Source organism: Runella salmonicolor (genome assembly GCF_024158025.1).
GTDB classification, from domain to species: Bacteria; Bacteroidota; Bacteroidia; order Cytophagales; family Spirosomataceae; genus Runella; species Runella salmonicolor.
This window is the reverse complement of record NZ_JAMZEL010000002.1, coordinates 749,727-800,519: the sequence shown is the minus strand read 5'-3', so window position 1 is coordinate 800,519 and position 50,793 is coordinate 749,727. Positions and strand designations below refer to the sequence as shown.

43 protein-coding genes (1 of these 43 cut by a window edge) are annotated in these 50,793 nt (G+C 45.3%); 23 read left to right on the top strand and 20 right to left on the bottom strand.

What is annotated here, in order from left to right:
- Positions 1-593: 593 nt before the first annotated feature.
- Together NCI00_RS09235 and NCI00_RS09230 are read right to left on the bottom strand one after the other, a co-directional pair.
- Positions 594-803: a hypothetical protein gene (locus NCI00_RS09235; protein ID WP_114065239.1), complete on the bottom strand. Its 210-nt coding sequence runs from the start codon at positions 801-803 to the stop codon at positions 594-596.
- A gap of 245 nt (positions 804-1,048) precedes the next feature.
- Positions 1,049-1,837, bottom strand: a complete 789-nt coding sequence (locus tag NCI00_RS09230; RefSeq protein ID WP_253526855.1) for an SPFH domain-containing protein — start codon at positions 1,835-1,837, stop codon at positions 1,049-1,051.
- A gap of 512 nt (positions 1,838-2,349) precedes the next feature.
- Between NCI00_RS09230 and NCI00_RS09225 the strand changes: the two genes are divergently transcribed.
- Entirely contained in the window at positions 2,350-4,665 is a 2,316-nt protein-coding gene (locus tag NCI00_RS09225) for an efflux RND transporter permease subunit (protein ID WP_253526854.1), read from the top strand.
- Positions 4,666-4,753: 88 nt separating this feature from the next.
- Here the strand turns inward: NCI00_RS09225 and NCI00_RS09220 are convergent, their stop codons facing one another.
- Positions 4,754-6,100: a M24 family metallopeptidase gene (locus NCI00_RS09220; RefSeq protein WP_166557830.1), complete on the bottom strand. Its 1,347-nt coding sequence runs from the start codon at positions 6,098-6,100 to the stop codon at positions 4,754-4,756.
- 119 nt (positions 6,101-6,219) lie between these two features.
- Here NCI00_RS09220 and NCI00_RS09215 point away from each other — a divergent pair, with 119 nt between their 5' ends.
- Positions 6,220-6,774 carry a GNAT family N-acetyltransferase gene (locus tag NCI00_RS09215; RefSeq protein WP_253526853.1) on the top strand — a complete coding sequence of 185 codons (555 nt, stop codon included), beginning with the start codon at positions 6,220-6,222 and terminating at the stop codon, positions 6,772-6,774.
- Here NCI00_RS09215 and NCI00_RS09210 read toward each other — a convergent pair.
- Entirely contained in the window at positions 6,771-7,694 is a 924-nt protein-coding gene (locus tag NCI00_RS09210; protein ID WP_253526852.1) for a sugar phosphate isomerase/epimerase family protein, read from the bottom strand. The two genes, NCI00_RS09215 and NCI00_RS09210, sit on opposite strands and share 4 nt — an antisense overlap.
- Before the next feature lie 204 nt (positions 7,695-7,898).
- Here NCI00_RS09210 and NCI00_RS09205 point away from each other — a divergent pair, with 204 nt between their 5' ends.
- Together NCI00_RS09205 and NCI00_RS09200 are read left to right on the top strand one after the other, a co-directional pair.
- Positions 7,899-10,733, top strand: coding sequence for a TonB-dependent receptor (locus NCI00_RS09205; protein ID WP_253526851.1), 2,835 nt, complete (start codon positions 7,899-7,901; stop codon positions 10,731-10,733).
- 96 nt (positions 10,734-10,829) lie between these two features.
- Positions 10,830-11,726 (top strand): SDR family oxidoreductase, encoded by an 897-nt coding sequence (locus NCI00_RS09200; RefSeq protein ID WP_253526849.1) that lies wholly within the window; start codon positions 10,830-10,832, stop codon positions 11,724-11,726.
- Positions 11,727-11,817: 91 nt separating this feature from the next.
- Here NCI00_RS09200 and NCI00_RS09195 read toward each other — a convergent pair whose 3' ends face one another.
- The 5 genes from NCI00_RS09195 to NCI00_RS09175 form a co-directional block, all read right to left on the bottom strand.
- Positions 11,818-13,269, bottom strand: a complete 1,452-nt coding sequence (locus NCI00_RS09195; RefSeq protein ID WP_253526847.1) for an MBOAT family O-acyltransferase — start codon at positions 13,267-13,269, stop codon at positions 11,818-11,820.
- A gap of 99 nt (positions 13,270-13,368) precedes the next feature.
- Complete coding sequence (locus NCI00_RS09190) at positions 13,369-14,349, bottom strand: glycosyltransferase family 2 protein (RefSeq protein ID WP_253526846.1); 981 nt, start codon at positions 14,347-14,349, stop codon at positions 13,369-13,371.
- Between the two features lie 49 nt (positions 14,350-14,398).
- Complete coding sequence (locus NCI00_RS09185) at positions 14,399-16,027, bottom strand: hypothetical protein (protein ID WP_253526845.1); 1,629 nt, start codon at positions 16,025-16,027, stop codon at positions 14,399-14,401.
- Positions 16,027-17,445, bottom strand: coding sequence for a DUF6056 family protein (locus tag NCI00_RS09180; RefSeq protein WP_253526844.1), 1,419 nt, complete (start codon positions 17,443-17,445; stop codon positions 16,027-16,029). Before NCI00_RS09180 ends, NCI00_RS09185 begins: the two co-directional genes overlap by 1 nt.
- Before the next feature lie 74 nt (positions 17,446-17,519).
- Positions 17,520-18,491 (bottom strand): glycosyltransferase family 2 protein, encoded by a 972-nt coding sequence (locus NCI00_RS09175; protein WP_253526843.1) that lies wholly within the window; start codon positions 18,489-18,491, stop codon positions 17,520-17,522.
- 242 nt (positions 18,492-18,733) lie between these two features.
- Between NCI00_RS09175 and NCI00_RS09170 the strand changes: the two genes are divergently transcribed.
- From NCI00_RS09170 to NCI00_RS09160, 3 genes are all read left to right on the top strand, one after another.
- A complete protein-coding gene (locus tag NCI00_RS09170) occupies positions 18,734-19,678 on the top strand; it encodes a 3-oxoacyl-ACP synthase III family protein (protein ID WP_166557820.1) in 945 nt (314 codons plus the stop codon).
- A 556-nt stretch (positions 19,679-20,234) separates the two neighbouring features.
- Positions 20,235-20,453 (top strand): endonuclease Q family protein, encoded by a 219-nt coding sequence (locus NCI00_RS09165; RefSeq protein ID WP_253526842.1) that lies wholly within the window; start codon positions 20,235-20,237, stop codon positions 20,451-20,453.
- Complete coding sequence (locus NCI00_RS09160; RefSeq protein ID WP_253526841.1) at positions 20,443-20,781, top strand: type II toxin-antitoxin system RelE/ParE family toxin; 339 nt, start codon at positions 20,443-20,445, stop codon at positions 20,779-20,781. The genes NCI00_RS09165 and NCI00_RS09160 overlap by 11 nt, the downstream gene beginning before the upstream one ends.
- A 3-nt stretch (positions 20,782-20,784) precedes the next feature.
- Here the strand turns inward: NCI00_RS09160 and NCI00_RS09155 are convergent, their stop codons facing one another.
- Both NCI00_RS09155 and NCI00_RS09150 read right to left on the bottom strand, forming a co-directional pair.
- Positions 20,785-20,976, bottom strand: a complete 192-nt coding sequence (locus NCI00_RS09155) for a hypothetical protein (protein WP_253526839.1) — start codon at positions 20,974-20,976, stop codon at positions 20,785-20,787.
- 123 nt (positions 20,977-21,099) lie between these two features.
- Positions 21,100-21,651, bottom strand: a complete 552-nt coding sequence (locus tag NCI00_RS09150; protein WP_253526837.1) for a phosphonate degradation HD-domain oxygenase — start codon at positions 21,649-21,651, stop codon at positions 21,100-21,102.
- Between the two features lie 73 nt (positions 21,652-21,724).
- On the opposite strand from NCI00_RS09150, the gene NCI00_RS09145 reads away from it, so the two are divergent.
- Positions 21,725-22,042, top strand: a complete 318-nt coding sequence (locus NCI00_RS09145; protein WP_253526836.1) for a nucleotidyltransferase domain-containing protein — start codon at positions 21,725-21,727, stop codon at positions 22,040-22,042.
- Positions 22,039-22,422 (top strand): HEPN domain-containing protein, encoded by a 384-nt coding sequence (locus NCI00_RS09140; protein ID WP_253526835.1) that lies wholly within the window; start codon positions 22,039-22,041, stop codon positions 22,420-22,422. The genes NCI00_RS09145 and NCI00_RS09140 overlap by 4 nt, the downstream gene beginning before the upstream one ends.
- Positions 22,423-22,462: 40 nt before the next feature.
- Here the strand turns inward: NCI00_RS09140 and NCI00_RS09135 are convergent, their stop codons facing one another.
- The 3 genes from NCI00_RS09135 to NCI00_RS09125 form a co-directional block, all read right to left on the bottom strand.
- Positions 22,463-25,174, bottom strand: a complete 2,712-nt coding sequence (locus NCI00_RS09135) for a bifunctional YncE family protein/alkaline phosphatase family protein (protein ID WP_253526834.1) — start codon at positions 25,172-25,174, stop codon at positions 22,463-22,465.
- A 94-nt stretch (positions 25,175-25,268) separates the two neighbouring features.
- On the bottom strand, positions 25,269-26,771 hold the full coding sequence (locus NCI00_RS09130; RefSeq protein ID WP_253526833.1) for a SusD/RagB family nutrient-binding outer membrane lipoprotein: 1,503 nt from the start codon (positions 26,769-26,771) through the stop codon (positions 25,269-25,271).
- A gap of 80 nt (positions 26,772-26,851) precedes the next feature.
- Positions 26,852-30,070: a SusC/RagA family TonB-linked outer membrane protein gene (locus tag NCI00_RS09125; protein WP_253526832.1), complete on the bottom strand. Its 3,219-nt coding sequence runs from the start codon at positions 30,068-30,070 to the stop codon at positions 26,852-26,854.
- A 268-nt stretch (positions 30,071-30,338) separates the two neighbouring features.
- Here NCI00_RS09125 and NCI00_RS09120 point away from each other — a divergent pair, with 268 nt between their 5' ends.
- Complete coding sequence (locus NCI00_RS09120) at positions 30,339-31,106, top strand: HAD family hydrolase (RefSeq protein WP_253526831.1); 768 nt, start codon at positions 30,339-30,341, stop codon at positions 31,104-31,106.
- Positions 31,090-32,238 carry a TIGR03364 family FAD-dependent oxidoreductase gene (locus tag NCI00_RS09115; RefSeq protein WP_253526830.1) on the top strand — a complete coding sequence of 383 codons (1,149 nt, stop codon included), beginning with the start codon at positions 31,090-31,092 and terminating at the stop codon, positions 32,236-32,238. Before NCI00_RS09120 ends, NCI00_RS09115 begins: the two co-directional genes overlap by 17 nt.
- A gap of 59 nt (positions 32,239-32,297) precedes the next feature.
- Here the strand turns inward: NCI00_RS09115 and NCI00_RS09110 are convergent, their stop codons facing one another.
- A complete protein-coding gene (locus NCI00_RS09110) occupies positions 32,298-32,942 on the bottom strand; it encodes an alpha/beta hydrolase (protein ID WP_253526828.1) in 645 nt (214 codons plus the stop codon).
- A gap of 74 nt (positions 32,943-33,016) precedes the next feature.
- Between NCI00_RS09110 and NCI00_RS09105 the strand changes: the two genes are divergently transcribed.
- The 3 genes from NCI00_RS09105 (at position 33,017) to NCI00_RS09095 (ending at position 35,032) form a co-directional block, all read left to right on the top strand.
- The gene (locus NCI00_RS09105; protein WP_253526826.1) at positions 33,017-33,424 is read left to right on the top strand and encodes a hypothetical protein; all 408 of its coding nucleotides are present in this window, start codon (positions 33,017-33,019) and stop codon (positions 33,422-33,424) included.
- 216 nt (positions 33,425-33,640) lie between these two features.
- A complete protein-coding gene (locus tag NCI00_RS09100; RefSeq protein ID WP_253526825.1) occupies positions 33,641-34,393 on the top strand; it encodes a hypothetical protein in 753 nt (250 codons plus the stop codon).
- 48 nt (positions 34,394-34,441) lie between these two features.
- A complete protein-coding gene (locus NCI00_RS09095) occupies positions 34,442-35,032 on the top strand; it encodes a hypothetical protein (protein ID WP_253526824.1) in 591 nt (196 codons plus the stop codon).
- A gap of 445 nt (positions 35,033-35,477) precedes the next feature.
- Here NCI00_RS09095 and NCI00_RS09090 read toward each other — a convergent pair whose 3' ends face one another.
- On the bottom strand, positions 35,478-37,583 hold the full coding sequence (locus tag NCI00_RS09090) for a TonB-dependent receptor family protein (RefSeq protein WP_253526823.1): 2,106 nt from the start codon (positions 37,581-37,583) through the stop codon (positions 35,478-35,480).
- Between the two features lie 121 nt (positions 37,584-37,704).
- On the opposite strand from NCI00_RS09090, the gene NCI00_RS09085 reads away from it, so the two are divergent.
- The 8 genes from NCI00_RS09085 (at position 37,705) to NCI00_RS09050 (ending at position 45,285) form a co-directional block, all read left to right on the top strand.
- Positions 37,705-38,622 carry an AraC family transcriptional regulator gene (locus tag NCI00_RS09085; RefSeq protein ID WP_253526822.1) on the top strand — a complete coding sequence of 306 codons (918 nt, stop codon included), beginning with the start codon at positions 37,705-37,707 and terminating at the stop codon, positions 38,620-38,622.
- Positions 38,623-38,819: 197 nt separating this feature from the next.
- The gene (locus NCI00_RS09080) at positions 38,820-39,272 is read left to right on the top strand and encodes an SRPBCC family protein (RefSeq protein WP_114461214.1); all 453 of its coding nucleotides are present in this window, start codon (positions 38,820-38,822) and stop codon (positions 39,270-39,272) included.
- A 122-nt stretch (positions 39,273-39,394) separates the two neighbouring features.
- On the top strand, positions 39,395-39,868 hold the full coding sequence (locus NCI00_RS09075; RefSeq protein ID WP_114065267.1) for a (2Fe-2S)-binding protein: 474 nt from the start codon (positions 39,395-39,397) through the stop codon (positions 39,866-39,868).
- A 55-nt stretch (positions 39,869-39,923) separates the two neighbouring features.
- Positions 39,924-42,293, top strand: coding sequence for a xanthine dehydrogenase family protein molybdopterin-binding subunit (locus tag NCI00_RS09070; RefSeq protein ID WP_253526821.1), 2,370 nt, complete (start codon positions 39,924-39,926; stop codon positions 42,291-42,293).
- A 31-nt stretch (positions 42,294-42,324) separates the two neighbouring features.
- A complete protein-coding gene (locus NCI00_RS09065; RefSeq protein WP_253526820.1) occupies positions 42,325-43,179 on the top strand; it encodes an FAD binding domain-containing protein in 855 nt (284 codons plus the stop codon).
- A 93-nt stretch (positions 43,180-43,272) separates the two neighbouring features.
- A complete protein-coding gene (locus tag NCI00_RS09060) occupies positions 43,273-43,875 on the top strand; it encodes a DNA-3-methyladenine glycosylase family protein (RefSeq protein WP_253526819.1) in 603 nt (200 codons plus the stop codon).
- Positions 43,876-43,945: 70 nt separating this feature from the next.
- Positions 43,946-44,464: a hypothetical protein gene (locus NCI00_RS09055; RefSeq protein WP_166557802.1), complete on the top strand. Its 519-nt coding sequence runs from the start codon at positions 43,946-43,948 to the stop codon at positions 44,462-44,464.
- Between the two features lie 26 nt (positions 44,465-44,490).
- Positions 44,491-45,285 carry a glycoside hydrolase family 25 protein gene (locus NCI00_RS09050; RefSeq protein ID WP_166557801.1) on the top strand — a complete coding sequence of 265 codons (795 nt, stop codon included), beginning with the start codon at positions 44,491-44,493 and terminating at the stop codon, positions 45,283-45,285.
- 43 nt (positions 45,286-45,328) lie between these two features.
- Here the strand turns inward: NCI00_RS09050 and NCI00_RS09045 are convergent, their stop codons facing one another.
- The 4 genes from NCI00_RS09045 to NCI00_RS09030 form a co-directional block, all read right to left on the bottom strand.
- Positions 45,329-45,724, bottom strand: coding sequence for a VOC family protein (locus tag NCI00_RS09045; protein WP_166557800.1), 396 nt, complete (start codon positions 45,722-45,724; stop codon positions 45,329-45,331).
- A gap of 176 nt (positions 45,725-45,900) precedes the next feature.
- Positions 45,901-46,953, bottom strand: coding sequence for a TolB family protein (locus NCI00_RS09040; protein WP_253526818.1), 1,053 nt, complete (start codon positions 46,951-46,953; stop codon positions 45,901-45,903).
- Positions 46,954-47,358: 405 nt separating this feature from the next.
- Positions 47,359-48,072, bottom strand: a complete 714-nt coding sequence (locus tag NCI00_RS09035) for a YqjF family protein (RefSeq protein ID WP_253526816.1) — start codon at positions 48,070-48,072, stop codon at positions 47,359-47,361.
- 88 nt (positions 48,073-48,160) lie between these two features.
- Positions 48,161-49,462: a TlpA family protein disulfide reductase gene (locus tag NCI00_RS09030; RefSeq protein WP_253526815.1), complete on the bottom strand. Its 1,302-nt coding sequence runs from the start codon at positions 49,460-49,462 to the stop codon at positions 48,161-48,163.
- A 404-nt stretch (positions 49,463-49,866) separates the two neighbouring features.
- Between NCI00_RS09030 and pgi the strand changes: the two genes are divergently transcribed.
- Positions 49,867-50,793: the 5' portion of a glucose-6-phosphate isomerase gene (pgi, locus tag NCI00_RS09025; RefSeq protein WP_253526814.1), read on the top strand. It continues 723 nt past the right edge of the window; only the first 927 of its 1,650 coding nucleotides appear in the window; it begins with the start codon at positions 49,867-49,869; the stop codon falls past the right edge of the window.

Genomic DNA, 50,793 nt, shown 5'->3' with positions numbered 1-50,793 from the left:
GAATCCTTCAACGCCAAAATCAAAGCGTTCAGAAGTCAGTTCAGAGGGGTAAGAAACGTAGAATTCTTCCTGTATCGGCTAACTCAGATATATGCTTAATCTAAGTTACTCCACAACTTTTGGTTTTGATCCAAAGTCAAGCCGCAAGCTTGGCTTTTTTATTTTCTGCCTTACAAGGAGAGGGTCGGGGACGGTCGGCCGCTGCCGTTCGAATCCCTCAACTCCCACACAGAAAAGTCAAGCCGCAAGCTTGGCTTTTTTATTTTCTGCCTTACAAGCAGAGGGTCGGTGCGGCGACGCATACCATGCCACCACGCTTTGGATATTTCAACAATAAAAAGGCCAAGCAATTTGCTTGGCCTTTTTATTGTTGAAATATTTTAATTGACAGTGACTTTAACAGAAAAACAGTTTTCCGCTTTCTATCAGCCCATACAAAATCATTAAGCTAAACAAATGTCTTAATGTTTTGTGTGCCCTTCACTTACATGCGACTCAAACCTTGGTGTGTTACATTCTAAAACTGGCGTAGGATTTTAACACATTACACACAATTGCTGATACAAACCAAAGATTGCTTCAATTAATAACGATTATTGCTCCAGACCTTGCGGCACAATTAACCGATCCCCGTACTTTTCCCGTTTTAGAGATAGTGACTTAGGGTCAAATGTGATGGTAAAACTTTTAACGGGGTCTTTGACCAGACAAGTGATAAACCAAGACGGATCTTGTTTGATTTCATTCACGTCTCGCTTATTGCCTTTCATCGAAGAGGAGCCGTTTCTGTTGTTTGAAGCCATAGGTGCATTTATATAATTAGTACTATATTATACCTAACGCTCGTATGACAATAAACGTGCTATCTTATTGATTATCTTTAGTAAATACTTTTGAAGTAAGGTTGCAGGGTTGTACTTCAAACTGAAAAAAGTGATAAAAAGAGCCTTTGTTCTCTCAAAACGGCATTTAAAAAGGTATTTTGGTTTGTTGCATTCAATTTCTTTTTAGTAACTTTTTAACGAAACTGTTCATATTCTGCGTCGATTTATTGCTGGCCTAGGATAATAGGGGTGCGGCCATCCGTGATGATTACTTTATTTTGGGTATTCCGAATGGCCTCAATCCATTGTTCTTGCAATACCCTTGGTTCCAGACCGCTTGCTTTTACGCGGTTGGCTTCGGCCTCAATTTTGGCTTTTTCCAAGTTCATGCGCGCTACTTCCAATTCGTTTTTTACCTGTTCGGCTTGTTGTTTTGCGTTGTTTCGGCGTTCGATGGCTTCGGCCATCGAGGTGGGGGGTTTGAGGCCGCTGGTCAGGGAAGTAAGGGTAAAAAATTTCCCCTCAAAATCTTTTTTTAAGCGTATTTCAACCGACTGTTCAAAATGATTCAGGTTGTTCATTAAGCTATCGGTGCTAAAATTGCGGGCTTCTTCGCGATAGGCATTGACCACCAGCGCATTCAGAACGGCCCCTTCAATGTTGTCCATAATAGTATTTTCATCATCAATTCCTACGTGTTTGTAGTTGAAGATAATATCGGCGCCTTTGGTTCGTATCGCCTGATAGGTAAGAGAAGGGTCGACGGTGAAAACGCCCGCATCTTTGGCGGTAATGACCACTTCTGCGGGGTCTGCTTTTTGTTCAAACATAGGAACTTGATAGAGTTCTGTTCCAGGGCCGAGTAGCCCCTGTGAGCCGGTCACGACCGTGAAATCGCCACGACCTTCGCGTCCGTAATTTTTCATAAGTACCCCTTCATAATTGGGCTGTACACGGGTACAACCCGCCAGAACCACGATAAACAAGAATGGATAGATTAGTTTGTTTTTCATTTTTTAAAATAGTTTGAGTAAGGGAAAAGGATTAAAAGGATGATATGAAGCAAGCCTGTGGCCCAGCCCGCAAAAGGGTAAGGGCCTCTGAATACCCAAAAATGGAACCAAAAAAGCAGGACATTGACCAAAAGGAAAATCAATGTGCGAAAAAGGGTGTTTTTCATAGAAAGAAGGGTTGTTAGGGAAATAGTATAACTAAAATAGGCAAAACTAGTATCCGTTTGTAAGGTCGATTCAGTTTATTATTATTCGGTTAAATTCTTTTGATAATATTCACTTCTCTGTAGGATTATTGCCAATGGGCAATAGAGGTTTTGGATACAAAAGATAATTTTTGCTACTGCGGCGTTGGACGTAGATTTTATAATTTGTAGTAATTGATTTGTAAGAGGTTGAAAATGAGGTTTTTGTTTTTGTTTTATGTTGATTGATATGATATATCATGGATATTTTTGTCTATTCTTCGTCGTCTGGGCTATCTTTGCACCTCTAAAAAAGTTATCCTACCTATGTGGAATAAAATTGCGGCAGGCATCATTCGTTTTCGGTTTGCGTGGATTGTATTGATCTTTGTAACAGTAGCATATATGGGTTATGAAGGAAGTAAAATCGAACTTTCTTATCAAATGGCCCGTATTTTACCCCCTAATGACCCCATCGAAAAAGAATATCAGGAGTTTAGGAAGGTGTTTGGGGAAGATGGCGCTATCATGGTGATAGGCTGGCAGGACCCCAACTTGTTTGAACTCACTAAGTTTCGGAACTGGTACGGGCTTGCAGAGCGTATCAAGGCTATGAAAGGTATCAAGAATGTGCTTTCGCTTGGTCATTTATACAAAGTGGAACGAAATGACAGCCTGAGTAAATTTGAATTTAAACCGCTCTTTACGCAACTGCCGTCTACTCAAGCGGAGATGGACAGCCTGAAAAATCAGGTCAAAAAACTTCCTTTTTACGAAGGATTGGCCATCAATTCCAAAACCAATTCGACGCTTATTGTTATTACTTTTAATGACAAAGACCTAAACTCTTCGCGGCGGATTACGATTGTGGAAGAAATCAAAGCCATGGCCGATGAGTTTTCGATAAAAAACAAAACTGACCTTCATTATTCAGGAATGCCGTTTATTCGGACGGTCATCATGAAAAAAATATCGGGTGAGCTCAAGCTTTTTATGGCCTTAGCGGTATTGGTGACGGCATTTATCCTTTGGCTGTTTTTTAGGTCGCTTCGGCTTACGCTCTTGTCGATTGGCGTGGTATTGATGGGGGTGATTTTCTCCGTTGGTTTGCTTCAGTTGTTTGGGTATAAAATTACGGCATTGACGGGCCTTATCCCGCCGCTCTTGATTGTAATTGGAGTGCCCAACTGTGTTTTTCTGTTGAATAAATACCAGCTGGAACTCAAAACGCACGGCAACAAAGACGAAGCGATTAAGGAGATGATTTGCCAGATTGGACTTTCTATTTTTCTGGCCAACATTACGACCGCCATTGGTTTTGGGGTGTTTTATTTTACCAACAGTGCGTTGCTGGTTGAGTTTGGCATCGTGGCTTCCATTTGTGTGATGGTTACATATGTACTTTGTTTGGTGCTTTTGCCGATCACGTTGCATTATATGAATCTACCCAAAGCGCGGCATTTGAAGCATTTGGAAGGAAAATGGGCCAAAGGCTTCCTGACCAAAGTTGATTATCTAGTACACAATCACCGTCGGGCTATTTATGGCGCCATGGTGGTGGTGATTCTGGTCTCGGCGTATGGGATGACCAAAATTAAAGCCGTGGGGTACATCGTGGATGACCTTCCGCAAAATGACCCCGTTTACGTGGACCTTCGTTTTTTTGAGTCTAACTTCAACGGAGTTTTGCCTTTTGAAGTAATGATTGATACCAAACAGCCCAACGGAGTGTTTGGCAATCAGGCACAGGTGTTGTACAAAATCAAGGCATTACAAAACGAAATGGCTGATTTTAAAGAGTTTTCTAAGCCTGTTTCGGTGGTTGAGGCTTCGCGGTTTTTGTATCAGGCGTATCGGGGAGGCGAAGCCAAATATTACGTGTTGCCGGGGGCATTAGAGTTATCAAAATTGACTGATTATGTACAAGGAGACAACCGCGGCGTAAAACAATTAAACTCATTTATGAACGAAGACCGCAGTATTACGCGGGTGAGTTTTCAAATGGCGGACGTAGGCTCGGAGCGAATCAAAGACCTAATCAATCAAATACGGCCCAAAGTTGACTCTATCTTTAACCCGTCGCAGTATAAAGTCAGCCTGACGGGGCACAGTCTTGTGTTTTTGAAAAGCAACGATTATTTGTTGGGCAATTTGTACGAAAGTCTGTTGATTGCCATCGTTTTGATTGCCATTGTTGGGATGGTACTTTTCCGTTCGATTCCCATTATTTTGTTGTCCAAACTTCCGTGTCTTATTCCTTTGGCCTTAACGGCGGGGATTATGGGGTATTTTAATATCCATTTTAAGCCGACTACGATTCTGGTTTTCAGTATTACTTTTGGTATTGCTTCCGACGGTACGGTTTATTTCTTAACGCGTTATCGTCAGGAACTCTACCAACGCGGACGCACGGCTTCTGAAGCAGTAACGCAGGCTATTTTCGGAACAGGATTGAGCATGATTTATACGGCAATCATTCTATTCTGCGGCTTTTCTATTTTTGCCGCTTCGAGTTTTGGGGGTACGGCGGCCATGGGTGTGATGGTGTCAATCACTTTACTGGTGGCCATGTGTACAAACTTGATTCTGCTTCCAGCATTGTTGTTGTCAATTGCCAAAAGGCAGAAAGAGCGCCCGTCGTAGCAGTACTTTTAAGCATTCATCACCGAAAGGCGTATGAAAACCCCGACAATTCAGGACAATACGGTCTACAGAATTGTCGGGGTTTTTATTACTTCACATTCGTCAGTTTTCTTGGGATGGTAAAGACTTCGGTCTGGCGTCCGTCCAAATACCGGAAACCATCGGCGGTGTAGTAGCCGTCTTCTTCGAGCATGATTCGGATGATTTTCTTCCATTCGGCAATTTCCACGGCAGCGTTGAGTTCAATGGAGTAACCCGTATTGGGAAACAAAGGATAATCGCCCGGGCCAGGAACGCCTTTCTGCTGGTCCCACATGCCAATCGTAGGCCCAGCCGCGTGGCCGTGCACGCCGATGGGGTGAGAATAGATACTTGCCGTAATTCCTTCTTTTTTTGCTTGTTCGAGCGCCCCCAGCAGCATTTGATTGCCCGTTACGCCTGCCTTAAAACGTTCGGTCAAAAGGTCTTGCAGGCGATTTCCCTGCGCAAATGCCTTTTTGATAAATTCTGGTACTTCCGATTCACCCGGCCGTAGAATGTAAGCGTGTTGTTGTTGATCGGTATTGAGTCGCAAATACGTAATGCCAAAATCACAGTGAATCAAATCGCCGGGCATAATGACCTGCTTATCAGGGCGCTTGGAAAATGTACGCAAATGGTCAAAATTGGCGGGGTCGTGGCGCTGAATGTCGACCGTAGGATGAAACCACGTTTCAAGCCCCAAATCAGTTACTTTTTGACGCATCCACCACACCACATCGTCGGTGGTAGTAATGCCCGGATGAATGACTTTTTCGGAAAAAGCTTCCTGAATAATTTCGTGTGAAATACGGCAAATCAAGGGGTAAAGGGCGGCTTCTTTTTCGGAGCGAGTTTCGAGCCAAGCCACCGCCAAACGGTCGGCAGATACGATTTTAGCTTTTTGTTTTTCTGATAAATTCGCCATCAATTCCTTCTGTTCGGTATAAGTTAAACCGTCGGCGTGTCCGTAATCTTTGGAATAATTGAGGGCGATTTTTTTGGGATTGCGCTCTTCAATCACTTTGCCTAATGCCAACCATTGATTAGGCTGCACGTTGATGTCCCATTCGCCTTTGAGCAGGTTGCCTACGTCGTAGCGAGCAATGGCCAGTTTTTCCAGTGGTTTATCTCCCCCCGCATCAAAAAATACCATGATGGTACGGCGGCGAGCCGACAGCCACGTGCTCGGCAGCATGGTTTTCATGACGGGGTCTTCGTTGTATTCGCGCGAGATGATAACCCACATATCTATCCCTTCGCGCCGCATGAGTTTGGGTAGGAGGTTGGTAAGTCGGTCTTCCAAAATCTCATCAATCACGCGGGCGCGTTCGCGCTCAGGTAGGATTGGATATTGGGCATAAAGTGTCGTGGAAGTGAAAAGGGTTAAGAAGAGATAGTATAATGATTTTCTCATTTGTTGATTGTTTGTTTGAATCGTGCCAAGCAAAGATAAAGCCTTTATTTGGCTTGTTGAAAGCCTATTATTACTTTTGTGAGCGAACTACAGCCCATTTCGGGGTTATAAATTACCGGATGCCCATCACTTATACGACTGCACAATCGGACGAAGACCTCCGCCAAATAATGGCCCTTCAGCGCCAAAATTTATATAAAAACACCCCCGCTACTTACCAGCAGGACCAAGGGTTTACGACCGTTGAGCATTCATTTGAGGTGCTGAAGCAAATGAATGATGCACTTCCCCAAATCATTGCCAAAGACGGTGACACTTTAGTGGGTTATGCCTTGGTCATGCCGCGCACGATGGGGCAGTTGGTGCCAGAATTGGTGCCGATGTTTGACATTGTGGCCGAGCTGGAATGGCAGGGCAAGCGCATTGGCGATTATCGTTTTTACGTTATGGGTCAGATTTGTATTGCCGAATCGCACCGTGGGCAAGGGATTTTTGATGGTTTATATACCGCCCACAAAGAGCATTTTTCTCCTGATTTTGAACTCTGCGTTACGGAAGTAGCCTTGCGGAACACGCGTTCACAGCGGGCGCATGAACGCGTAGGATTCCGCACGATTTATACCTACGAAGACTACACCGACGTATGGAACGTAGTGGTGTGGGATTGGAGTTAAGCTTTCATGGCCTCACGCAACATCGCCACGCTTTTACGAACGCCCGTTTCGGGGGCTTCTTTTCCTTCAAATTCTAGCGCAATGTACCCTTTGTAGTTGGCTTGGCGTAGGATGTTGATGATGCGTTTGTAATCCAAATCCAGAGAATACCATTCGCCACCGCCGTAGTAGGTCTTGGCTTGTACAAAGTTGGCCACGGGCGCTACTTTTTCGAGTTTGGTGTAAGGGTCTTCCAGAAAATTTCCAGTATCCAATAGTACGCCCAACCACGGCGAATCAATGGCTTTGCGGATGCGAAGGAGGCCTTCGGGCGTGGAAGTAAGGCCCCAGTGATTTTCCAAGGCAAGCATTACGCCACATTCAGCGGCTTTAGCGAGGCATTTTTCGATGCTGTCGATACACCATTTGAAGCCGTCGTCTTCAGTATAGCCGGGCAAGATAGGCTCCACGCCGCGTTTGGCCATGAGTTCGTCAAATGATTTTATTGTATTCCAGCGTCCCGAGTTGAGCCGAATGCTCGGAATCCCCATTTTGTAGGCCAGCTCGATGCAGTGCAGGGTGTGGTCGATGTTTTTCTGGCGCTCGGCCGCATCGGGCGACACAAAACTTTGATGGATGGAAAGACAAATCAAATCTACCCCGTTGACAAACGCGTGTCGTTTGAGTTTTTGAAGATAGGCGTTGTCTTCGTTGTCCATTTGGCGGTGCAAAATATCCACACCTTCAATCTCCATCCGGGCGGCTTCGTCAATGACCGTTTCGATGGCAACTTTGGGGGTTTTGAAATGCCAATACGAGTAGGTCGAAAGGCCGAGCTTAAACGGATTAAGGTCTTTTGGGGAGGTTAAAAGCGGGCTTTCGGGAGAAGCTAAAGCCGCACTTCCGAGAGTGGCTTGTTGAAAAAAATGGCGACGGTTCATGGATAAAAAGGGGTTAAATAGTGCCTCAATATAAGGAATTATCCATAAAATATTGGGACCTAATGTTGAATATAAAATTGAACTTTATCGGTAAATACGGCCCAAATCGTCGGTATTCTTTGTCTTTTCATCGCTTTTGCCAAAAGCATCGCTAAACTTTCTGCTATTTTATCTGTCTAACGGGCAAACCCAACACAGCACACCATGCAATACATTCGCTTTACTATCGTTTCGTTGTTTTTTTTAGTCACTGGCCAACTGCTTGCTCAGCAAGTAGAAGTGAAGGGCCGTGTGGCTGACCAAGGAGACAAATCCCCCTTGATCGGGGCCAATATTCTGCTCATAAATGCCGCTGATTCTACCCTTCGGTTTGGCGTCGTGGCCGATACGGCTGGGGCATTTACCATAAAATCGGTGCCGCTGGCAACCTACCGCTTATTCATCAGTTTTGTGGGTTATACTGCCTACGACCAACGCTTGAATCTGCGGCGTACTGCTCCCGATTTGGGAATTATTTCATTAAAACCTGATGCCCAGCTTCTGAAAGATGTGGTGGTCAAAGGAGTAGCCGAACGGGTGGCCCAAAAAGGAGATACGACGGTCTATAACGCCAGTGCTTTCAAAACAAACCGCGACGCCACTGCGCAGGATTTGATTGAAAAAATGCCCAACATTACCATCGAAAACGGACAGGTAAAAGCACAGGGAGAAAATGTTCAGAAGGTGACGGTCGACGGGCGCGAGTTTTTTGGCGATGATGCCACGCTGGCCCTGAAAAATTTACCCGCCGAAGTGGTTGATAAGATTCAAGTGTTTGACCGCCTCAGCGACCAGTCGCAATTCACGGGTTTTGATGATGGTCAAACCGTAAAAACCATCAACGTCGTCACTCGTTCAGATCGTAACAATGGGCAGTTTGGGAAAATATACGCTGGCTACGGCACCGACGACCGCTACATGGTGGGAGGAAGTACCAATTATTTTAAGAAAGATACCCGTATTTCTGTCATTGGAATGTCTAATAACGTCAATCAGCAGAATTTTGCGAGTGAAGATTTATTAGGTGTTTTGGGAGGTTCAGGTGGTGGCGGTGCACCAGGTGGAGGCAATCGTGGCGGCGGTGGCAATCGAGGTGGTGGCGGAAACAATGGCGGCGGAGGTAACTTTGGCGGTGGAAATTCAGCTGGCAATTTCCTGTCGGGGCAGCAAGGAGGTATCAATAAAACAAATGCCATTGGACTGAACTACTCCGACAATTGGGGTAAAAAGTGGAAAGTGTCGGGTAGTTATTTCTTCAACGATGCGAGCAATAATAACCTGAGTCAATTGGCAAGAACTTTCTTCTCGACAGAAGGGCCCGGGCAGTTGTACAACGAAGATTATTTTTCGTCTAACAATAACAAAAACCATCGTTTAAACGCCCGCTTGGAATACACCATCAATTCCAAAAACTCGCTCATCATCACGCCCCGAATCAGCTTTCAGGGCAATACCGCTTACAGCAGTCTGTTAGGAGCCAACAGCATCAACGCGCTGCGTATCAGTCAAACCCAAACCGAGAAAGAATCAAAAAACAATGGATATAATTTCGGAAATAGTATTTTGTGGCGGCACCGCTTTGGTAAAATAGGGCGTACGCTGACGGTAGGACTAACGACATCGGCCAATGACCGGAGTGGCGAATCGCTTTTGAATTCGGTAGTAAATTATTATACCCGCAAAACCTCCGATTCATTGCAGATAACCGACCAGCGCACCGATACCAAATCAGATGGCTACACGATTTCGAGCAACATTTCATTGACCGAAAACGTCGGTCGGGGCGGACAGTTGCAGCTTAATTATACACCTTCCTTCACCAAAAACTATTCAGACCGCAAAACCTATAATTATAACCAAAGCACGAGCGAATACAGTACGCCCGATTTGCGGTTGTCGAACGAATTTGACAATACCTACATCACCAATCGAATTGGAGGAAGTTACCGGTTGCGCATCAAAAAAACGATGGTTACGGCAGAAGTAAACTACCAAAATGCGCAATTGAGCGGCAAACAGAATTATCCGCTGGAATTTTCAATCAACCGATCGTTTAATAACATCTTGCCTTCGGCAATGATTAACTACCGAGGCGCAGATGGAAAGAGCTTTCGGTTCAATTACCGTACGGGCACCAATGCGCCATCTATCAGTCAATTACAAAACGTAGTGGATAACTCAAATCCGCTATTTTTAAGAACGGGTAATCCCAACTTAAAGCAGGAATACAACCACAATACGTCGCTTCGTTATGGGGTCACCAATCCCAAAACGGCCCGCAGCTTCTTTATTAATTTGAATGGCTCATTTACGCAGAACAACATCAGTACGGCAACGTACATTGCGGCGCGTGATACGGTGGTGGGAGGATTCCCGCTCAACCGTGGCTCACAGTTTACGCAGCCAGTCAACGTCAATGGAAACTGGAACGTTCGTTCGTTTATCACGTACGGATTGCCCGTGACTTCGCTCAAAAGCAACCTGAACTTTAACATCGGAACGGGATATACCCGCACCATTGGATTGATTAACAACATCCAAAATACATCCAATACACACTCCATCAACGGAGGTCTGGTGCTGAGTAGCAACATCAGCGAGCAGCTTGATTTTACGGTGTCGGTCAATGGAAATTACAACACCGTTAGCAATTCGTTACAGCCTTCTTTGGATGGTACGTATTATTATCAAAACAGCAATTTTAAGTTAAACTGGCTGACCAAAGCAGGATTTTTTGTCAATACCAACCTTAATCATACGTTTTATACGGGTTTGGGGCAGGATTTTAACCTCAATTTTACCCTTTGGAACGCGGCCGTCGGCTATAAATTCCTGAAAAAGCAGGCGGGAGAATTGAAATTGAGCACCTTTGATGTCTTGGGTCAAAACAACAGCATCAGTCGAACCGTTACCGAAACCTACATTGAAGACCTGCAAACCCGGGTATTGCAGCGGTACTACATGCTGACCTTCACGTATACACTCCGTAATTTTAGATAATTAATTGTTAACGTAACCGCTCAGGTACGCAGACCGCACAGTAATTTTTTACTAACTATGTGCGCTTGTATCCGTGCGGTTACTACTTTTACGTTTATGAAAAAAATTCTTATTACAGGTTCTAACGGACTGCTGGGCCAGAAACTGGTCGAACTTCTTTTAAAACAGCCTCACATTCAATGTATTGCCACCGCTCGGGGCGCCAACCGTTTGCCATTTACGGAAGGGTATGAGTATTATTCCATGGATATTACCAAGCGGGACGAAGTGGAAGACATCATCGGAAAGACCAAGCCTGATGTCGTAATTCACGGAGCGGCCATGACCAACGTGGATCAGTGCGAATCGGAAAAAGACAATTGTTGGGCGCAAAACGTACATGCGGTTCAGTACATTGTGGATGCGTGCCGTACCCACGACATTTTTCTCTGCCACGTTTCTACCGACTTTATTTTTGACGGTGCTGCGGGCCCCTACACAGAAGAAGGGGAGGCCAATCCGCTGAGTTTTTATGGTTGGAGTAAGTATGCTGCCGAAAAGATTGTGCAACATTCGGGTATTCGTTGGGCCATTGCCAGAACCGTTTTGGTATACGGAATTGCCTACGACATGTCGCGTTCCAACATTATTTTGTGGGTAAAAAAATCATTGGAAGAGAAGAAAAATATCAAAGTAGTCACTGACCAATGGCGCACGCCAACGTTGGCGGAAGATTTGGCCATGGGTTGTTTTTTGATTGCCGACCAAGAAGCAAAAGGCATTTTCAACATTTCGGGAAAAGATTTTCTCACTCCCTACGAAATGGCTATCCTAACGGCCGATTATTTTGGCTTAGACAAATCATTGATTGCTCAAGCCGATTCTTCTACCTTTTCGCAACCTGCCAAACGCCCCGCCCGTACGGGTTTTGTGCTAGATAAAGCGCGCAGCGTTTTGGGATATGAGCCGCGCAGTTTTTCGGAAGGCATTGCGATACTAGCCACACAACTGTAATCTGCCTGTTTTTTTTAATCACGCAAAGACGCTAAGGAGCAGAGAATACCCTTAGCGTCTTTGCACGTCATAAATGATAGTGCTTCAATCATTAAAACTGAAAATAGATAAACTGATTGGATTCAAAAACGCCGAAGAAATAACACAGGATGGACAACGTGATGAATACACTCCAAAATGTGACATCTCGGCGGGTTGGAATATGCAATACAAAGTGCTCTTTAATCAGTAAAATACCAATCAGTACAACACAAAAAATCATTTCGACGGAGTTGAGTGCCGATTGGATAGGGGAGTGAATCGACAGCGTGGCAATCTTCTTCAGAATCAAGAAAGAACTCCTTACTTCTTCACCAATGGTCATTTTGGGGTTGTCGCCTACCGCAAAAAATACCCACGTAAGCATCACCAAGACAAAGGTGATGAGCGTTTGTAGATAACCATACCAAGCACCAGTGGGCAATGTGACGTTCCAACGTTTCAGGTATTTGTCCCTAAGGGAGGCAAACACGAGATAAAATCCGTGCAATCCCCCCCAAATGATGAAGTTCCAACTAGCTCCGTGCCATAGCCCGCTGACGAGAAAAACCGTGAATCGGTTGAAATAAGCGCGTCCTTCGCTGACCCGATTCCCGCCCAACGGAATGTAGAGATAATCCCGAAACCAAGTAGAAAGGGAAATGTGCCAGCGTCCCCAAAACTCTGAGATGGATTTGGAGATGTAAGGCGTTTTGAAATTTTCCATGAGCTTAAACCCCATCACTTGCGAAGCCCCCAAAGCGATGTCGGAATATCCCGAGAAGTCGCAATAAATTCGGAACGTATAGAAAAACGTTGCTACCAAAAGCGTCAGTCCGTTGTGATGGGCAGGGTCGAGGTAAACGGGGCCTTGCATCAGGGCGAGTCGGTCGGCAATGACGACTTTTTTAAAGAAACCAAACGCCATTCGGGTCAGTCCCGCTTTTACATTTTCCCAATCGTAGGGATGGTTTTCGTGGAATTGATGCAGCACATTTTGCGGTCGCTCAATCGGCCCTGCCACCAATTGAGGATAAAACATGACATACAGAGCATAGATTCCGAAGTGTTTTTCCGCTTTTTGATTGCCGCGATATACTTCAATCGTATAACTCATGGCCTGAAACGTATGAAACGACAAACCAATGGGCAGAATTAAATCGGGATTTAGGTGTTTTAAAATGGGCATACTCCACGCAATTCCCATTTTCCAACTGAAAGAATTGAAAGTTTCGGCAAAAAAATCAAAGTATTTAAAAACGGCTAGAATCCCCACGTTGGTCACAATACTCAGTACCAAAAGCCATTTTCGGCGTGGGCCCGCCGCCGAGGCAATCCAAATCCCCGCAAAGTAGTCGATGACAATGGTGGCAAACAGAATAAGGATATAAATCGGTTTGAACACCAGATAAAAATAACAACTCGCCAACAACAGCAAAAACCATCGCAGATTCCAGCGCAGACTGAAATAAGCAAGGGTAATAACAATGAAAAATAGCAGAAACTGGACAGAATTAAACAGCATGACTTTTTAAAACCGAAAAATGTAAAATATTAAACCGAAGAAAGTAAAAGGATAATTATACACCTTCTTAAATGTAAAATTGGCACAAACACCCCTTTTTCAGTTTTGCGGTTTTGCGGTTGTTTGGTTTTGCGGTTGTTCCACTTTTCCTTCCACAATCTTTTCTTTGATGATATACAGCGGGCGGCCTTTGGATTGGAAAAAAATGCGCAACACATACTCGCCGATGATACCCAATGAAATGAGTTGAACGCCGCTGAACAGAATAATGACGAACAACAATGCCGTAAAACCCTGAATAACTCCCCCAAAAAGCAATTTTTTGACGATAACAATGATGAAATATACCAAGGCAATTCCAATGGCCGTGCCGCCCGCTCGCGTCATGAATTTGATGGGGAATTCGCTGAAATTAAAAATGCCGTTGTAGGCCAAGTTGAAAAGTTGCTTAAACGAATATTTTGATTCGCCCGCGATTCGCTCGCTGCGCTCGTACTCAAATCCCGTTTGTTTGAACCCTACCCAAGTGCGCATTCCCCGTAAAAAACGGCTCTCTTCGGGCATTTGATTCATCACGTCCACCACGCGCCGGCTAATGAGCGAAAAATCCCCGCTGTCGAGCGGAATTTCTACGTATGAAATGGATTTCAACAGGCGATAAAACAAATAATATCCCGTGCGTTTTACGAAATTCTCTTTCCGTTTGCGCCGAACGGCATACACCACATCGTAGCCTTCTTGGTACAGTTTGTAAAAATCGGGTAGTAATTCGGGTGGGTCTTGAAGGTCGCCATCAATGACAAACACCGCTTCGGTCCCTCTCGCGGCGGCCAATCCCGCCGTAAGGGCCAGTTGGTGCCCGTGATTGCGCGACAAAAAAACGCAGTGGTAGCGTCTATCAAGCAGCGCAAGTTGGCGCATGAGCGTCGCGGTGTTGTCGCGGCTGCCGTCATCCACCAATACAACCTCGATAGAAAGCGAAAGACTGTCCATCAATTTGCTGAGGCGAGTTACCAAATGTGGAAAGGATTCGGTTTCGTTGTATAACGGGGCAATTATTGAAATTTGAGGTTTTTCCAAAACGAAATGTTTTTAACAATGTGTGTTCAACAGTAATCAAAGCGATTGTTTAGGGCCATTCAATGGGCTGATAAATCATGGCTTTGGCTTGGCCTTGCTTTACATAAACAAAACCTAACGAATATTTGCCTGCCGCAATGGCCTCATTGGGAATCAATACCAAACTACCTCCATCGTACCGACGAAACCAATTTCTCCCTTTGTAAAGATTGGGTTCTAATTTAAATAAATAGTTGCGGCTGTCGGAACGCAAAAAGGCGTACAAAGCAACGTCAAAACCCGAATCGTAAGAAAAATCGTCGGTAAATATAGACAATCCCTCCTCTTGCTTTGTAATGACAGGCTTGATTTTCAGGCTTGTATCGGCTTGGATTGCCTTTAAAGCGGGAGCCAAATCGGTTGGATAGTGGTACGTCATATTGTTGACGTGGTACTTCATCAACGTGTCGACGTAAAGGGCAGCGGATGAATTGGGGGTAAGGCCCAGTCCAAATCCATTGTGTTGTTGATTATAGGCAAAAGCAAGCAAAGTCTTGCGGCGCTCGCTGACGGTAGGCCAATAATGTAAAAAACTCAGTCCCCAGACCAAAATACTGAACCCAAGCGCGGCATTTAGCCATTTTCTTTTGAGCGGGAAAAGTCCCAAATAAAACCCATAGCTGACCATCATAAACAGCGCAGGATAAATTTTGTAATTGCTAACCAGCATCACAAAATACCCGAAACGGGGCCGTAAAAAGGCAATGATGGTGGCATTGGCGAGCAAATACGTGGATACTCCAATCAAAAAAAGCAGTAGCGTATTGGGGGCTAGAGCGTGTTTTTTATATAACCGCCACAACCGTACCACCACGATACCGAGCCAACTGGTCATAACCATGCCAAAAATAGTGGGCAGAACGGAGCGCTCGAACGTGCTGCGGTCGGGAAAGAAGTCGAAAAGCCCGCCAACAAATGTAAAAAAGCCGAAGAAAGTTTCGTGTGGATGTTGGAGAAAATACCCAAAACTAGACTCATTGTTAAGGGTTTGCATTCCGTAGAAGTACAAAAAGACCGCCACAATTCCCGCCAATAGCCAACTGCCCAACCACCGATAATTTCCCTGTAAAAACAAAATAACAAATCCCGCTGGCCAGACAAAGATGCCGTTGCTCATCGCAAAATTGGCACAAAGTCCCGTGAGTAGGGCCCACGCAAAGCGTTTTTGAGCCAAGAGATAGGACGTTAAACAAACAAAAAAGACAACAGGCTGGTGTTGTAGACCCGTAATGGCCCACAGCGAAGTCATGTGGTATTGCAACTGAAATAACAAGAACGGGAAGGGCAATAAATAAGCCCAAGGAATATTGTCTTGCCGAATGGCTCTGATAAAAATGGCGAAGGTACCGAGCGTAAAAAACGTGCCTGCCCAATGCAAAAACGTAAAATTAAGCGTTCCAAACAACCAAAAATACCCCAAAGCCGCCAGTTTTCCGAATACCATTCGGTGCTCGTTGTTGGGCTTGAAAAGTAATTTAATATAGGAAGCAAAATCAGTGGTTCGTTGCCATTCGCGTAAAAAATCTGGGAATGGGTCAAAGTCATCAAACCATGGCACATTGAGTGAATACCGGGCTATAATCAAAAGAAATAGACCAATCGGGAAAGAAGCAATAAGCCAAAAAATAATCCGACGCATCAAGGATTTGTTTTAAGTACAACTTCTTTTTTACCAAAATAGCCACCCATGCACTTAGCCCACCAGTGTTTGGGGTCGGGGTTGGCATCGTCCAAAAACAACGACTGGGGCCGGGCTTTGAGTGGCTCCACATACACACGGTCGCCGGGTGTGTTTTCGATGTATTCGTAGCGTTGTTTCAACTCTGAATCATAAGCGGCGGCCCTTCCGCGTAGCCAATCACCGTACACCATGCGGAAGTTTTGGCTAAAGAGCGCACTTACTACAATAAGTATGGCAAGTACCAATTTGATGGAAGGGGGTAAATACCAATTTTTTGCCCCCCCAAAATCCTGTTGATAAAAATATCGAACCAACACGGCAAGGCAATAAAACCAGCCAATCAGAAAATAAAGATAAATAGAGTTGATAACGCGGGGGGCTGGTTCAATACCGATACCATAGTAAGACGGGAAAATCTGGACGAATAAAATGCCAAAATAAGCCAACACCGCCACCCATAGCGGTACCGAAAAATAGCGCATCGTTTGCTGATTGACAAATATTTTTGGCAGTACTGCAATCCATAAAATTGTAAATACCAATAAAGGTGTTCGGGTCATCCACTCTATACTCAGTCGGGCCAATAATTTGATGGATTGCAGGGCAGAAAAGGGGATGTTTCTACCCTCTGGGTTGCCGCTCATGCGGAGGAGGTTGCCGGGTGAGGTAAAGAAAATATAGCACGAAATAGCGGCTACTGCCACCAAAAAGACCGCAAACCAATCCCAAGTACGGTTGATAACCAATTGATAGCCCCACCAGCCGGCCACCAATAGCACCATGATGGTCAGATTGGTTTCGCTGCATCCGATAACCGCAAACACCAAAAAGCCTGCTAAAACGGAGGTGAAATTTTTAAGGTTACCTTTTGGCAATTGATACCAGCGTAGCATTACCACGAGCCAATAAATGGTAAGGGCATTGGGAACGGTATACGTTACGAAGGCGGCCATCCAATAAAAGGCTTCGGCAATGCTGGCAATTTTAAGAATAAATAAGAACAACAATCCACCCACCAAACCAAACGCCCCAAGTCGGCTCCACTTGGGAAATACCTCTTTCGCTAAGGCGAAAAGGCTGCTCGTTAGTCCCAAAATTAAAAGGAAAGAGAGGAGTTTGAATCCACCCGGCCATTTGAGAATGAGCGGGTTGGAGTGATTCATCAGAATCCCAAAATAGCGCCCTGTCCAGCCAGTATAGTAAAAATTCATGGCCTCAAAATAACCGTATTTGAAAACGGTGTCAATATAACAGTAATCATCAACGGGCGAGGGATGATTGTAGCAAGCCAATGCCAACAACGGAATTAACACCAAAGTCAGTAATCCGATGTTAAAAAGATTCTGAAATAAAGGCTTTTGTAATGTTTTCAGCATTGGTTAAATTTGATAATATCATTAGTAAATAAACCCAAAGGGCCACAAAAAACCTCCAAAGCAATTTGTTCTTCTCACTTCTCACTACTCACTTCTGGCACTTCCACCACCTTTTCAATAATGTACCGGGGCCTTCCTTTGACTTCTTCATAAATCTTGCCAACGTATTCACCAATCAATCCAATGGCAATCATGTTGGCACCGCTAAAAAAGGTCATGGGCAATACTATTGAGGTCCAGCCCGCCACGGTACTTCCGTACAAGTACGAAATACCGATGTATACACTGACTGCCATAGCGATAAAAAAGTTGAAAAGACCGAAATAAAGCACCAGCCGCATAGGAAACGTACTAAAAGAAGTGACCCCGTTCCAGGCAAAAAGTAACATCTTTTTTAGTGGATATTTGGTCTCTCCCGCTTCTCGTTCCAATCGTTTGTAAAAAACTTTCTCCGAACGAAAGCCAATCAGCGGAATAATGCCCCTCAAAAACAGGTTTACTTCTTTGAAATGCGCAAACTCTTCCAATATACGGCGGTCCATCAACCGAAAATCGGCGTGATTAAACACGACGGGCACGCCCATCCAGCGCATCATGGTATAAAATGACTCGGCAGTGGTGCGTTTAAACCAACTGTCATTGCTGCGGTCATCGCGGACGCCGTAGACCACCATCGCCCCATCGCGGTGTTGTTCGAGCATTTTGCCGATGGCGGCGATGTCGTCCTGCAAATCAGCGTCGATGGTAATAAAACAATCGTAATCGTTGGTATAGTGTGTCAAACCAGCCAAAATAGCGCTTTGGTGACCAAAATTACGGGAAAGCTTTATGCCGATACTTTTTGGGTCATTCTGGCAAATGGTTTCGATGAGTTGCCACGTGCGGTCGCGACTGCCGTCGTTTACAAAACATATCTTACTTTCTGGCGCAATGAGCCGTTCTGCTTCCAGATGCGTATAATATTCTTGAAGAGTACGGTGGGTTTTCAGTAAAATTTCTTCTTCGTTGTAACAGGGAACAACAAGTAATAGCTTGGTTGGAAGCATTGACCTCGGTTTTCAGTATCGGGCAAAAATACGGTACATTCCGGAACGAAGCGTCATTCTGTTAATAGATTTTATTTATTGGTAGAAAATAAGGCTATTTTTTGAGGGCAGTTGGGAAAAAGGTGTTGAGTGAAATGGTAAATTATAATGACTTTGTTGTAAGATTTCAATATAGTGTGATATGATTTCTAGGAAATGTTTAACTTTCGGCTTTAAAAGTTTCGGTTTAAACCAACCACAGTATGTTTCTTCACCAAGTTGGTCACTACCTGCCCGAGCAAGTTGTTGACAACGAACATTTTACCAAGCTGAACGGCCTCTCGGACGAATGGATTGTACAGCGTACCGGAATTCAACTCCGTCGTAAAGCTGCCTCTGCCGAAAACTCTCACACCATGGGAGTAGAAGCGGTGAAGGCATTACTTGATAAAATTGAAATTCCTGCGAGTGAAATAGATTTAATTGTAGGCGCTACTTATACTTCATACGATACAATTGTAACGTTGGCTCACGCGGCCCAGCATTTTCTGGAAATTCCTGATATCCCCGTCGTCACGATTTCGTCGGCCTGCTCGTCGTTGCTCAATGCGATTGAAGTAGTGGAAGGGTACTTTGCCATGAACAAAGCCACCAAAGCGCTGGTCATTACGTCGGAACACAACACGGGTTATTACAACGAAACCGACACCGTCTCGGGGCACTTGTGGGGTGATGGTGCGGCGGCGTTGTTGATTACCAAAGAGCGTAGCAGCGAAGAAGATTTGGAAATACGCGCCTTGCTCACTGGCGGCGCGGCTACCAGCGGAAAAGCCACCGAAGCCGTGGTGCTTCGTCCCAACGAGCGAGGGGTGATTATGCCTTTCGGGCGGGATGTGTTCATCAATGCCTGTACGTACATGCCTAAGGCAAGTTTGCAGGTGTTGGAGCGGTGCGGACTGACGGTGCAGGATGTAGATTATGTATTGCCGCACCAAGCCAATTTACGTATCAGCATGAACGTCATGAATACGTTGGGGCTTTCAGAAGACAAACTTATCTCTAATATTCAATACTTAGGAAACACGGGTTGCGCGGGTTGCGCTATCGGTCTTTCCGAAAATTGGGAACGCTTTAAAAAAGGAGAACGAATCGTCATTACCGTTTTTGGTGGTGGGTATTCTTTTGGGGCAATGCTCTTGGAGAAATAAGTATCAAACAACAATGAAATACTGAAAAGGTGCGACTCAAGGTCGTGCCTTTTTTGGTTTGTAGTTTTTGAGAATTATGTTGCAGGGTTTGCGAGTGCTGGGCAGGCACTTAAATTTTGAACAGTATTTGCTTTCCGATATAACGCCGCCTTTGAAGTAAAAGAGGAATGGGAGACTTATAATCTTGGAGAAGTTTGTAAAATTCAAAGAGGTGAATTTTCGATAGTCCTTGAAAAGAACCCGTATTTTTTGGTAGACAATATCATTTTTTTTGAATGATATTGTCTACCAAAAGCAGCGCAAATAAATATCAATAATGAAATTTTGAAAAATGTTTAAATCTCGCTTCCCTCGCTTGCAGAGCAGGCGCAGATTGTGGCGGAGTTGGAGGCGGATATGGCCGTGGTCAACGGAGCCAAGCGGCTGCGCGAAAAAATGCAGGCCAAAATCAACGGAGTAATTGCCAAAGTGTGGGGGTAGGGGTTTAGTGAAAAAATCATTTTTCCGTAAAAACTTTTTATTTTTACTTCAAAAAAAGCGACAAACCACCCAAACCATGAGTACGGCACAGATTCTTTACAAACAATACAAGGCATTGCCCAAACGCTTGCAGAACGAGCTAAAGCAACTCATCAATGCCGAAGAGGAGGAGTTGGTCGAAATCAACCTGCCCGAGTTCAAAAAAGCCGTCAAGCAGGTAAAACTCCTGCGCGAGGGGAAAATACAGGCACGTCCAGTGAGCGAACTGATTAAAGAACTTGAAAATGGCCTCTAAAATTAAGTCATTGGCTTATTTTGACAGCAGGTTTAAGAGGCTTGCTAAAAAATACAAAACCTTGTCAAGTGAGTTGGTCGAATTTGCCGAAAGCCTATCAAATAACCCCAAACAGGGGGTTGATTTGGGCGGTGGATTTTATAAAGTCCGTATGGCCAGCGAAAGCAAAGGCGGAGGAAAGAGCGGTGGGTTTCGGGTCATCACCTATTACATCGAAAAAACCGAAGAGGGAGAAACGCTCTATTTGGTCACTATTTATGACAAATCCGAAATCAGCACCGTGAACCGCAAAACCTTACAGGAAATTGTCCAAAGCGAATTGGAGTAGCAGCTACATTTTAGCAATGATTTCTTCGACTTTGGTTTGAGGCAGTTCAAAGGTTTGGGCAATGGTAGCAGCATCCATGCCGATTTTTACCAATTTCTGCACAAACAAGATGGTCGCTTCTTCTTTGCCTTCAATCTTGCCTTCGATTTTGCCCTCGATTTTCCCTTCAAGCTTCATGGCTTCTGCGATAGTCATGGTAATGCTGTTTGTTTGAGTAGAAATGTTTCGAAATATATCAACGATTTTTGGCTTTCAAACACTGTGTGAAATCTTTCTATACGAATGCCTTTTTCTTCGTAGTTAAGTATTAGTTAACCCTCACCCCAACACCTCTTCGCACAATTTTAAGTATGTTTCCAAGTCAGGTTTGGGCAATCCGGTCACTTTGGCGGCCTCATCCCAGCGGCGCATTTGGATAATAAGCTCAAAATAAGGGTTTTGTTCAAAGGCGTTGGCTTCTTCGGCTTGCATGGGGCCACCCTGAAACTCCAACGTCTTGCGGCTCGCGTCGGACAACCCCGCGAAGTATTTGGGGTTTTTGTAGGTCAAATAACGCTTGGCATTGACGTGATTGGCGACAAGAATGCATACTTTTTCGGGAAAGCCCTGGTCGCGCAGCCAATCGGCGGCCACTTCTTCATGGTCTTTGCGGCCGTACATTTCCATGAGTTCTTCTTCTTTTTCGGCGGGCATCAAATGGCCGATGTCGTGCAAAAAAGCCGCGGCCTGTACTTCTTTGTCAAAGCCGCCTTTGCGGGCCAAATCAGCCCCCTGTGCGGCGTGTTCGAGTTGACTTACGTCTTCGCCATAGTATTGTTCATCGCCCTGTGACTCAAATAATTGACGAATTTCGGTGATGGATGAAGGCATGTTAGTGTTTATTTACGAAATTATTTATTTGTTTTTTAACTTTACAAGATGTTACTAATGAGAATTAAAGAGTATGATTAACAGAACCTTGCTGGATTCCTTAAAAAGCCAGTTGTCACAATTATACGGTGATACATTGGTAAAGTTAGTATTGTTTGGTTCTCACGCCAAGAATCAGTCAAATGCAGACTCTGATGTTGATATTTTAGTAGTACTGAATAAAACATCGGTTGAACCATTTAAAGAAATTGATTTTTTGACTGATAAAACGTACAGTTGGGCTATGGAAAATAATCTTATGCTATCGTTTGTTCCAATGAGTTTTGAGCAATACAAAATCGGGCGCACGCCTTTGCTCCACTTTATCCGAAATGAGGGGGTCGATTTATGAATCAGGAAGTTTATAAGTTTATAGATCAAGCCGATGATTTTTTGAAAGATGCTGAGTATTTGATGACTGGTGACCGCTACAAAGGTGTCGTTAATCGTTCGTATTATGCCATTTTTGCAGCAGTACAAGCATTGCTTTTTGCCAAAGATGAATTTTCTAAAACGCATACTGGAGTTGCTAACAAATTTTATTCACTTTATATCAAAACAAACATTTTTTCAACTGATTTTGGAAAGGTATTAAACAGAGCTTACCAAAAGCGTCAAACAGGTGACTACGACGCAGGTGCTCATATAACCTTTGAAGAAGCTGCGCAAGTATTGGAAGATGCTCGTTGGTTTTTGAACGAAACCCGTATTTATATTGACAAAAATCGGTAAGCTTGGAGAGGCAGTGGGTGCTATTTCACCCACTGTGTCCTTAGTTATTCTGCTGCCGATAATGCTCCCTGCGCTGCTCATTGGGGTCATCCATTTTAGGGCCAGGCTTGGCGGTTTTCCAGTCGTACGTTTTTTTGTAAATCTCCATCGCTTTGTCTACATCATAAATGCGTTTGTCAGGAATCAGCATTTGATACGGCGTAAAATCGGGCTTGTCCGTAAAAAAATCCTGAAGTAAGGAGGCCGTAGCGTCGTATTGGTTGACGTAGGGCACGCCCAGTGTATTATAAACTACTTTCAAAATGGACCCAAAATTGGCGTGGGTATGCGATACGTGCCCACGCTTTACGTAGGGGCCCGCCAGCATCAATACCGAGCGGTGCGCGTCGATGTGATCAACGCCTCCCTGCGGGTCGTCTTCGGTGATAACAACGAGCATATTTTTCCAATACGGCGTATGCGAAAGGAATTGTAAGATTCGGCCCAATGAAATGTCATTATCGGCCATAAAAGAATGGGGGTACGGGAATCCTGCTTCTGGACGGACGCCCGCGCCGTGGTCATTGGGAAGTTGGAGGGCAATCAGTCGGGGCAAATCTACTTTTTTGCCCTTTTGCGGACTCAGCCATTTTTCGGTAAATTCTTTCTCAAACTGGTCCATTCGAAGCCAATCAGGGATGTTCATGTCAAACCCAGCGTAGTTGCGTGAGGTATGTTCAAAAACAGCTTTTTGCAAAGGAAACACGACGGGCTGTCGTGCGCCGTATTCAAAATGGTTCCATTCTTCCGCAACGGCGGCAAACTCATTTCCTTCCCCAAAATTATAAAATGAGATTTTTTTGCGCTCTAAGGCTTCCCATAGTCCGCCAGTTTCGTTGTAGTCTTCGGGGTCAATCCCGCCCGTTGCTTTTGGGAAGCGCCGTCCGGGTGCTTTAGAGAATGCATTGAAGCTCGAAGAGTGATTGGAATTGGCTTCGACCCATTCGTTGGGGATGACGCCCATCATCCAATGGTGGCCGTGAATGGATGCATCAGAGTCGCAGTAAAAATTATCAGAATACGCAAATTGTTGGGCAATGCGCAGGTGATTGGGCATCACATCTACCTGACGCAAAGTGTCCGTCTTTGTCGTTACCGTCACATTTGTACCGTAGCGAGCGAGCGTTGGGTCACCTTTGGAAAGCTGCCCCAAGACTTCATCGTAAGTGCGGTTTTCTTTGGTAATGTACACAATGTATTTGATGGGGCTTGTCCGTGAGCCGGGCAGGGGAGGGAGGGGATTTTTGCCATCGTCGGTGATTGATACGGTCTCAAAGGTATTGTCGATGGCTTGTTGTGTCCATTTTTTCAATTCGGTGGGTGCTGGGAGCGTAACTTTTTGGAATGTTCCGAGTTGAATGTCGCCGATGTAGGTTCCTCGGTCTGGTTTTACAAAGCCGCTACCGCCGTTTTGGCCCGCGCCCAATCCCCGGGCAGAGACCACATAAAGATTTTTCTCATCGGGCGACAGTTTCACTTTGCTTGGTCCCCAACCCGTGGGAATCAATCCCTTTACGCGACGGGTGGTCAAATCAACCACGGCTACGGCATTGAAGCCCAAAAGAGCCACGTACAGCGTTTTTTCATCTTGGGTAAGCGCCATCCCGAAGGGCATCAATCCTCGGTATTTGTCAATGCTGGGGTGTACTTTCAGCGCGATATGTCCCGCGATTTTGCGCGTTTGGCAGTCAATAATCGAAATATTATCATTGGTGGCGTTAGAAACGTAGGCAAAGCGTTTTCCGACCGCAACGGAGTTGGGGCTTGCCCCGCCTACGATTTCGGCTTCCTCAATCATTTCCCCGATTTGATGTCCAGTTTTAAATTTCCCCGTGACTTTGTTGGTGGCTAAGTCTACCATCCAAACGCTCATGGCTTCGGGTACGAGTGGGCTACCCAAGCCCGGGATTTTTCGCTCTTCCACTTCTACGCCCTCAATGGATTCTTTGGTGAAGGTACCGTAAGGCGGAAACTTCAGCATCATGGTGTCTTTGTTTTTGGGCGTTACGCCCGGCACCAGTGGATATTCATATAAGCCGACGTTGGCCACAAATGCGTATTTTTTGTCGGGACTTAACGAAAGTCCAAACGGCTGCCGTCCTACGGGAATGGAAGCCGTAATTTTTTTGGTGGCCAAATCAATCCGCACCATTCTGAAATGCGCCCGGTCAAGTACCAATAGCTCATTTTTAGCGGAATTTATTACTAAGTCAGATGTAAAACTTTCTTCAAATTGCTGACCGTTAACGGGTTGGTTGAGTGAAATATCGTCAATTTTCTCCTTTTTTTCGGTGTCAAAAATGACGACATTCCCCTTGTCTCCGCCGCTCAAATACACAATTCTGGAATCGGGCGCAAAGGCAGCGCCCAAAAATGTGGCCCCTTTGAATGGGTCGGCAAACGTTTTGGCATAATCGGGAATGCGAAGGGCGTGGCGTGGGTGTTCGGCATCAATGAGCGAAACCGCGCCACTGTGTAGTGCCACGACCCGCCGTCCATCAGGACTGACGGCCAGTCCAAAAGGGTCGTTGGTGATGCGGAGGGTAGTGCCTACGGGTGTAACCCGCCGCCCACTGGGCAGTACTGAGTAGCCCCCTGTGGTGTCAATTTTGCAATATTCAGCTCGGCTCGGTACTTGAAGGGTTTTGATTGTACGGAGTTGTGACCAACTCAGGATTGGAAAAAGTACAATAAAAAGCGGAAGAAAGCGCATAGAATGATAGATTGAAGATGAGGGTTTAAAAGTAATAAAGCGGAGGAAAACTCCCCCGCTTTAGTGTTCATTTTTAACCTATGATGAAAAAATATTATTTCAAAATCCACATCATGTCGTTTATGTCGTCTTTGCCCGCAAACTGCGCTCCGATGGCCGATGTGTAGTTGGTGGCGTTGGTGGTGCGCTCGCTGTTTGGATACTGCCAACGCTTCGGAATGCGACTGCTGTTGCCTGTGCCTACGCCTACCAAGAAAGTAGGTATGCCTGTGCGACGTTGGTTATAAAATGCCTCTAAACCAGAATTTTGGAAGAATGCGAGGTATTTCTGCGTCAAGATTTGGTTTAAGCCCGTAGCGTTGTTGCCCGCGTATTTTACCAAAGCACCGTCGAGATAAGCCGCCAAAACAGGCGCTTCGGTGATGCCGTAATGGCTCATCGAGGCTGCAATGCCGCGCTTGTACCACTCGGCAGCGTCGCCCGTTGCCCAGCCACGATTGATGCCCTCAGCAATGTTGAAGCACATTTCGGGGTATCCAATGATAAACAGGGCCTCGCCCGTGTCGTTGGCGTAGTAGCGTGAGCGTTTCTGGAACGAATATTCACCGTTGAGGGCTTTGGTACTCATGTCCGACAAGTCTTCACCCGACGACGCACCCACGTAAGCCTCGTAATCGGTGGCTTTCAAGCCTGCTTTGAGTTTGGCTTCGGCGGGTTCGGCCACGGCAAAAATGCGCGGGTCGCGGCGTGCTACGAGCAAGTCCACGTAGGTTTTGGCCATGTTTTCGCGGGTAGCGTTGAAGCCAAAGTTCGACGGATTGCGGGGGTATTTGTTGATATTGTTAAACGTGTACTGCAAGTTGTCGGTCATGCTTGTCATCAACGGAAACTTGGTAGCGTTGCCCATCATTTCGGCAAAGCGTTGTTTTACCTGCAATTCACCGTCGGTGTCTTGTTTGCTCAAACTTGCCAACACGCGTAATTTGTAGGCATTCACCACTTTTTGCCACTTGCGCAGGTCGTTGCCGAGATAAATGTCGCCCGCCAAGTTGCGGTCGCCTTTGGCAATGAGGGCCGTGAGGTCGTCGTTTGCAGTGTCGAGCCACTTCAGGATTTGTACATACACAGCCTTCTGCGAATCGTACTTGGGCGTGGTCATTTCCAAACCTTTGAGGGCATCGTTGAGAGGTACATCGCCCACGCGCTTGGTCATGTCTTCGTAAAAATAAGCGCGGAAAAATTTGCCCAAGGCGCTGTAAGGGTTTTGGTCGGGCAAGCCGGCGCGTTTTGCTTCTTCTTCCATTTTAACCACGTTTTTCAACGTGAAAAATGAAAAGTCAGTCGTAGTCCAAGTGTATTCGTTGGTGGAGTAGTAGTTGTAGTTAGAGCAGTAAAACTGGTTCCAACGGGCTTTGTCGCCCCAAGCGCTGCCGCCGTTTACGTTGTTGTAGATATCGTTCAGCACCCCGTTGAACACCAACGAAGCGGGCGCATTTACGGCGCGGTTGGGGTCTTTTTCGATTACCTCAAAGTCTTGGCAGCCTCCAAAAACAATGGCGAATGAAAAAATGAGGGAATATTTGAGAATTTTTTTCATGATTTCAGTAAGTTTTAATGTTTTGAGTGATTGATTCTAAAGCGTTTGAACTTTAATCAACCAATGGCTCAAAACTGATTTTAGAACGTCAAATTCAAATTGAACCCGTAGCGACGGAGTGTGGGCGACTGAATGTCGGTGCTGCCTTGCAAACCAGCAAACTGGTCCAAATCAACGTCTTTTTTCTCGGCAAAATAGAGCAAGTTACGACCTACGATTGAGATGCTTGCTTGCTTAAAGAACGTTTTTTGCAACAAGCCTGAGGGTAAATTGTAACCAATCACGATTTCGCGGAGCTTACCAAACGAGCGGCTCATCATATTGCCACCGTTGGGGCTATACCGACGGCTGATGTAGTCTTGCAAAAACTGCTTGGTGGTGTTGGGGGCAAACTGCATTTCGGCGTAGTTGGTAATGTTGCCGTCGGCATCTACTTTAATTGGTACAGCGTTGGAGATAGTAACCCCCTCGCCTACGTACGACCGAACACCTTTGTAATCTTGGAAACGCGCCTCGCCCATGGTTCCCTCGATGGTGGCAATGTGACGCCCCCCACGGAAGGTCTGACGCTGCACGTAGTTGGAAATAACACCACCCACACGGCCGTCAAATTGGAAGCTAAAATTCCAGTTTTTGTAGTTGAGGCGGTTGTTTACGCTCCACACCCAGTCAGGATTGGAGTAACCCAACAACTGCCCGATGGGGTTAATGATGGGGCGTCCGCTCGCGTCGTTGATAAGTTGTCCGTCGGGTGAGGTATAGAACGTGTTGTTATAAATGGCATCAATTCGGTCGCCGATTTGGATAAAACGGTTGCCCGTGTTGCCACCAACGAAGTAGCTTGAAGGCAAGCGGTCTAAGTTGCCATATACTTCGGTCAGACGCTCCTTGAAAGTAGACCAGTTGGCCAGCACTTCCCAAGTAAAGCCGCGCAGATTTTTGATGGGTGTACCCGTAACCGAAATTTCAACGCCTTTTTTCTGGGTCTTGATCCCGTTTACCAACGCCGAAGAGTAACCTGTGGTATTCGAAAGTGGAAGGCTGAAAATCCGTGGGCCGTCGTTTGATACAAAATAGGCGGCATCAAACGAAAGACGGTTGTTCAAGAAACGCACGTCGGCACCTGCTTCCCACTGTGAGGTAGAGTTGGGCGCAAGGTTGGGGTTGTTGAGCGTGTTGGTATAATACGCGGCCGGCTGACCATTGTAAGCCAAAGGCGTGTTGTAAACGGCTGAGTTTTGATAACTCGGGCCATCGTAAGCTGACGCGTAGGTTTCGCCATAGCCTAAGTTAGCACCCGAAAACGATGACTGTGTGAGACCGTCTTTGACGTTGGCATAAGAACTCCGCAACTTCAAAAACGATACTGGGCCGAGGTTCTCGACCAAGTCAGAGATTACAAAACTTGCCGCTACGGAAGGGTAGAAGAAAGTATTATTACCTTTGGGCAGGGTTGAAAGTTGGTCCACCCGACCCGTGGTCGCGATTGTCAGGAAGTTTTTGTACGAAAAGTCAGCCGAATAATAAGCCGAATTTACGCCCATGTTGGAGCGGAAGTTTTGGATACGCACGGGGTTGGCTGAGTTGGCAAAGCTGTATACTCCTGGCACGTTTAAGTAATCGGTGGTCGTAAAATTGTAGTTAAAATTGAACGTACGCACGTTGCCACCCACAAAACCATTGATTGAGAAGTTATTGCCAATTTTCTTGTCGATTTTTACCAATAATTCGGTGTTGTTGTCAAACAAATTGCGCTGGTCTTCGCGGTAGTCTCCACGGCGCTCGTCGCGGCCATAGGTTCCCATCGAAAACGGAAATTTCTCGGTACGAAGGGTGTTCCAAGAAGAAACTTGGGTGCGAAGCATCGCCTCTACACCATCCGCAATTTGATACCTCATAGCTACCTGACCGATAATGTCGGTCTTGTTGTGGCTGCGTAGCCACTCGTACGCCATAAAGTAGGGGTTGTTGTAGCGCTGGTACTCGGCATAAATCTGCTGTACACCTTCCTTGCCAGGCTGCCAATAGTTGCGCATGTCGTCCATTGACCAGTCGGCACCCGCCCACATGATAATGTTGTAAATCATGGAGTTAGGGCCATAGTTTACGTCGGGGAAGTTGGGCGAACTTTGGTAGTTGTACTGCAAGTTTGACTCAAATTTGAGTTTCTTGCTAAACTGATAATCAAATGAAGTGTTGAAGGTAGTGCTGTTGAGCTTGGTGTTGGGCACAATCCCTTTTTGATAAGTATTTGACAACGAAAAGCGCGCGTTGTATTTTTCGCCTGAGGTCGAAACCGCCACGTTGTTGGTCGAAAGTACGCCTGTTTCTAAATAGCGAGTGAGGTTGTTTTTGCCGCGTGCCAACCAAGGCGTAGGAATTCGCTTACCCGTAACTGGGTCAATGGGGCTGTCGTATTGAGCAATGAGCTGCCCCTCAAATTTGGGGCCCCACACGTCGTAATCGCCGTCGTTTTTACCGCCACCACGACCGTCCACAAACTCATATACGCCGTGGTCGCCCGGGCCATACTCGTCCTGCACTTTGGGAATGGTCAAAAACGACTGGTCAAACATGGTCGAGGAGTTGAAGTCCACCGCAAAGCCGCGCTTGTCTTTTGAGCCGCGCTTGGTTGTAATCAAAATAGCACCGTTTTTGCCCCGGAAACCATAAAGTGCCGAAGCCGATGCACCTTTGAGCACCGAATAGCTCTCTATATCGTCGGGACTGATGTTCCAAGTGTCGGAGTTGATAGGTACACCGTCCACCACGTACAGTACGTCGCTGTTACCGCGTAAAATCACCTGCGGGCGGCGGAGCATCTCAGCACTGGGGGCTACGGTCAAACCTGCCACTTTGCCCACTAAGCCTTGCACAGCGTTGGGTTCGCGGGCTTTTACGGTCTGGCTGGCATCAATTCCCTGAATCGAAACACCCGTACGACGAATGTCCTTTTTGATACCGAGGGCGGTTACGACTACTTCTTGGAGTTGTTTGAAGTCTTGACTCATTTTCAAGTCAATTACGGAGCGATTTCCGACGGTTATTTCCTGAGCAACATAACCCACAAATGAGAAAACCAAAACATTCTCGGGCGAAACATTGATTTGAAATTTACCCTCACCGTTGGTATTTACCCCCCGGTTTGTTCCTTTCACAATAATACTTACGCCCGGTAGCGGGCTGTTGTCGTCGGCAGTCACTGTACCTGTGACCGCATTTTGTGCCATGGCGCCAAAAGTAAGCATCAATAACAATGCAAATACTTTTAACGCGAGTTGTGGTAGTTTTTGTAACATACAATAGAGTGTTTGAGAAGAATGAATGAAAGATGTATTCGGATATATTGGCTGGTATATCTAGCAAATGTATCAGTGTAGTATTACTTAAAAATTAAGCTGGTGTTAAGTTAATGTAAAGAATCGTTGTTTTGTAAGTAATAATCTGATAAACAGTGGATTGAAAATAAGTGTAAGCGCTGAAACAAATGAATTGAATAAAAGTTTTGTTTAGTATAAATATTTTTTTAGACCTTTGTGTTTAAACTTTTAATTAGTCTTAACTAAAATGAGTCAATCAATCGAATTAGTCGTTTTGGACATGGCTGGAACGACCGTAGCCGACCAGCATGAGGTGGAGGCCTGCTTTGCAAAAGCAGCGCGTATGTCGGGACTCGAAGCTTCTGACGAAGCAATTTTGGCAGCACAGGGATTATCAAAGCGGTATGTATTTCAGTTGTTTTGGAGAGCCCAGCTCGGTGAGTCTCATCCAGATGTAGAAACCCAAGTTGATAAGTCGTACGCTATATTTAAAGAAGTACTGGAAGCACATTATCAGACTCAGCCCGTTTTTCCGACCGACGGCTGCCTGAAGCTGTTTAGTTACCTTAAACAAAATAACATTAAGATTGCCTTGACGACGGGTTTTTACCGGGTCGTGACCGATATTATTTTGGGCCGTTTGGGCTGGCTCGAAGGCTTGGACGAAAACCGCCTTGGCAATGAATCCACCATTATTCAAGCATCCATTGCCAGTGATGAAGTGGAGCATGGCCGCCCTGCACCGTTGATGATTCAAAAAGCCATGCGCCTTTTAGGAGTCTCCGACCCTAAACAGGTGATTAATGCCGGTGATACGCCTTCTGATTTGCAATCGGGTCATGCCGCAGGCGTTTTGTTGAACTTAGGTGTAACGAACGGTACGCACACCGTCGAACAGCTCATAGGCCATCCACACGATGCGCTGATTGGCTCGATTGACGAAATTATTAATCTAATAGAAGGAATTAAAGAGGGCCGCCCAAGCGGCAAAAAAGCGGATGCGTACTCATTTTGACCTAATTGTGGTTGGGGGTGGAATCATGGGGACTTTCCATGCATACCATGCCGCCCGACAAAATAAATCAGTATTACTCTTAGAAAAGGATAATTTTCCGGTGGGTGCAACCGTCCGAAATTTTGGACAAGCGGTTCCCTCTGGGTTGGCTGGAAGATGGTTTCATTACGGCCGACGTAGCTTGGAATTGTACCAAGAACTTCAAACTAAAACCGATTTAACCGTTCGCAAAAACGGCTCAGTCTACATCGCTTCTGATGCCGATGAGTGGCAGTTGGCCAATGAATTGTATGATTATTATCAGAAAATCAACTACCCTTGCGAGCTGTTGAGCCGGGAGAGTTGCCTAGAGAAGTATCCTTACTTACAAAAGGAATATCCCGTAGGCGCGGTGTTTTTTCCAGGTGAATTAACGGTTGACTCCCCGAAATTGATGAAACAGTTTTTGGCGTATTGTTCGGAACAAGAGGGAGTTACGTACATCAACAATGCCACCGTGGTGGAGTGCCAATCCTCAAACGGAAAAGCCACCGTGCGGCTTACGAATCAAAAGACGTTTGAAGCCAGCAAAGTGCTCATCTGTAACGGACACGAGTTTCGGATGCTTTATCCCGAACTGTTTGCCCAGAGTGGATTGATAGTCAGTAAATTGCAGATGCTTCAGACCATTGCTTTTCCAGAGTTGGACATGAAGGGGAATATTCTGACGGGATTGACCATTCGGCGTTATGAGTCTTTTCAGCAACTCCCTTCGTACGCCAACCTTACAACCCCCACCCATTATGAGGAACTTAAAAAGTGGGGGATTCACGTGCTGTTCAAGCAGGCGTTGGATGGCTCGGTGGTGGTGGGCGACTCACACGAATACGCAGGGGCGCAAAACGTGGATGATTTGGGCTATCATATCAACGATTACATCAATCAGTTGATTATTGACGAGGCCAAGCGCATTGTCAGTTTCCCCGTTGAAAAAATGCAAATGAGTTGGGCAGGGTTTTATAGCCAAACCTCCGACGAAATTTACGAACACGACATTGATGACCATATTCGTATCATTACGGGCATTGGCGGAAAAGGAATGACTTCCAGCGGTGGATACGCCGAGGAAAGCATTACCCGTCTGTTTTCTTAATCCTAAAATACAGGACGCTGATTGGAGGGGATTATCCTGAAAATCAGCGTTCTATTGTTTCAACGCTTCAGTTGCTTCAACACTTCTCCGTCAATGGTATGTTTTCCGTCAAATGTAACTATCTGCAAATGAGGGATGCTCGCCTTTATGCCGGCTTCGTACTTGGCTAAATCAACCTGAACCAAATATTCATCTTGCGTGCCGTAAACCAACGTCGTCGGAACGTTAGATAATTTAGCGGGGTCGATTACATCGGCCACGCCGTTGCCAAAGAAACCCGCCCAAATTATCACCCTGTCGTACCGAACATGGCCATTGTTAAGCCAGCGTAGCAGGGTGGCATTCCCCTGCGAAAATCCTAGCATATTGATTTGAATGTCATCAAGATTTCGTTCTTCGAGCAAGGTATAGTACAATTGATTGAGGTAAAAAATGTAATCGTCGATTTCGTAAGCGCGCTCTTCTTTCGTCATCCAAGTAGCGCCAACGCGCCCACTGACACCTTGTAAATAAAAACGAGAGAGTGCTTCTGGTGCAACGATGACGGTTTGGCTATCGTTTAGAACATCAAATTTTTTGATAAAGAATTGGGCTAATTGGCCATAGCCGTGAAGAACAAACCAAACTTGTTTTGTGTGCGCATTGAGCGTCCCCAACGTGAAATACCGGGCGGTTCGTTTGACTTGCAGGTGGTGTTCTTGCATAATTTGAAGTATATTTGCCGCACCTAAATGGGCGCTTGCGCAAGTTATTCGTTATTTACAAATTGTTGTTTTTTATGAACCGGAATCTTTCTTTTTACCTTATTTTAATTGTTTTAGTGGTCGTTGACGCGTGGCTTTTGGCCCATCCCAACCTACTGGGGAAATTAGGGGTTTTGGTTTTTAAATACGATATGATCCGAACGTTCCCCCGGGCCTTGGCAACGGTTGGAATCTCCGCTTTGATTAGCACACTCATTGTTGCTTTTATGCCCAAAGCGGGTAAACAAACGGCCCTTATTGTTTTAGGAATCCTTACGGTTGGCTCGATTGGGTTGTTAATCAATACGATAATGAAATTTTCTTCGGGCTCTTATGCCATGACGGGAGCGGGCTTTAAAACAGGAGCCATCCTGATGCCGATTATTTTACTATTGATTTTTGGAAATGGCTTGTTAGAGACTCTAAAGCTTAAAAAAGCCTAAGAGGGCTTGATATCCCAAACGGTTTAGGGCTTTTCTGCTTCCATTCAGCCTGTTTTTTCTACGCCTGAGCTACGATAAATTGAGTTCCTTTTACTTTTTTCTGACTTTTGATGTGTCAAAAAGGCAGTCGGTATCGTTGTATTACCGATAACTAAGATTATAAGTCTCTATGCCTCAGAGAAGTATATCTTTGCTCCTGATTACAATTTAACAGCTATGAAAAAGATAAAGTACACCTTAATTTCGTTGGCGATTGCCATTGGACTGAAAGCCTGTTGGGTTAAAAACGACAGTCAAATTGCGTTGAAAGGTACATTTTTGAACGAATCGTACCTCGCACATGCTTCCGATACGCTTTTAAGCGCGATTCCCTTTTATTGTACCGAATTGGTATTCGACCGTCCCGACAGTGTTTTGGTTCGAAATGGCGTGGAAGAGTATCCGTTAAAATACGAAATCAAACAGGATACCTGCTTTGTGAAAAATGCGTATCAACATCAGGGTAAACTGCGGGATTTAGTGTTGATTTTGTCGTCAGATACTTCGTTTGTGGCTTTAGAACAGGAGTTTACGGGCCAAAGTCAACCTGCGTCTTTTCGGAAAACCTCCATTTTTAAGGGATTTGAATATGGCTTAAATAAGGCAACCGTGGCTGGAAAGTATGCCATCGTTGATGCCGCTACCCAAAAAGAAATAGTGGTCACGTTTACCGCAGATGGTCGAATTGAAGGACTACCAGCATACCAAAAATTTTCGGTATGTTATTCAGGCGATTGTATTTCGGAGCCTCAGGAAGCATCTAATGTAATCATGCTAGAAAACGCCCAAAAGGAGATTGAATTTGCTGTTTGGCGGTTTGATAAGTCGACAAAACGCCTGACTATTTCAAAACTGGCGGAGCCGCAGCCTGACATCAAAGGTGAAAGAGCGATTCAATCAACGCTGCTGGAAGCTGGAAAAATCAGTTAGAACTGAGGTGATTAACCTACTTATTTTATTATCCCATTTAGTACAGCCATGAATTTAAAAATGACCTACGTTTATTTGCCGTTGATTTTTCTGCTTTTTATCACGTTGGGGTGTAAAACCGAGGCTGAACAAACCAACAAAAAAAATGCTACGTCCATGAAGATAACACAAACTTCGGCCGTAGAAAAGACAGCGGAGGTAGAACCGAGGATGAAGCCTTTCGCTTTGACCTTCAGGGATTTGGTTGAAAACGGTCGGTTGCATAAATTACCAACATTGACCCAGAAAGAAATCGCTACTTATTTCGTGGAAGCCATTGATGAAAACTTTACCGAAGAGTACAAGTATCATCTTGTGGACGAAATCGTTACGGCGACCAATGCGCGAATGCTGCTTATAGCCCGGGAATACGACAATGAAAACACCGTTTGGCTGTGTTTGTATGACAAAAATCATAAAATTCTGAATGCCAAAGAGGTGTATTACGACAACGCTGAGGGAAACTATCAGGTAGAAGCCAGCCTAAAAAATGATACGCTGACGCTTTTTATGGAGGATGTCAACGAAGGAAAATATACCGAGAAGTATACTTTCGAAAAAGATTTTAAAATCAAGCAGTTAAAAAAAAATAGTAAATAAGAGTATTGTCGTCACTCTAGTGTAGTGGTGCAAGTATTTGATTTTGAATAATTTAAGTGGCAAGTAGGGTTGAATGTTTGCAAAAAAAACAGGCCTCAACTAAAAGTCGAGGCCTGTCCAACCCATACAGCCATTTTAAAAATATTTTACTTAACGTAAGTTTCTGTTTCGAAATTGTGTTATAACTTAATTTGTCATAACAATTAAATAACAAAGCTTCCCCTCTAAAAAGTTCCCAATTGTTATGCATTACAGAGAGAACAGGATTTTACCTATTTTGTTTAAAACTTTTGCAAGGTAGCAAAATAGTTGAATCCAACAAATGTACATTAATCGTAATTTTTTTAGCCTCTGATGCGACAAACTCGCCCAAAAAAGCGTCGAAAATTGGAATCTTAATTCCGAAGGTTAGACAGTTTATTGTCGTAAAAGTTTAACAATTTTGTTACGATTTTTTTTGAATATTTACTTTTGCCCCCCCAAACCAGAAGCGCCCCTGAGCGGGTTCAAAATAACGTCCGTTGGCGGCATTGATTTGAACGTTTTGAAAATAAATGGTATTCAGTAGGTTGTTTACCCCTACAAAAGGCTCAATTCCTAAACGCCCAGCGCGAAAAGTCCCCCCAATTCTTAAATTTAGGTTGGTATATCCATTGGCAGTTACGGCGTTGGCGTCGTCGGCGTAGAGGTCAGAAGCATGGCGTACTTGCGCAATGGCAAACAAACCCGACGGTCGGAAGTACCTTAATTCGGCTTGAGCGGCGTGTTTTGGAATGCCAGGTAGGATATTGCCGTCAAATTCACCCGCCGTGGTTTTATAAGTTTTGTACTTGAAATCAGAGTAGGTATAGTTAGAAAACAAAGACAGTCCTTTGGCCAAAACCGTGTTAAAACTAAGCTCAATTCCCTGACGGCGCGAGCTTCCCGCATTGCGATAAAAAACGCGTCCCGGCTGCCCAGTGATTTGATACGGCACCAATTCATCTTTTACATTGATGTTGAACAAGGCCACATCTACCCGCACGCGAGGGCTCAGAAAGGTTTTGGCGCCGATTTCGTAATTGGTGGCGCGTTGGGGCGTTAATTCAGGGTTTAGACCGCCCGTTCCCGATGGATTGTTGGAGAGTTCGCTGAGCGTGGGTGTCTCAAAACTCGTGCCCAAATTGGTGTATACATTCACCTTCGAAGACAGTTCGTAAGAAACCCCTAGGGTAGGATTGAGGCGGCTGTATTGCCGTTTACCCGATTGGTCGCCGTCGCTCAAGAAGGCATCTTCGGCTTTCATCCGAATGGCATCCGAGCGTAAGCCAGTGAGGAGGGTTGCTTTGCGAAAAGAAAGTTCTTGGGTAATGTAGGCGGCAATGTTTTTGAAAGATTCGACCTGGTCAAACGTAAGTTTTCCGCGTGTGCCCGTTAGGTTATCAAACCGGCGGCGGGTATCGGCCTGCGTTTCAAAATCCGTGCCTAGTCGGAAACGATAGTTCAGCTCCCCAAATTGTTGGGTGTATTGGTACTGCCAGCTTGCTCCCGCAAACGTACGATTGATGGTCCCAGCGCCTGCAGCCTGAAACGCAAGGTAGTTGGCAAAGTCACGTTTTGTGCCAAAAACACGCGCAAAAATCAAACTCTTGCCCATCCGCTTTTCGAAAATAATGCCGATACGCCCCTGATTTACGGATTCTGACGCCAGAAAACGAAGGTTATTGGGGTGCGCTTGACGACGATTTTCGTTTACCTGCGCCAAAGTAAGCCCGCCCGGATCGTCGGCTTCGGGGCTGGTGCCGTAATTGGCCAATATCGAAAGGCGGGTCAGCGAATCGAAATCATAACGGAGTTTCAAGTTAAAAATACTACTCACCATGCGACTGTTGCCGCGATAACCATCTGATTGGTTGTGTGTTCCGATAAAAACGTACTGGAACTTGCCTTTTTGCCCACCCGTTTTTACCCGAAAACTCTTAAAGCCGTAGGAACCCACGGTGGCTTGTCCTTCTACCAATGGCATATCGGCGGCGTTATCGGTTTGTAGGCTGATGATTCCCCCTGCCGCGTTTCCAAACAATCCCGATGAAGGCCCACGCATTACTTCCAACCGACGCATAGCACCCATGTCCAAGTTGTCGACGTCGGCTTGCCCGTCGGGGGTTGATTCAGGAATTCCATCTACCACCAATCGAATGCCACGAATCCCAAAAGCCGCCCGGGCACCGAATCCACGAATAGAAATCCGTAAATCTTGGTTGAAATTGTCGGGATTTTGGGCAAAAAGTCCAGCCACACCACCCAATGATTCAAACAATGAAAGTTGGGGTTGTCCAATCTGAATTCGGCTACCATCCAAAACCGTGAGGGCAGCGGGCAGGCGTTTTTCGTTGGTCTCCAAGCGCGTAGTGGTGACGGTGACGGGCGCGAGCGACAAAGTTTTTAGCGAATCTTTTTGTTGAGCAAGACTGGTAAACGAAAATAAAATACAGGCCACAGCGCTCAGCCCTGAACAGAAAGCAGGAAATGAACACTGGCGAAAAGTATAAACCGATAGATTTAAGGACATACGAATTTGTTGTAAAAAGGTTGGTGTTGTTTATTTGTGGAAATAATTATAAAATTGTAAGGATTTGTACTATTAATCAGGCGGCGCAGTCGAAAAGCGTTTTAAATAGGATGTTTTCTTTATGAACACTTTTAATTTATCCCATCATCTTCAGTCGCGCAAGTTAGAGCTTGTTGTTGAAAATCGCACCGCCTATACCCTCGAAAATGCCGAGTTGAACATTTATGAAACGCACCAAATTGCCAAAAATGTGGAGCTGACTTTCAGTAATCCCGTATTGGCAAGTATGATTCGGGGCAAAAAAGTGATGCACCTCGATAATTCACCCTCGTTTGATTTTCTGCCGGGCGAATCCGTCATTGTGCCCGCCGACCAAACCATGCGCATTGATTTTCCCGAAGCCCATTTTGATAATCCAACCCAGTGTTTAGCGCTGGCCATTTCTCCTTCCAAGATAAAACAAATAGTTGAAACCCTTAACGAAAAGGCTCCCTTGGTGGACAATCAACAAGGATGGCAATTTACGAACGAGAATTTTTACTTCACCAATGAGAATTCCATTCATCTGCTCATTCATCGTTTGATTTACATCTTTACAGAAAACAACGAAGCAAAGGATTTTTTTGCTAATCTGGTGCTGCAAGAGCTTATCGTGCGTTTGATGCAGACCAAAGCCCGTAATGTATTGACCAACCACTTGCCGCAATTGGCCAATACAAATCGTTTGGCTTTTGCCGTCAAATATGTTCAAGACAATATTCACAAAAATCTAACCGTCCGGGAGTTGGCCGACAAGGCCTGCATGAGCGAGCCTAATTTTTTCCGTTGTTTCAAACAGCAATATGGTATCACGCCCGTAGAATACATCAATCAGCAGCGTATACAGCTGGCAATCAAGCTGCTGCGAAATACGCAGTACAGTATTGCCGATATTTGTTTTGCGTGTGGGTACAACAACCTTAACTATTTTCTGAAAGTGTTCAAAAAAGCGGTTGGAACAACTCCCGCTAACTACCGCCGCCAGTTTATTGTCTTCTGATTCTTGCTCAACGCTTCGTTAAACCCATCTCACGCTGTCTTTAGTCTTTAGTTGATAGGATAGTTCTATTTTTTAAGATGATTGTTTAAGGTCATACAAGGGGTGTTTTTTACATTTGAATATTATTTTATCAATAAATTTTATAAATTTATTGAGCAGGTTAAACGACATTACCCTAAATTTAAATCTTATATTAAATGGAACTAAACGGTAGTTATATTCTTCCTGCTTCAACGCAGAAAATCTGGGAGATGCTCATGAATCCCGATACGCTAGCAAAAGTGACGCCTGGTATATCGCGGTTAGAATTAGAAAGTGAAAATGTGTACAAAGCCATTGCCGAAGTGAAAATTGGCCCTGTTTCAGGGAAATTTGAGGGGAAGGCGGAAGTGCTTCACCCCGTGGCCGCCGAAAGCTTTACCCTGAATGTTCATCAAAATAGTAAAATTGGTAACGTATCAGCCCACATTAAAATGCACCTGAAAGCGGTTTCAGAACATGAGACCGAGCTTTCTTTTGCGGGCAAAGCACACATGTCGGGGCTGTTGGCCCGTACTGGCAACCGCGTGATGAGTGGCGTAGCCAATACCCTTACGAAGCAATTCTTTCAGAATTTCGAGGATGAATTGGCGGCAAAAGCAGAAGTATAAACGGTTTTTTTCTCCTGTGTTTTTGACTTTGTTTCGTTCATGATTTTAAATACTTATTTGATAATACCCTAAAAACCAATTGAATCTGTGCGTAAGCACCTAACTTTTACCTTACCTACATTATGCCAAAAATCACATTAACCGTAAACGGAAAAACGCACACCCACGAAGTAGAGGGGCGTTTGTTGCTGGTGCACTACCTGCGTGATACCCTCGGCTTGACGGGGACACACGTAGGCTGTGATACAAGTAGCTGCGGCGCTTGCACCATTCATTTGGATGGCAAAGCCATCAAATCATGCTCGCTTTTGGCGGCCCAAGCCGATGGCAGTAGCATCACCACGATTGAAGGGCTCGCGCCCGAGGGCGAACTTCATCCGTTGCAAGAAGGATTCAAGGAAGAGCATGGGTTGCAGTGCGGCTTCTGCACCCCTGGAATGATTATGTGCGCGGCCGACTTACTCAGCCACAACCCCGACCCCTCAGAGCAAGAAATCCGCGAAGGGCTGGAAGGGAATATCTGTCGTTGCACGGGTTATCATAACATCGTACGGGCCATACAGTACGCGGCGCAAAAATCGGCGGTTGCGGTTTAAAGTAGGTAACTGAATCCGATTTAAAACATTTCCATCACTCTCCAGAAAAAAGAAAATGAGCAATAAATTCATTGGTAAATCCGTAAAACGCGTTGAAGACAAGCGTTTTATTACGGGAAAAGGTCGTTATACCGACGACATCGTGCTGCCGGGTATGACTTACGCGTACATTCTGCGAAGTCCTTACGCCCACGCCCGCATCAGAAGCATTGATTATTCAGCCGCCGAGGCCATGCAAGGTGTAGTGACCATCATGACGGGCGAGGAAGTAGGCCACTATGGTGTGCCTTGTGGGTGGCAGGTAAATTTCAAAAACGGCGACATCATGAAGGAGCCGCCGCATCCGTTGTTGGTAAAAGATAAAGTGCGCCACGTGGGCGATGCCGTAGCAATGGTGGTGGCCGAAACCCGCGAATTAGCGCAGGATGCGGCCGAAGCCATCATCATTGATTACGAAGTTTTGCCAGCCGTTACCGATGCTTCCAAAGCAGTACTGCCTGGGGCACCGTTGGTGCATGACGATGTTCCGAATAATATTTGTTTTGACTGGGAAATCGGAAATCCAAAAGCGGAAGTCGATGAAGCAATGGAGAGCGCCCACCACATTACATCGTTGGACTTTGTCAACCAGCGCCTTTCGCCCAACGCCATGGAGCCGCGCAGCTATATAGGTCAATACGACAACGTTTACGACAAATATACCCTTTATACCTCCACCCAAAACCCCCATTTGATTCGTCTGCTGATGTGCGCGTTTGTGCTGGGCTTGCCTGAGCACAAGGTGCGCGTGGTGGGGCCTGACGTTGGCGGTGGTTTTGGCAGTAAAATATACCATTATACCGAAGAAGCCTTGGTGACGTTGGCCTCCAAAAAAATTGGTCGCCCCGTAAAATGGACCGAAACACGCTCGGAAGCATTTCAGACCGACGCCCACGGACGCGACCACGTAACACACGCCGAAATGGGGTTTGATGCCCAAGGAAATATTGTGGGACTACGCATTAAGACGTTTGCCAACCTCGGAGCTTATCTTTCGACCTTTGGGACGGCGGTTCCTACGTATTTGCACGGAACGCTGCTGCAAGGCTTGTACACCACGCCCAAGATTCACTTGGACATGACCTGCGTTTTTACCCATACCACGGCCGTAGATGCATATCGGGGAGCGGGGCGTCCAGAAGCTACTTTTTTACTGGAGCGTTTGGTCGATTTGGCGGCGTTGGAAATGGGAGTAGACCCCGCCGAACTGCGCCTCAAAAACTTTATTCCCGCCTTTGACGGGGTAACTCAACCGGGCTATCAGACCAATGTTGCGTTGCAATACGACAGTGGCAATTACCACAGTGTGTTGGAAAAAGGCCTAGAAATGCTTGGTTATGAGAATTTTAGAAAAGAACAAGCGGAGGCGGCCAAGACCAATAAAATTCTGGGGGTAGGCTTCTCTACCTACATCGAGGCCTGCGGCATTGCGCCGTCGGCGGTGGTTGGTTCACTGGGCGCTCGTGCTGGTTTGTACGAAGTGGGGCAAGTAAGGGTTCAACCAACGGGGAAAATCAGCGTGTTTACGGGGGCGCATTCTCACGGACAAGGTCACGAAACGACGTTTGCGCAAGTAGTGGCCGACCGCCTGGGTATTCCGATGGAAGACGTTGATATTATCCACGGAGACTCCGATACGGTGGCTTTCGGAATGGGAACCTACGGCTCGCGCTCATTGGCCGTAGGAGGAAGCGCCATTGTAAAAAGCTTGGATAAAATCATTGAGAAAGGTGCCAAAATCGCCGCCCATAAATTGGAATGTTCGGCCGATGATATTGAGTTTAAGGATGGGAAGTTTACCGTAAAAGGAACCGATAAGTCGTTGAGTTTCGGCGATATTGCCCTGACGGCATACGTTCCGCACGTGTATCCTGCCAATTTAGAACCGGGCTTGGATTTTAGTAGTTTCTACGACCCCACCAACTTTACGTATCCGTTTGGATGCCACATTGCGGTGGTTGAAATCGACAAAGAAACGGGCTTTACCAGAGTGAAACGCTTTATTGCCGTCGATGACGTAGGTAACGTAATTAATCCTATGATTGTGGATGGACAAATTCACGGTGGATTGGCGCAGGGAATTGGTCAGGCTTTGTTTGAAGGTGTAGAATTTGACGAAAATGGGCAAATTACCAACGGTAGCTACATGGATTATACCATGCCACGTGCCGACGACCTTCCGATGTTTGAGTTGGACCGTCAGGTGACGCCTTGTCCGCATAACCCGTTGGGAGTGAAAGGTGCGGGCGAAGCGGGCTGCATCGGGTCTACACCCGCCGTAGTGAATGCCGTGATTGACGCGTTGTGGTCGGCTGGCCATAAAGTCAAAGATGTACGGATGCCCATGACCCCCGAGCGTGTTTGGAAAGCAATGCAACCGGCCTAATTTTTTGTTTCACTAATTCACTCTTTTAAAAATGATTCCATCATCTGTTGACTATACACGCGCCAGTTCAGTAGGGGAGGCTATTCGCCTCCTTGCTGAAAACCCTGACGCTAAGTTATTGGCAGGCGGCCACAGCCTGATTCCTGCCATGAAATTGCGCCTCAATAGCCCCGCTTTGCTCATTGACATTGCCCGTATTGCGGAGCTACGATTTATTGAAGATAAAGGAAATGCCATCGTCATCGGGGCCGCAAGTACCCACGCCGACATTATCACCAACCCGCACCTCAAGGCCTTGACGGCCATGATTGAAGCAGGAGAATTGATTGGAGATACGCAAGTTCGTAACATGGGGACGCTCGGAGGCAGCATTGCTCATGCCGACCCTTCGGCAGATTGGCCCGCTGTTTTGCTGGCTTTAGAGGCCCAAATCAAAGTGCAGGGCGCTGACGGTGAGCGCATTATTTCCGCCGCTGAGTTTTTTACTGGATTTTTTAGCACCGCACTTGATACGGGCGAGATTGTGACGGAAATTCATCTGCCGAAGCCTGCGGCGGGAAGCGCTTCAGCCTATCGTAAATTTATGCAACCAGCCTCGCGGTTTGCCATTGTGGGTTGTGCTGCGTCGGTAAAGGTAGAAGGAGGTGTCATTTCTGCGGCCAACGTTGCCTTTACGGGGGTTTCTGATGCGTCCTTTTTGGACGAAGATGTTGCCTCGGCGTTGGTTGGAAAACCAGCGACGCTCGAAAACATCGAAGTGGCGGCATCAGCCGCTGCCGAAGGAGATATGCACGTCAATGAAGACCATTTTGCTTCGCAGGCCTATCGTAAACATTTGGCGAAGGTATATGCCAAACGTGCATTGGTGGGGGCGTGCGGTTTATAGTCATTCCCTGTTTGTTTTTTTATTACCTGTACAATGGGCGGCCGAAAGGCTGCCCGTTTTTTTGTAACTTTCGCAAAAAAAACAGCCTTTTCAATGCTTCCTGAATCTTACCTCGCATCAAAAGATGCCACATTGGCCACCATTATTGAATCTACACCTACGTTCAAAAAAACGGATTGGAACAACGATGTTTACCTAGCGTTGCTGGAAAGCATTGTTTCACAACAAATTTCGGTCAAGGCCGCAGACTCTATCTTTGCCCGTTTCAGGGCGTTGTTTGAGGATTTGTATCCGCATCCCGCATTGCTGCTGCAAAAATCAAACGAAGAGCTGCGCAGCGCGGGCCTTTCGTTTCAAAAAATCAACTATCTGCAAAATGTCGCAATTTTTGCTACTGAAAAAGGTATTGATTACCAACATCTTAACCTCCTAAACGACGATGAAATCGTGGCTTATCTCACGCCGATTAAGGGTGTTGGGCGTTGGACAGTGGAAATGTTGTTGATGTTTGTAATGGACCGCCCCGATGTATTCCCCGTCGATGATTTAGTGATTCGGCAGAAGATGGTGCGGGCGTATAATTTGACCGAAACGGGCCGTGTATTGCATAAGCAACTTCATGCAATTGCTGAAAACTGGCGCCCGTATCGAACCATGGCCTGCCGTTATTTATGGCGTTGGAAGCCCGAGGGCTAGCCCCATTTAAAAAATTGAAAACCTGTTTTTGCGTAAAAATCATTATTTTGCGGCCCAAAATTGTTTTTTTATGGATCAAAAAATCCTGACGAGTAAGCAATACTTTAAACTTTTATTGCTTGTGTATGGTGTTATGTTGGTGGCGCAGGTAGGGACAGGAACCGTTTTTTTCTTTTTACGCAGTACCCAATCGAAGTCAATGCCCAATGAAGTGACACTCGGGCAATTATTTGGTTATTTGGTGCCTTGTGCGGCGGTTATACTTCCACTGGTGGGAATATTATTGGCAAAAAAAACGATTAAAGCGTTAAGAATTAATGATTTATTGTCGGATAAGCTTCGCAAATATCAGAGTGCCCTGATTTTTAAATATGCCTTTTTTGAAGGGGCAACTTTTTTTTCATTGGTCGCTTATTTTATTACGGGAGAGCTGCTGCATTTTGGAGTTGCGGGCGCACTTGTGATGGTTTTCCTGACCCAACTTCCCACCCGAAATCGGGTTTTTAATGAAGTTCCTTTGTCAACCTTGGACGAGTCAAAACTCAACAATCCAGATGCAGAGGTAGCGGCTATTCCAGTTAAAGACTGATTATTTCTTCTAAAATTTGCCTGTGTATGGCGCGTCGAGTTTCCACCCCATCTTCTCCTAAAAAACGTGCATTGCCTCCCATCGGTTGGGTGGCTATTGTGGCACTTGTGTTGCTTGTAGGAGGAGGTATTTGGTACGTTAATCGTCTGAATACCAACGAATGGCGGCACGTTTCAAAAATTGGAATTCGGTTGCCGTTTAAATATTCCATCCACGGAATTGACGTTTCTAAACACAACGGACGCATCAATTGGCCAGAACTACGACAGATGCGTTTTGAAGAATTGCGTCTGCAGTTTGTTTTTATCAAAGCCACGGAAGGTGCTTCGTTGACCGACAAAGACTTTAAAAATAACTGGAAGCAGGCAGACGGCGTAGGACTGTATCGTGGAGCTTACCATTTTTATATCCCTTGGCGAACGCCCGAATCGCAGTTTGAGAATTTCAAACGCTCGGTCAAACTCAAAAAAGGAGACTTGCCTCCAGTGCTGGATTTTGAGTTGGGAACCAATGCGTTATCTCGCGAACAGGTCATTGCGAATCTAAAAACTTGGCTTACTTTGGCCGAAAATTATTATGGAGTGCGGCCAATCATCTACACCAACGCCGATTTTTATCGCCGATACATCAAAGAAAATTTTGTGGGCTATCCACTCTGGATTGCTGATTATTCGGGCTGGACCCTCAATCGTTACGACGATGCCGTCATTCACTTTTGGCAACATTCCAAAAGCGGCTATACTGATGGTATTCGTGGCCCAGTCGATTACAACGTTTTTTTGGGTGATGTGGAAGATTTGAAAGCGCTTTGTTTGAAGTAAATCAAGCCCCTAGAAAAATTTATGGCTTAGACCATTTTGTTAATTATAGGTCGATTTTTTGGCCGAAACAGTAACATAACCCGTCGGGTGCAACAACAAAAAAAACTTTGTAGCTGACCCCGTATTTCTGAACTTGAAAATCAGCCTCTTCTTTTTCATAACCGTTGGCCTTCAGCTCTTCAAAAATAGCTTCGACGTCGTCTACTTCAAAGAAACAACCGTCCTGCGTGGGGTCGCCTCCATTTTCGGCAAGGCCGATTTGGATGGTATCTCTTACCAGCGTAGCACTCTTAAAAGGCTGATTTTGACGTGACACAACCTTGAATCCCATGAGAGTTTCGTAATAGGGAATCGCGGTTTCCAGATTTTCCACTGGCAGTTTCATGGCATCGTTTTGGTAAGGCCATACATTCTTGAGTACTGCTTTTGAAGTTTTCATCGGTATAAAAAGTGTATGTTTTGCTACCCGTCAGACGGTTTTGCTACTGTTTTATATACCCGTCAGACGGTTTTGTTACTGTTTTATCCAACCGTCAGACGGTTTTGTTACTATTTTATATAACCGTCAGACGGTTTTGTTACTGTTTTATCCAACCGTCAGACGGGTAATTATGCCTAGTCAACCCAATCGGCAATGTACAAATTTGTGTCGCGAGAACCGGGTGCGTTATTGCGGTTAGAGCTGAAAATGAGCTTTTTACCGTCGTGTGAAAACATCGGAAAAGCGTTAAAAATGCTGTTGTTTGTCACTCGTTCCAACCCTGTTCCGTCAAGATTAATGATGTATAATTGAAAATCATACCCGCGCTGTGAGTGGTGATTTGACGAAAATATAATTTTGTCGCCCTTGGGTGTAAAATACGGTGCCCAGTTGGCCTTGCCCAACGTAGTGATTTGGCGTAAATCAGTGCCGTCAACGTTGCAGGTATAAATTTCCATGTCAGTGGGGGCAACCAAGCCCAACGAAAGCAATTTTTTATATTCGGCTACTTCTTCTTCGGTTTTTGGGCGCGAGGCGCGAAATACCAGCTTTTTGCCATCGGGTGAGAAAAAAGCCCCGCCATCGTAGCCCAATTGATGGGTGATGCGTTTTACATTTTTGCCATCAATGTCCATGATGTAGAGGTCAAGGTCGCCGTCGCGGGTGGATGTAAACACGATTTTGTCGCCCTTGGGTGAAATCGTGGCTTCTGCATCGTAGCCTTTTTCGGTGGTCAATTGCTTTACAATCTTGCCTTTAAGGTCGGATACGAAAATGTCATAAGTGTCATAAATGGCCCACAAATACTTGTTGAGGTAGGCTTTGGCGGGAGGCGGGCAAGAATCGTTACCGACGTGCGTACTGGCAAAAAGAATGTGTTTGTCGCCCGGCATGAAATACGAGCAAGTGGTGCGTCCTTTGCCCGTGCTGATGAATGTCGGGCGCTCGTCGGGATTAGTTAAGCCTTTGTTGACGTCCAAATAAAAAATCTGGTCGCACTGCAATCCCCACTTGGGGTTGTTGGATTGAAAGCTGACGAATTGGTCGTTGAAGCTAAAATAAGCCTCGGCGTTGTCGCCGCCAAAAGTGAGTTGTTTTACGTTTTTGAGGTGTTTCTCTTCCCCCGACTGCGCGAAAGTTTGAACAGATATAAGCAAAAATGCGATGAATAAATAGTTGATTCTCATGAGTTTTATAGGTGATTTTGCGTTTTACAAAGAACGGTAGAGATGCGCATAAAAAACAGCTTTAAGCCCATTTTTTGATGATTTTTGTCATTTTAAAAGGCATCTTTCCCGCTAATTTTGAACCAGAACTAATGTAGGTGAGAAAAAAAATGATAATTTTCTTGTTTGTATTTAATCTAAATAAACTACTTTTGCGTTAGTATTAGAAACATCAAAACCACAATGAACCTCTCAGAAGTATCTGCTTGCTCACTTGTTGAAACCGAAGAAAAGTTTTTTACGAAGAACTCATTCATAGGCTGTGCGTTTGCCTGCGACCTGAAAAAATGCTGCAAAGCCTACAAAAAGAAGGGTAAGCACTGCAAAAAATGCCCTAAAGCTGACTAGTAAATAGAAGTCAAATAGTTACAGTTTTTGGGCTGACTTAACTACAATGGCTGAGCCTTCGGCCAACAGCGCAGAATGGGGAGATTGATGAGACAAAAACCCAAAGTTGGGTCCGTACACTGCCTCAAAGTTCACATCTACAATATGGGTCTTGACGGGATAGACTTCCCAACGCGGATGCTCAACGCCGTACTCGTACGTGGTGAAGTTGTCATATTTTGTGTATCCCCAATAATGCTCGGTGATAAATTCTTCCAAACTTCCTTCCGCAAGCGGAATGGACGTAGCGTCGGCGAGAAGTTCCAGACGGTTCCACTGTTTTTGTTTCCATTCGTAACTTACCCTTAGTTGTTCATTGGTGGTTTTCCATTCGTGACGCATGGGCAGAGTGAGATAAGGCTCATTATATACGACGTTGGCTACCCAACTGACGGCGTATTTTGGGACAATTTCCTTCACAAACGTAACCCCCCGTTTCCATTGACCATCTTTCGTGCGGTGTTTGACGTAAAACCGTAAATTGACTTCCTCAAAGGTGGTATGAAAGGGTATCGGAACGCCCAAAAGGCTCACTTTATCGAACAAGAAGCCAATCAAACTCACAAAACATTGGTTTTCAAACAAATCTAGTTCGGTATGTTTGGGGACGAAAGGTTGCAGCAAATCGGGGGAGACGGTATAATTGACCATTGCCAATTTGCGCCATTCGGCAGTGAGGAACGAAGTGAGCATGGTTCTTACAAAATTTAGTAAAGTGGACAAGGATGAACCTTTCCCGACTTTAATTACATGTAAATGTAACTGCAAAAAGGCAGCTTTGTTACTTCGCCAATGCTGATTCTAGGACTTTTATTAAGTCTTTGCCGTTGTTTTCGCTGGGTTTAGGGGGGTGAATGGCCTGAAAATTCCCGTTGCGGTCAATAATGAAAGTTGAAGGAATGCCACTGACTCCAAAGTTATTCAATACATTCTGATTACCTCTGACGTGTAAGCCCGTTATTTGATGCTTTGCAATGGCTTTTTTCCAGTCCGCTTCGTTTTTATCCGTTGAAATATACAGGAATACGATTTCGTTGTGACCTTTAAAATGTTCCTTGATTTTTAAAGAAGGTTTCATCTCAGCGAGGCAAGGCCCACACCAACTGGCCCAAAAATCAAGATATACGATTTTCCCCTTAAAATCAGCCAATTGCACATTTTTCGCTGCGGTATCGGGGAGTGTAAATGCAAACGCAGGTTTTCCTGGAAGAAATGCTTCTTTTTCAATAAGACGATTTTTGATTCGGGCTAAAAAACGACTGTTGGGGTACTCCTTTTCAAATTCAATAACCTGTTTTAAGACCTCTTCTTTGCTGCCTTTGAATGCAATCTCTTCCTCTAAGAGTTCGCTGCTCAATGTTTCGGCAAAAGCGGCATGAAACTTCGATTTTGTGGCTTTAAAATAAGCGTTATGGTCTCCAAATTCAACGCCTTGGATAGGGTGATTAAGCATAAAAAGATACATTACTGTAAATGGATATCCCATCGACTTAGCTGTTATACTATCTTGTGGCGATGCCATGCTGGTCAAAGCGGCCCGAAACGCGACTGGTATAAGTTGAGGGGTAACGTCAACTTTCCGTTTTTGGGCTTCCTGATATACCGCTCGCACTGTTTTTTTGGAAATATCTGATTTTATATCGGCCTTACAAATGGTATAAAATTGAGTTGTTACTTTTGATTTGTACTTTTCTAAGAGTTTGAGTTTTAATCTTTCTATTTCAACCAGATATTGGTAAAAGCCAGTCTTTGATTTTGTAAGTTTTGTTTTAGCAGTAGTTTCCCAGTCTTTTTGCAGATTTGTGGTTATCAAATCTTCTTTGTAGTACTCAAACTTGGGAGCGGCATTGCCCGTATAACGCATGGTTTTCCAAAAATATTTGGCATCAAACGTCATTGAAATGGTGTCATTGGGCTCCAAAATATACCATTGTAATCGACCTCCTTGGCTAATGGGGCGGTTTTTATCAAACGTCAGCGTTACATAAGCAATGTCTGTTAATGTCGTTTTGAATTCAAATTCATTTTTTTCATTAAGAAGAAGCGTCTCAAAAATGTTTTTTTGTGCATAAGGGAAAATCATAATTTCAACCGTTTGCGAAACTGGATTCGTTATTTTGCCCCTAATGAACACGTTTTGGGCTTGAATCTTAATAGCGAATAGAATAAAGAGGAATATCAAAAGTGGCTTCATAGTAGTTTATTTTTTTTAAATATATAAAAGGAAAATTTATATTTAAAATCGTTTCTTACTATAAAAAAGGCGGTTTTGAGAAACCGCCTGCACAGAGGAACTCTTTTAAAAAACTGCCCTTACAGGAGAACTATTTTAGAAACCGCCCCCACAGGCAACCTCTCCTGAGAAATTGGCCTCGACAACTTGGGAAATCAACGGATTTTACTCCAAAACACACTTTATATGACCAAAATGTGCGGGAAGCCGTCGAAAATCCTACTTTTGCATATTCATAAAAAATCACCAATCAGATGTTACAAGCCATTCCTTTTGACCAAACGGCTGCTTATCGCAAGCTCAAAACTCACCACAAGAGCATCAGCAAGAAGCATTTAAAAGAACTTTTTGCCGAAGACCCCAACCGCTTTAAAAAGTTCTCTATTCGTTTGGGCGACATCGTAATTGACTATTCTAAGAACCGAATCAATGGGCGGACGTTGGCCTATTTGTGCGATTTGGCGCGGGAATGCCAATTGAGCGAGGCCATTGAGAAGATGTTTACGGGCGATAAAATCAACGCGACCGAAAAGCGCTCCGTGCTGCACGTGGCCCTCCGAAATCGTTCCAATACCCCCGTACTCGTGGATGGCAAAGACGTAATGCCTGATGTGAACGAAGTGTTGGAGAAAATGAAAGGGTTTTCGGAAAAAGTACGCGGTGGCGAATGGAAAGGTTTTTCGGGTAAAAAAATCACTGATTTAGTCAATATCGGCATCGGTGGCTCTGATTTAGGCCCCGTCATGGTGACCGAAGCACTGAAATCATACGGCAAAAAAGGATTGAATGTGCATTATGTTTCTAACGTTGACGGTACGCACATTGCCGAAACACTGTCGGACTTGAATCCCGAAACAACGCTGTTTATGATTGCTTCCAAGACGTTTACCACGCAGGAAACCATGGCCAATGCGCACACAGCACGCCGCTGGTTTTTGGAAACGGCCAAGGAAAGTGCTCACGTAGCTAAACACTTCGTGGCTATTTCGACCAACCGTGCAGAAGTAGAGAAATTCGGCATTGACCCCGAAAATATGTTTGGTTTTTGGGATTGGGTAGGCGGACGTTATTCGTTGTGGTCGGCCATTGGGTTGTCGATTGCTTGTTATATCGGTTTCCAAAATTTCGAACAGCTTCTGGCGGGGGCTCACGATATGGACAATCATTTTCGGTCGGCCCGT

What these genes read in the sequence shown, in the direction of transcription:
- NCI00_RS09235 (WP_114065239.1), bottom strand. Translation starts at nt 803, where the DNA reads ATGGCTTCAAACAACAGAAACGGCTCCTCTTCGATGAAAGGCAATAAG.
- NCI00_RS09230 (WP_253526855.1), bottom strand. Translation starts at nt 1,837, where the DNA reads ATGAAAAACAAACTAATCTATCCATTCTTGTTTATCGTGGTTCTGGCG.
- NCI00_RS09225 (WP_253526854.1), top strand. Translation starts at nt 2,350, where the DNA reads ATGTGGAATAAAATTGCGGCAGGCATCATTCGTTTTCGGTTTGCGTGG.
- NCI00_RS09220 (WP_166557830.1), bottom strand. Translation starts at nt 6,100, where the DNA reads ATGAGAAAATCATTATACTATCTCTTCTTAACCCTTTTCACTTCCACG.
- NCI00_RS09215 (WP_253526853.1), top strand. Translation starts at nt 6,220, where the DNA reads ATGCCCATCACTTATACGACTGCACAATCGGACGAAGACCTCCGCCAA.
- NCI00_RS09210 (WP_253526852.1), bottom strand. Translation starts at nt 7,694, where the DNA reads ATGAACCGTCGCCATTTTTTTCAACAAGCCACTCTCGGAAGTGCGGCT.
- NCI00_RS09205 (WP_253526851.1), top strand. Translation starts at nt 7,899, where the DNA reads ATGCAATACATTCGCTTTACTATCGTTTCGTTGTTTTTTTTAGTCACT.
- NCI00_RS09200 (WP_253526849.1), top strand. Translation starts at nt 10,830, where the DNA reads ATGAAAAAAATTCTTATTACAGGTTCTAACGGACTGCTGGGCCAGAAA.
- NCI00_RS09195 (WP_253526847.1), bottom strand. Translation starts at nt 13,269, where the DNA reads ATGCTGTTTAATTCTGTCCAGTTTCTGCTATTTTTCATTGTTATTACC.
- NCI00_RS09185 (WP_253526845.1), bottom strand. Translation starts at nt 16,027, where the DNA reads ATGCGTCGGATTATTTTTTGGCTTATTGCTTCTTTCCCGATTGGTCTA.
- NCI00_RS09180 (WP_253526844.1), bottom strand. Translation starts at nt 17,445, where the DNA reads ATGCTGAAAACATTACAAAAGCCTTTATTTCAGAATCTTTTTAACATC.
- NCI00_RS09175 (WP_253526843.1), bottom strand. Translation starts at nt 18,491, where the DNA reads ATGCTTCCAACCAAGCTATTACTTGTTGTTCCCTGTTACAACGAAGAA.
- NCI00_RS09170 (WP_166557820.1), top strand. Translation starts at nt 18,734, where the DNA reads ATGTTTCTTCACCAAGTTGGTCACTACCTGCCCGAGCAAGTTGTTGAC.
- NCI00_RS09165 (WP_253526842.1), top strand. Translation starts at nt 20,235, where the DNA reads ATGAGTACGGCACAGATTCTTTACAAACAATACAAGGCATTGCCCAAA.
- NCI00_RS09160 (WP_253526841.1), top strand. Translation starts at nt 20,443, where the DNA reads ATGGCCTCTAAAATTAAGTCATTGGCTTATTTTGACAGCAGGTTTAAG.
- NCI00_RS09155 (WP_253526839.1), bottom strand. Translation starts at nt 20,976, where the DNA reads ATGACTATCGCAGAAGCCATGAAGCTTGAAGGGAAAATCGAGGGCAAA.
- NCI00_RS09150 (WP_253526837.1), bottom strand. Translation starts at nt 21,651, where the DNA reads ATGCCTTCATCCATCACCGAAATTCGTCAATTATTTGAGTCACAGGGC.
- NCI00_RS09145 (WP_253526836.1), top strand. Translation starts at nt 21,725, where the DNA reads ATGATTAACAGAACCTTGCTGGATTCCTTAAAAAGCCAGTTGTCACAA.
- NCI00_RS09140 (WP_253526835.1), top strand. Translation starts at nt 22,039, where the DNA reads ATGAATCAGGAAGTTTATAAGTTTATAGATCAAGCCGATGATTTTTTG.
- NCI00_RS09135 (WP_253526834.1), bottom strand. Translation starts at nt 25,174, where the DNA reads ATGCGCTTTCTTCCGCTTTTTATTGTACTTTTTCCAATCCTGAGTTGG.
- NCI00_RS09130 (WP_253526833.1), bottom strand. Translation starts at nt 26,771, where the DNA reads ATGAAAAAAATTCTCAAATATTCCCTCATTTTTTCATTCGCCATTGTT.
- NCI00_RS09125 (WP_253526832.1), bottom strand. Translation starts at nt 30,070, where the DNA reads ATGTTACAAAAACTACCACAACTCGCGTTAAAAGTATTTGCATTGTTA.
- NCI00_RS09120 (WP_253526831.1), top strand. Translation starts at nt 30,339, where the DNA reads ATGAGTCAATCAATCGAATTAGTCGTTTTGGACATGGCTGGAACGACC.
- NCI00_RS09115 (WP_253526830.1), top strand. Translation starts at nt 31,090, where the DNA reads ATGCGTACTCATTTTGACCTAATTGTGGTTGGGGGTGGAATCATGGGG.
- NCI00_RS09110 (WP_253526828.1), bottom strand. Translation starts at nt 32,942, where the DNA reads ATGCAAGAACACCACCTGCAAGTCAAACGAACCGCCCGGTATTTCACG.
- NCI00_RS09105 (WP_253526826.1), top strand. Translation starts at nt 33,017, where the DNA reads ATGAACCGGAATCTTTCTTTTTACCTTATTTTAATTGTTTTAGTGGTC.
- NCI00_RS09100 (WP_253526825.1), top strand. Translation starts at nt 33,641, where the DNA reads ATGAAAAAGATAAAGTACACCTTAATTTCGTTGGCGATTGCCATTGGA.
- NCI00_RS09095 (WP_253526824.1), top strand. Translation starts at nt 34,442, where the DNA reads ATGAATTTAAAAATGACCTACGTTTATTTGCCGTTGATTTTTCTGCTT.
- NCI00_RS09090 (WP_253526823.1), bottom strand. Translation starts at nt 37,583, where the DNA reads ATGTCCTTAAATCTATCGGTTTATACTTTTCGCCAGTGTTCATTTCCT.
- NCI00_RS09085 (WP_253526822.1), top strand. Translation starts at nt 37,705, where the DNA reads ATGAACACTTTTAATTTATCCCATCATCTTCAGTCGCGCAAGTTAGAG.
- NCI00_RS09080 (WP_114461214.1), top strand. Translation starts at nt 38,820, where the DNA reads ATGGAACTAAACGGTAGTTATATTCTTCCTGCTTCAACGCAGAAAATC.
- NCI00_RS09075 (WP_114065267.1), top strand. Translation starts at nt 39,395, where the DNA reads ATGCCAAAAATCACATTAACCGTAAACGGAAAAACGCACACCCACGAA.
- NCI00_RS09070 (WP_253526821.1), top strand. Translation starts at nt 39,924, where the DNA reads ATGAGCAATAAATTCATTGGTAAATCCGTAAAACGCGTTGAAGACAAG.
- NCI00_RS09065 (WP_253526820.1), top strand. Translation starts at nt 42,325, where the DNA reads ATGATTCCATCATCTGTTGACTATACACGCGCCAGTTCAGTAGGGGAG.
- NCI00_RS09060 (WP_253526819.1), top strand. Translation starts at nt 43,273, where the DNA reads ATGCTTCCTGAATCTTACCTCGCATCAAAAGATGCCACATTGGCCACC.
- NCI00_RS09055 (WP_166557802.1), top strand. Translation starts at nt 43,946, where the DNA reads ATGGATCAAAAAATCCTGACGAGTAAGCAATACTTTAAACTTTTATTG.
- NCI00_RS09050 (WP_166557801.1), top strand. Translation starts at nt 44,491, where the DNA reads ATGGCGCGTCGAGTTTCCACCCCATCTTCTCCTAAAAAACGTGCATTG.
- NCI00_RS09045 (WP_166557800.1), bottom strand. Translation starts at nt 45,724, where the DNA reads ATGAAAACTTCAAAAGCAGTACTCAAGAATGTATGGCCTTACCAAAAC.
- NCI00_RS09040 (WP_253526818.1), bottom strand. Translation starts at nt 46,953, where the DNA reads ATGAGAATCAACTATTTATTCATCGCATTTTTGCTTATATCTGTTCAA.
- NCI00_RS09035 (WP_253526816.1), bottom strand. Translation starts at nt 48,072, where the DNA reads ATGCTCACTTCGTTCCTCACTGCCGAATGGCGCAAATTGGCAATGGTC.
- NCI00_RS09030 (WP_253526815.1), bottom strand. Translation starts at nt 49,462, where the DNA reads ATGATTTTCCCTTATGCACAAAAAAACATTTTTGAGACGCTTCTTCTT.